This is a genomic window from Kitasatospora sp. NPDC048286, assembly GCF_043201735.1.
GTDB lineage: Bacteria > Actinomycetota > Actinomycetes > Streptomycetales > Streptomycetaceae > Kitasatospora.
The window spans coordinates 227,273-282,736 of the sequence record NZ_JBICZE010000001.1; the positions used below are offsets into that span (position 1 = coordinate 227,273).

Here is a 55,464-nt window from a genome sequence, read left to right on the forward strand (position 1 = left end):
CCAGCGGTGTCAACGAGGTCCTTGGCCTCCTTCAGGCCGAGGGAGGTCAGGGTGCGCACCTCCTTGATGACCTGGATCTTCTTGTCGCCAGCGGCCTCGAGGATGACGTCGAACTCGTCCTGCTCCTCAGCGGCCTCGGCGGCCGGGCCGGCAACGCCGGCGGCGGCAACGGCGACCGGGGCGGCGGCGGTGACGTCGAACTTCTCCTCGAAGGCCTTCACGAAGGCGGCCAGCTCGATGAGGGTGAGCTCCTCGAACTGCGCGAGCAGCTCGTCCTGGGACAGCTTCGCCATGATGGCGTCCTTCCACTAAATCGGCAGGTTGGTGCCGGATGTACGGGTGGGGCGGGCGTACGGGCCCGCAGCGAGGCGTGAGCCTGCCGAATTACTCGGCGGCAGCGTCCTCGGCGGCGGGAGCCGGCGTACCGGCACCGCCCTGCTCGACCTTGTCGCGCAGCGCGTCCACAGTGCGGACGAGCTTCGACGGCAGGGCCTGGAAGAGCGCGGCAGCCTGGGACTGCTTGGCCTTCAGGGCACCCGCCAGCTTGGCGAGCAGCACCTCGCGGGACTCGAGGTCCGCGAGCTTCTTGATCTCATCGGCGGACAGCGCCTTGCCGTCAAGGACACCGCCCTTGATGATGAGAGCGGGGTTCTCCTTGGCGAAGTCACGCAGAGCCTTCGCCGACTCCACCGGGTCACCGGTGACGAAGGCAACAGCCGTCGGACCGTTGAACAGGTCGTCGAGCTCCGTGATCCCGACCTCATTGGCCGCGATCTTGGTCAGCGTGTTCTTCACCACGGCGTACTCGGCGTTGTCGCCGAGCGAGCGACGCAGGGTCTTGACCTGCTTCACCGAGAGACCGCGGTACTCGGTGAGCAGCGCCGCGGAGGAGCCACGGAACTTGTCCGTGATCTCGGCGACGGCAGCAGCCTTGTCGGGCCTGGCCATAGGCTTACGCCTCCTTCCGTGATGTCGAAGTCGGGCCGACCGCGAAAGTCGACCTAGGTCGCCGCGGACCGATTGGACGGAAGGAAAGCTCCTGCGTAAATGCAACGAGCCCCGGTGCGCAGGGGCACGGGGCTCGGAACGACCTCGACGGGCGGCCGCGCGAACGCGGAACCCGGAAGTCGAAGCTCCAGACACACCTGCGCGGGCTGCCTGCGACGAAGCGCAGATCCTTCGGCCACCTGCTCCCTGACGGGGGCGTGGTGACAACCAGCGGTCTTTGGCTTCGGCCAGATTAGCCGGAGGCGTTCGCAAGGTGCAAATCGCCCTCGGACGGAGCAGGCCCGGAGCGGCTCAGCGGGCCAGCGGGGAGACCGTCCGGACGCCGGTGTCCACGGTGTCCGACTCGGCCGGCGCCTGCGCCGAGAGCAGCGCCCCGGCGTGGTCGGTGTAGAGCACCGAGTCGTCCGCCCGGCCGCTGTCCCCACTGCCCGTGCGCTGGAGCCGGACCAGCTGGTCCTTGTCGTTGAGCCAGAGGTCCAGGGTGAGCGAGAGCGAGCCGCCGGGCGCGAGCGCGGTCCGCAGACCGTCCCGGCGGGACGGGGTCAGCTGGGTCTGGGCGGCCGCGTACCTCTCGGCGGTGGTGGCGACCCGGTAGTGCTCGACGGTCGAGTCCTCGAACTTCTCCTCGCCGACGAAGACCGGGTCCGTCCCCTCGGCGGTGGCCGCGGTCAGCGCCTCGACCGGGTTCAGCAGGTCGATCAGCCCGGCGTACGGGATCTCCTTGTGGCCGTCCGCGTCCGGCGGGACGGTGAAGCGCTCCCAGTGCTTCCCGCCCTGCCGGGCGGCGGTGGCGGCGTCCCCGCCCTGGTAGGCGACGGTGTCCACGACGATCAGCTGCTCGGCCTCGGCCGGGGTGGAGCGCTTGATCTGGAGCGCGGTCTTGGGCTGCCAGAACAGCGGGCCGGACCCGGCGTCCGCGCCGAGCCGGTAGCTGACCTTGGCCCGGCGGGCGGTCTGCATGGCCAGCTGGGCGGAGAGCAGCACCCCGTGCGGCGAGCGGTCGGTCGGCTTGGCCTGGGCGCTCGGGGAGGCGGTGGAGGGCGAGGCGCTGGTCTGGCTCGGGCTGCCGGACGGCGTGGCGGTCGCACCGCCGCCCCCGCCGCACCCGCTCAGGCCGCTCGCCAGCAGGACGACGACGGTCACTGCCGCCAACCGCTGCCGTCCCGCCATCGCCCGTTCCCCTCTCGCCCGGCCCCGTCCGACGGCGGCCTCGTTCGGGCCACCTTGCCACCCGTCCCCGGCCCGCCCGGCGGCGGCCCCCCTGGGGTCCGCGGATTCCGCCGGGTCGGCGGAGCCGGTCGGCCGGGCGGTCGGGTCAGCTGGAGGAGCCGCTCTTGCCGAGCTTCGCCAGCGCGGAGGCCTCCACCACGTCGGACGCGGCCGGCGGGGCGACGTTGACCGGGGTTCCGTAGTCCGAGTAGAGGACCGAGGTCTTGAACATGCCCGCCTTGGTGTCCCCGGTCTCGGTCCGCTTGACCACCAGCTGGTCGGCGTCGACCCAGACGTCGATCCGCTCCTTGGTGATGCCGGCCGTGGTCAGCTTCTGCTTGATCTGGTCGAGCTTCTCCGGGGTCAGGCCCTTGCCGGACGCCTTGGCCATGTCGTCGATGCTGAGCTCGCCGAAGTAGTGGGTGGTGGCCTTGCCGGCCACCGTCTCCTCGCCGGCCTCGGTCACCTTGCCGGTCGCGATCAGCAGCCGCACGCCCTCGACCGGGTCCGCGTCCTTGAACTGGTCGGTCGACCCCCCGGTCGCCTTGGCCTGGTCGGCGGCGCTGTAGTGCACCCAGTGCTTCCCGTCCAGGAGCTCGACCGCGTCACCACCGATGCGCAGGTACATCCCGTCCTTGGTGAAGCGGTACGGCGCCGACTCGCTGCCGGTGAGGAGCGCGATGCCCTTACCCACCGGGGAGCTGGAGAAGTCCATCGTGAGGTCGCCCTGGATGCCGTCGCCCCAGTGGATGGCGCCCGAGCCCTTCATGGCGATCTCGCCGATCGTGATGGTCTCGTCGACCTTGGCCGAGTTGGCCGCGCTGGTCTTCTGGGTGACCTGCTCCAGGAAGACCGCCGGGCTGACCTTCGCCGGCTTCGCGTCGGTCGTCGGGGCGGCGGCCGACGGGGCGGCCGGGGCGGCCGTGGTCGGCGCGGCCGGGGCTGCCTTCTTGTCGTCGTTGTTGTCGCACGCGGTCGCGGTCAGCGCCAGAGCGGCGATGACGACGGCGACGGCGGCGGTGTTGCGGGTTCCAGCCATGATTCCCCCCTTGAGGACCCCGGGCGCGTGACGCGCCCGGGGGTGCAGCCGGTCGGTGCGGGTGGGCTCGGTGTCCGGTCCGGCCGGATCAGCCGAGCAGCTTGAGCAGGTCGGATTCCTTGCCGAGGTCGCTCGCGGCGGGTGCGGTGATCGCGGCGGCCTTGCCGAGGTCGGAGTACTTGATGGTGACGGCCTTCTTCTCGCCGTTGGTGTCGCCGTACTCCTTGTACTGGACGAGCTCCTGCTTGGCGTTCAGCCAGAAGTCGATGGTGAGGGTCTTGCCGTCCTCCTCCAGCGTCTTCTGGGCGGACTTGCGCTGGTCCGCCGAGAGCGACGTCATCCCGGCCACCAGCGCGGCGGTGTCCTGCTCCGCCCGCAGGTGGACGGTCTGGACTCCGTCCACGGCCTCCTGGCCGACCTTGGAGAGCTTGCCGCTCTGGGCCCCGACGGTGAGCAGGATGACCGGGTTGGTCATCTGGCCGACCATCCGGAAGCTGTCGCCCGTCTGGTCGGCGGGCATCTTGATCCAGTGCTTGCCGCCCAGGGCCGGGGCGATGTCGTCGCCGCCGCCGAGGTAGGCGTCCGTGCCGAGCACCCGGATCCGGAGCTTCTTGCCCTCGATGTCGCTGGCCATGTCCACGGCCGCCTTGGCCGGGTCCTTCCAGTCCGCGTCGCCGGTGCCGCCCGGGTCGGTGGGGTCGGCCGGGGTCATGGTGATCTTGCCGTTGCCGGCCTTCTGCATCACCACGGCCGCGGCGGCCAGTGCGGCCTTCGGGTCCGCGTTGAGGGCCGCGGCAAGCGGGTCGGCGGGCTTGGCGTCGGCGGACTTGGTCTCAGCGGGCTTGGCCTCGCCGGTCTTGGTGTCGCCGGCCTTGGCGTCGCCGCCCTTGGCGTCACTGCCGCAGGCGGTGGCCGCACCGAGCAGGACGGCCGCCGTCGCGACGGCCGAGGCGAGGCGCAGAGCGCGCATGGAGCTACCCCCGAGAGTTTCCTGATATCCCATGGAAGAACTGATTGTCAGCTCTTCCCATGTTCTTTTCACGCGGACTCTAACGGATCACCCGATTACCCACACACCGGATATCCCCTCCCCCTCGACCCCCGTCGGCCTCCCCGTCACCCGGCCGGGGTCGTCGGTGCCGTGTCCGCCGCCCCCGGAGCCGAGACATCGGTCGTGGTCACCGTGGTTCCCGCGCTCCCCCGGACCGTCTCACGCAGCCGCAGCAGCTGCATGCCGGGCCCGATCCAGACGTCGTAGCCGATCGTCGCCACCCCGTGCTGCCGGTACCAGTCCAGTGTGGCGGCGCGCTGCTTCGGACTCAACTCGTCGTCCTTGCCGAACAGTTCGGCCAGCGGCGCGGAACCCTGGTAGTGCGCCACGGTCACCCCGGCCAGTTGCTCGCCGCCGAGCGAGCGGAGTGTGACGCCCTGGGCGACCTCGTACGCCCGGCTGCCCGGGTTGGTGATCAGCGCCGTCGTCCAGCCGCCCGCGAAGCCCTCCGGGTCGGGGCCCGCCGCGGGGTCGACCGCCTCGGCGGTCCGCCGCTCCGCGTGCTTGGCCGCGCCGCCCTGGTAGACGAGGTCGAGCGCACCGTCCTTGACGGTCAGCAGTCCACTGCCCAGCTCGTCGGTGACGGCCAGTCGGGCCTCGTCCGCCGCGCCCCAGACCAGGGAGCCGCTCGCGGTGCGCCGGCCCGCCGGGCCCTCCTGGACCACGTCGATCCGGGCGCTGCCCGAGTCGTCCAGCGCCTGCGCGGCCGTGAGCACCACCTGCTTGGGCGGCACCGGCGCCGGCCTTCCGGGGGTGCCGGTGGTCGGGGCGGCCAGCAGGCTGCACCCGGTGGTGGTGGCGAGCAGCAGGGCTGCCACGAGAACGGTGGGGCGGGGGGCGGGCGGCACGGCACACTCCGGCGGTCACAGGTTCTCCACGTGCTGACCGGCAGAGCGTACGACGGTTCGGCCCGCCGTTCCCATCCGCCGGTGTCCCGATCGGGCAACCGTTGCGGCCCACCGGCCCCGCCCCGGCCCCGTTCGGCCCCGCCCCGGCCGCGCCCGGGAACGACGGCGGGCCCGCACCCCCGGTGAAGGGGGTGCGGGCCCGCCGTACGGACTGCTCTAGAGCACTGGGGCTCAGACCGCGGCCGGGTCCTCCTCGACGAGGAGGTTGCGGGTGCGGTTCGGGTCCACCAGGATGCCGGGGCCCATGGTGGTGGAGAACGCGGTCTTCTTGATGTACCGGCCCTTGGCGGCGGACGGCTTGGCGCGGAGCACCTCGTCCAGCGCGGCGGCGTAGTTCTCGACCAGCTGCTCGTCGGTGAAGGAGGCCTTACCGATGATGAAGTGCAGGTTCGAGTGCTTGTCGACGCGGAACTCGATCTTGCCGCCCTTGATGTCGTTGACAGCCTTGGCGACGTCCGGGGTCACGGTGCCGGTCTTCGGGTTCGGCATCAGACCACGGGGGCCGAGCACGCGGCCGAGGCGGCCGACCTTGCCCATGAGGTCCGGGGTGGCGACGACGGCGTCGAAGTCCAGCTTGCCCTTCGCGACCTCGTCGATCAGCTCGTCGGCACCGACGATGTCGGCGCCCGCAGCACGCGCGGCCTCGGCACGCTCGCCGGTCGCGAAGACCAGGACCCGAGCGGTCTTACCGGTGCCGTGCGGGAGGATCACGGTGCTGCGGACCATCTGGTCGGCCTTGCGCGGGTCGACGCCCAGACGCATGGCGACCTCAACGGTGCCGTCGAACTTGGTGGTGCTGGTCGCCTTGGCGAGGCGGACGGCCTCGAGGGGGGCGTAAAGGCGCTCGCGGTCGACCTGGGCGTCCGCGGCCTTCAGGGCCTTGCTGCGCTTCATGGCTGCTCCTGAATGGTGATTGGAGTTGTGGTGTTCGACGGGCCTGCGCAGGCCCTACCACGGGGGACGGCTGAGCCGTTTTGTCCCTGGTGGGACGGGGGCGCTCAGCCCTCGACGGTGATGCCCATCGACCGGGCGGTGCCGGCGATGATCTTCTCCGCGGCGTCCAGGTCGTTGGCGTTCAGGTCGGGCATCTTCGTGGTGGCGATCTCACGGACCTGGGCGCTGGTGAGCTTGGCGACCTTGGTCTTGTGCGGCTCGCTGGAGCCCTTGTCGACACCCGCGGCCTTCAGGATGAGGCGCGCGGCCGGCGGCGTCTTCGTGATGAAGGTGAAGGAACGGTCCTCGTAGACCGTGATCTCCACCGGCACGATCATGCCGCGCTGCGACTCGGTCGCAGCGTTGTAGGCCTTGCAGAACTCCATGATGTTCACGCCGTGCTGGCCCAGCGCGGGGCCGACCGGCGGCGCCGGGTTGGCCGCGCCGGCGTTGATCTGGAGCTTGATAAGCCCCGTGATCTTCTTCTTCTTGGGAGGCATGTCTCTCCGGGTCCTTCCGAGAGGTGATTGCTGGTGCGTGCGGAACCGGGGCGACACCCGGCCGCCAGCACACACATCGGACCAGGCTAACGCGTCCGCGCCGCTGGACCAAAACGGATTCGGGGCGGGGCCCGCAGGCCCCGCCCCGAATCCGAAGACCGTATGACTAGTTCTTCTGGATCTGGTCGAAGGAGAGCTCGACCGGGGTCTCCCGGCCGAAGATCTCGACCAGGCCCTTGACCTTCTTCGAGTCCGGGTTGATCTCGTTGATGGTCGCCTGGAGGGTCGCGAACGGGCCGTCGGTGACGGTGACCGAGTCACCGACCTCGAAGTCCAGGACCTGGATCTCGCTCGGCTTGATCGGCGACGGCTTGCCGGCCTCCTTGGCGGCCTGGCGCTCGACGTCGGGGGCGAGCATCTTGACGACCTCGTCCAGGGTCAGCGGGTACGGGTCGTAGGCGTTGCCGACGAAGCCGGTGACACCCGGGGTGTTGCGCACGACGCCCCAGGACTCGGGGGTGAGGTCCATGCGCACCAGGACGTAGCCGGGGAGCTTGTTCTGGCGGATGGTCTTGCGGTCGCCGTTCTTGATCTGGACGACCTCCTCCTGCGGCACCTCGGCCTGGAAGATGTACTCCTCGACGTTCAGCGAGACGGCGCGCTGCTCCAGGTTCTGCTTCACCCGGTTCTCGTAGCCGGCGTAGGTGTGGATCACGTACCACTCGCCCGGCATGAAGCGCAGGTCCTCGCGGAACTTGGCGACGGGGTCGACCTCGACCTCGTCGGCCGGCTCCTCCTCGACGGACTCCTCGGCGACGGCGGACTCGGTGTCGCCCTCCACGTGCGGCGCGGCCTCCTCGCCGGCCTCGGCCTCGTCGTACGCCTCGACCTCGTCCTCGTCGCTGTCCGCGGCGTCCACGATCTGCTCGGCGGGCTCGGCGTCGTCAGCCAGCTCGGCCGCGTCCAGCTCGGCGGCGACATCCGCCTCGCGGACGGTCTCGTCGGCGTCGTACAGGGGGGACTCAGACACGGTGGCGGCTTCTTTCCTGGAGATGGTGAAGGTGGCGCGCTCCTCGACCGGCCCGGCGTACGACCGCTCGCGCGGGCGCCAGGTGAGGTCTCGGAGACTTCAACAGTACCGAGTCCACGGTAACCGCGCGTACGTCCGGCGCCGACAGCTCGACCCGGGCCGAGGATTCGGCCCGGGTCGGGAAGCTGTTCGAGAGGTGGTGCGGCCGTCAGCCGAAGACCAGCAGGCTGAGCTTGGAGAAGCCGTAGTCCAGGCCGGCCACGAAGGCCATCACGACCACCACGAAGGTGACCACGACGGCGGTGTAGTTGGTGAGCTCGTTGCGGGTCGGCCAGACGACCTTGCGCAGCTCGGCGATGATCTGACGGTAGAAGAGGGCCATCCTGGCGAAGAGGCCCTTCTTGGCCCGCTTGCCGGACTTCTTCTGCTTGCCCGACTTCTTGTCGCCCTCGGCCGATGCCATCTCGGCGGCGCCGTCGGCACCCTCGGGGTTGCCGCTCTCAGGCGTTGCGGTGGAGCCCGTGGTCTCCGTCACTCGTCCTCACCTGAATCCGGGTCCTGCCGAACTTCGCCGCGCACCCGGTTTGGGCACGACCAGTCGGCTAGCGGTGCTGATCGGTGCCATCTCCGCATCAAGCCCGCTCACTCCTGTGGAGCGAACGGGCTGAAAACGGATCTAGCAGCAGGGCAAGAGGGACTCGAACCCCCAACCGCCGGTTTTGGAGACCGGTGCTCTACCAATTGAGCTATTGCCCTACGGTGCCTCGCGGCTCCGGTGGCGACCAACCTACCGCATCTCCCCCCGCTGTCTGCACAGGCGGTGGAAGCTCCGATTTTCTCGGCGGGCCGTCGAGCAGCGAGTGTACGTGGTCGAGGGGTGTTTGGTCGAACGTCTTCTTCCGGAGCCGCCCGTCCGGCCTCGGACGTCCGGTCCGGGGGACCCCTTCCGACGGACCTCCGGGGCCGCGATCCGGACGGGAACGTACGGATGGCGATACCCCGATGCCCGGTAGGTCCCGGTTCTGCGACGATGCAGGCATGAGCGCTTCCACCCCGCAGCCCGACCAGTCCATCCGCCCCGCCGACCGCCGGGTCTCCGCCCGGATCGGTGCGATCGCCGAGTCCGCGACCCTCGCCGTGGACGCGAAGGCCAAGGCCCTCAAGGCCGCCGGCCGTCCGGTCATCGGCTTCGGCGCCGGCGAGCCCGACTTCCCCACCCCGGACTACATCGTCGAGGCGGCCGTCGAGGCCTGCCGCGACCCGAAGAACCACCGCTACACCCCGGCGGGTGGCCTGCCCGAGCTGAAGGCCGCGATCGCCGCCAAGACGCTGCGCGACTCCGGCTACCAGGTGGACGCCTCGCAGGTGCTGGTCACCAACGGCGGCAAGCAGGCCATCTACGAGGCCTTCGCCGCGATCCTCGACCCGGGCGACGAGGTCATCGTCCCGGCGCCGTACTGGACCACCTACCCGGAGTCGATCCAGCTGGCCGGCGGCGTCCCGGTGGAGGTCGTGGCCGACGAGACCACCGGCTACAAGGTCTCGGTCGAGCAGCTGGAGGCCGCCCGCACCGAGAACACCAAGGTGGTGCTGTTCGTCTCGCCGTCCAACCCGACCGGCGCGGTGTACACCGAGGCCGAGGCCGAGGCGATCGGTCGCTGGGCGCTGGAGCACGGCCTGTGGGTGCTCACCGACGAGATCTACGAGCACCTGGTCTACGGCGACGCGAAGTTCACCTCGCTGCCCGCCCTGCTGCCCGAGCTGGCCGACAAGTGCATCGTGGTCAACGGCGTGGCCAAGACCTACGCGATGACCGGCTGGCGGGTGGGCTGGGTGATCGGCCCCAAGGACGTCGTCAAGGCCGCGACCAACCTGCAGTCGCACGCCACCTCGAACGTCTCCAACGTCGCCCAGCGCGCCGCGATCGCCGCCGTCGCCGGCGACCTGTCCGCGGTGCACGAGATGCGCACCGCCTTCGACCGCCGCCGCAAGACGATCGTGCGGATGCTCAACGAGATCGAGGGCGTCCTCTGCCCCGAGCCCGAGGGCGCCTTCTACGCCTACCCGTCGGTCAAGGGTCTGCTGGGCAAGGAGATCCGCGGCCGGCGTCCGCAGACCTCCGCCGAGCTGGCGAGCCTGATCCTGGACGAGGTCGAGGTCGCCGCCGTCCCGGGCGAGGCCTTCGGCACCCCCGGCTACCTGCGGTTCTCCTACGCGCTCGGCGACGAGGACCTGGTCGAGGGCATCAGCCGGATCCAGAAGCTGCTCGGCGAGGCCCGCGACTGACGTCGCTCCGGTATTGACGTCAATCCGACATACGGGATTCACCCGACACACCGCCTCCTTTCACCCCTTCGGGGGATTGAAAGGAGGCGGTTCCCGTCTGGGGGTCGCATACGGCAGTATCGGTGAATGGAACGCCTGTTGAACCCGCGAGACGTCAGGGGCCTCCCGAAGGCCCACCTGCACCTGCACTTCACCGGATCGATGCGGCCCGCCACCCTCCTGGAGCTGGCCGAGAAGCACGGCGTCCGGCTGCCGGAGGCGCTCAGCTCCGGCGAACCGCCCCGACTGCGGGCCACCGACGAACGGGGCTGGTTCCGCTTCCAGCGGCTGTACGACACCGCCCGCTCGGTGCTGCGGGACGAGCAGGACATCCGCCGGCTGGTCCTGGAGACCGCCGAGGACGAGCGGCGGGACGGCTCCCGCTGGCTGGAGATCCAGGTCGACCCGACCTCGTACGCGCCCCGGCTGGGCGGACTGATCCCCGCCCTGGAACTGATCCTGGACGCGGTGGAGCACGCCGCCGCGGCGACCGGCGTGGGCATCCGGGTCCTGGTCGCGGCCAACCGGATGAAGTCCCCGATGGACGCCCGGACGCTGGCCCGGCTGGCCGTCCGCTACGCCGACCACGGGGTGGTCGGCTTCGGCCTCTCCAACGACGAGCGCCGGGGCATGGCCAGGGACTTCGACCGGGCCTTCGCGATCGCCCGCAACGGCGGGTTGCTGGCGGCCCCGCACGGCGGCGAGCTGTCCGGCCCGGAGTCCGTCCGGGACTGCCTGGACGACCTGGGCGCCGGCCGGATCGGCCACGGCGTGCGGGCCGCCGAGGACCCCCGGCTGATGGAGCGGCTGGCGGACCGGCAGGTCACCTGCGAGGTCTGCCCGTCCTCCAACGTCTCGCTCGGCGTCTACGAGCGCCCCGAGGAGGTCCCGCTGCGCCGGCTCTTCGACGCCGGGGTCCCGCTCGCCCTGGGCGCCGACGACCCGCTGCTGTTCGGCAGCCGACTGGCCGCCCAGTACGAGCTGGTCCGGGACGTGCTGGGCTTCTCCGACGCCGAACTCGCCGAGCTGGCGCGGCAGTCGGTGCGCGGCTCGGTCGCGCCGGAGGCCGTCCGCAGGGAGCTGCTGGCGGACATCGACGCCTGGCTGGTGGGCGACCGCGCCCCCGCCGAGCCGGCCGCCGTGCCCGCCTAGCGCCTGCTCAGAGCGTGACGCCCACCATCACCGGCTCGTTCACCAGCTCCACCCCGAAGGCCTCGCGGACCCCGTCCCGGATCTCCCGGGCCAGTGCCAGCAGGTCCTCGGCGGTGGCCGAGCCGCGGTTGGTGAGCGCCAGGGTGTGCTTGGTGGAGAGCGTCGCCGGGCCGCTGCCGTAGCCCTTGCCGAAGCCCGCCCGGTCGATCAGCCAGGCCGCCGAGGTCTTGGTGCAGCCCTCCGGGGCCGGGTAGGCGGGGGCGTCCTCGGCGCCCGGGCGGGTGCGGAAGGACTCGTACTGGGCGGCCGTGAGCACCGGGTTGGTGAAGAAGGAGCCGGCCGACCAGGTGTCGTGGTCCGCCGGGTCCAGCACCATGCCCTTGCCGGCGCGCAGCAGCAGCACCGCCTTCCAGGCCGTGTCGACCGCCACCCGGTCGCCCTGCTCGACGCCCAGGTGCCGGGCGGTCTCGGCGTAGCGGACGGGGGTGGAGAGCCCGTCGGCGTCCTCCAGGCGGAACCGCACCCGCAGCACCACGTAGCGGTCCGGCTCGGCCTTGAAGCGGCTGTGCCGGTAGGAGAACGCGCACTCGGCGTTCGGGAGCACGACCACCTCGTCGGCGGTGCGGTCGTACGCGACCACCTCGGTGATCGCCTGCGCGACCTCCTGGCCGTACGCGCCCACGTTCTGCACCGGGGTGGCGCCGACCGAGCCGGGAATGCCGGCCAGGAACTCGATGCCCGCCAGGTGGTGGTCCAGCACGGTCCGGCGGACCACCTCGGACCAGGTCTCGCCGGCCGCGACCTCCAGCGCGGTGCCGTCCAGGGCGAAGCCCTCGGTGGCGATCCGCAGCGCGGTGCCGGAGAAGCCGGCGTCGCCGATCACCAGGTTGGAGCCGCCACCGAGGACCAGCAGCGGCTCGCCGGCCGCGTCGGCCTCGCGGACGGCCGCGATCACCTCGTCGTCGGTGTGGGCCGTCACCAGGCGGCGGGCCGGGCCGCCGAGCCGGAGCGTGGTCAGCGGGGCGAGGGGGGCGTCGTTTTCTACCAGCACGCCCACCAGCGTACGGGGGCGCCGGGAAGCCGCTTCCCGGGGAAGGCCCTTCCCGGGAAGCGGCTTCCGGTGCCGCCGTCAGGCCTTGACCATCTCGGGCGCCGGCTGTTCCACCGCGGCCGCGGCCGGCGCCTTGCCCCGCCGCGGGATGAGCCCCGCGGCGAGCGCGCCGAGCCCGACGGCGGCCCCGCCGACGTACAGCGCGGGCACCAGCCCGTCCGTGAAGGCCCGGGCCGACTGGTAGCCGCCCTGCGCCGAGAACACCGCGGCGAGCACGGCGACCCCGAGCGCCCCGCCGACCTCGCGCAGCGCGTTGTTGGCGCCGGAGGCGATCCCCTGCTCCTGCGGCCGGACGCCGACCATCACCAGCTGGGCGGTCGGGCCGAAGTACAGCGACATGCCGACCCCGCAGATCACGATGGCCGGGATCAGGGCGAGGTAGTCGAGGCCGGCGCTCCCGTCCGCGACCAGCCCGAACAGCACCAGGCCCACGGCCTGCAGCGCCAGCCCGGCGACCACGATCGGGCGGCCGCCGATCCGGTCGGAGACGATGCCCGCGACCGGCGAGACCAGCAGCGGCATCGCCGTCCACGGCAGCATCCGGATGCCCGCCTCCTGGGGGCTGAAGCCGCCGACCCCCTGGAGGTACTGGCTGATCAGGAAGATCGAGCCGAACATCCCCAGGTACATCAGCAGGCTCGCCGCGTTGACGGCGGAGAAGGTCCGGCTGCGGAACAGCCGCATCGGCAGCATCGGGTGGGCGGCCACCCGCTGCTCGTACCAGACGAAGGCGGTCAGCAGCAGGGCGCCGCCGATCAGAGCGCCGAGGACCGGCGGGCTGGTCCAGCCGTCCGGGTTGCCGCGGATCAGGCCGAGGACGACCCCGAACATCCCCAGGCTGACCAGCAGGGTTCCGGGCACGTCCAGGGCCCGGCCCGCGCCCCGGCTCTCGCCGAGCCGCAGGAAGGCCAGCGGCAGCAGGACGAGGCCCACCGGGACGTTCACCCAGAAGATCCACTGCCAGGAGAAGTGCTCGGTCAGCGCACCGCCGATCAGCGGCCCGGCCGCGACGGCGAGGCCGCTGACGCCCGACCAGACGCCGAAGGCCAGCCCCCGCCTGGCCGGGGGCACCGCGGTGGTGAGCAGGGTGAGGGTGAGCGGCATCATCACCGCGGCCCCGGACCCCTGGACGGCGCGGGCGGCGATCAGCTCGCCGATGCCGGGGGACAGCGCGGCCGCGGCGGAGCCGGCGGTGAAGACCGCCAGGCCGGCCAGGAAGATCCGGCGCCGGCCGAAGCGGTCGCCGAGGGCTGCGCCGAACATCAGCAGCACGGCGAAGCTCAGGGTGTAGGCGCTGACCGTCCATTCGAGGTCGGACAGCCCGCCGCCGAGCTCCTCGCGGATCGACGGCAGTGCGGTGGTGACCACCAGGTTGTCCAGGGCGGCCATGAAGCTGGCCGCGCTGACGATCACCAGGGTCCAGATCGCGGCTCCGCCCATGGCCGGTTTCTCCGTCATGACATCCCCCAGGTTCCTCTAGGTCGCTCTAGGTAGTTATTGCTCAATAACTTTCATGGGCCGAAAAAAGGCCGCCCGGACGCACCGCGCGGCCGCCCGTCCGCTACTCCGGGTCCTCGCACTCGTCGAAGCCGGTCCAGATCCGGTGGTCCTGCGGATAGCCCAGCGCCACCAGGGTGTTGATCAGCATCCCGTGCGCGAAGAACCGCGTGGCGTCCCTCATGTCCCCGCCGATCCGCATCCTGACCCGCTCGAACAGGCTCTCCCAGAGCCGCCGGGCGGTCTCCCCGATCTCCTCCTCGCCGACCGAGCGGGCCGCGAAGACCGAGACGTAGATCTGCATCTGCATCATGAGCTGGTCACTGTCCTCGACCAGGCCCATGTACGCGCCGGATATCGCGTCGGCGGCCTCCGCGCCGGTCAGCCCGGCCGAGGCCTCGTCGAACACCCGCCAGGTCTCCTCGACGCAGCGTTCGGCGGCGGCGGCGAAGATCGCCTGCTTGCCCGGGAACAGCCGGAACAGGTACGGCTGCGAGACGCCCACCCGGCGGGCGATCGCCTCGGTGGAGGTGCCGTGGTACCCGCCCCGGGCGAACTCGATCAGGGCGGCGCGGACGACGCTCTCGCGCCGCTCCTCCGCACTCATCCGGATGCTCGACTTCGCCATGGATCCCAAGTTAGTGGCCGATCACTAGCCAGGCAAGACCCGCGGCCGCGGCCGGAGCTCCCGGTGCGGGCACTCCGGCCGCGGCCGCCGGCACGCGAAAGCGGCTCAGCCGAGCCGGACGACGGCCCGGGACATGCCGAGCACCTTCTGGCCGCCCGTGGTGGCCAGAAGGTCGACCTGCACCCTGCGGTCGTCCAGCTTCTTGGCGACCTTGGCCGAGACCTCGACCACCGCGCCGACCCCGTCGTTCGGCACCGGCACCGGCCGGGTGAAGCGCACGCCGTACTCGACCACCGCGGCCGGGTCGCCGACCCAGTCGGTGACCACCCGGATCGCCTCGGCCATGGTGAACATGCCGTGCGCGATGACGTCCGGCAGGCCGACCTCCAGGGCGAACTTCTCGTTCCAGTGGATCGGGTTGAAGTCGCCCGAGGCGCCCGCGTAGCGCACCAGTGTGTCGCGGGTCACCGGGAAGGACTGCGCCGGCAGCTCGGTGCCGACCTCGACCTCGTCGTAGCTGATCGCCATCGCGCTCACTCCCCCGCCTCGTCGGCGGCCCGGGCCACCAGGGTCATGACCGACGTCACAACGTGCTCGCCGGTCGCGTCCGTCACCTCGCCGCGCACGGTGAGCACGTCGTTGCCCGCCAGCGACTTGATGTTGTCGATGGTCACCGCGACCGACAGCCGGTCACCGGCCCGCACCGGGCGGGTGTAGACGAACTTCTGGTCGCCGTGCACCACCCGGCTGAAGTCCAGACCCAGCTCCGGGTCCTCGATCACCTGGGCGGCCGCCCGGTAGGTGACCACGAAGGGGAAGGTCGGCGGGGCGATCACGTCGGAGTGACCCAGCGCCTTCGCCGCCTCCGGGTCGGCGTACGCCGGGTTGGCGTCCCCGATCGCGGTCGCGAACTCGCGGATCTTCTCCCGGCCGACCTCGTACGGCTCGGTGGGCGGGTAACTACGCCCGATGAAGGAGGGGTCGAGCGCCATGGCAGCTCCTCGGAACGCGGATGGATACGAAAAAACTCCGGGCCGCACCCCCCAGTGAGGGATGCGGCCCGGAGTAGAAGACCTGAATTCACACAGGCCCGGCGCCCTACGGGAGGGTCAGCGGGTCTCGCGGTGCGCGGTGTGCGAGTTGCAGCGGGGGCAGTGCTTCTTCATCTCAAGACGGTCCGGGTCGTTACGCCGGTTCTTCTTGGTGATGTAGTTCCGCTCCTTGCACTCCACGCAGGCCAGCGTGATCTTCGGGCGGACGTCGGTGGCAGCCACGGGAGTGCCTTCCTTGGACAACGAATAAGAACACAACAAGAGTAGCCGACCGGGAGTGCGATCTCCCGACCGACTACGCGGGGTAGCGGTGACCGGACTTGAACCGGTGACACAGCGATTATGAGCCGCTTGCTCTACCAACTGAGCTACACCGCCACAGTGATCCGCAGCACAGCCGGAGCTGACCGCTTCTCACCCGAGCCCCCATGCGGAATCGAACCGCAGACCTTCTCCTTACCATGGAGACGCTCTACCGACTGAGCTATAGGGGCGAACGAGGAAGAGATTACACGTTTCGCGGCCGGAGGTGAAATCCGTATCCCGCGGCGAAGACCGCAGGTGGGCGACGGGTACGGACGGGCGATCCAAGGCCGGGCGTTCGATCGGCCCGCGAGCCCCACGGCCCGACCCGATACGACTATTGCCCGCCTCCCGGCGACCCGCCTCCCGGGCCCATAGGCTCGTCGCTCATTGATCGGGAGGACTGGCCGGCGGTACGGGCCAGCCGTACGGGGCCGACCGCGCGGGCCGGCCCGAGAAGGAGCCGGCGATGGACAGCGCAGCCGCCGACGGGCCGCAGCCCTGGCCCGGCCCGGCGGCCAACCCGCTCGGGCACGGCCCGGTCCTGCTGCTCACCGGCGCCCGACTCGCCGACGGGCGCGTGGTGGACGTCCGGATCAGCGGCGACCGCATCCAGGCGGTCGGCACCGTCGGCAGCCTCGGCCCGCTGCCCGCCCTGCCCGGCGCCCCCACCGTCACCACCGGCGCCCGGATCGACCTGCGCGGCTACCTGCTGCTCCCGGCCCCCGCCGAGGCGCACGCCCACTACGACGCCGCCTTCTCAGCCGCCCTGCCCACCCCGCCGTCGGACACCCCGGCCGACCTCACCCGGCGGATCACCGAGGCCGCGCTGACCTCCCTCGGCTACGGCGCCACCGCCCAGCGCACCCACGTCCGGATCGGCGACGTGCACGGACTGCGCCGGCTGGAGGCCGTGCTCACCGCCCGGCAGGCGCTGAGCGGGCTGGCCGAGCTCCAGGCGGTGGCGATGCCACGGCTGCTCACCGGGCGGGCCGGCGCGGACGGCCGGGCGCAGCTGCGCGAGGCGCTCAAGCTGGGCGCCACGGCGGCCGGCGGCTGCCCGGAGCTGGACCCGGACCCCTCCGGCTACGTACAGCTGCTGCTGGAGGCGGCCCGCGAGGCCGACTGCTCGGTGGACCTGCACGCCAGCGCCGCCGACGCCGCCCAACTCGCCCGGATGGCCGGGGCGTTGGCGCCGCTTCGGCCACGGGTGACGCTCGGCCCGTGCGGGGCGCTGGCCCGCGGCGCGTCGACGGTGCTGGCGACCAGCGGGGTCCGGGTGGTCTGCCTGCCGCAGAACGGCTGCTGCACCGGACTTGAGGGTCGGCCGGCGGGCCTGCGGCCGGGCCTGGTACGGGAGTTGGCGGCGGCCCGGGTGCCGTTGGCGGCGGGCAGCGGGGCGCTGCGCGACCCGTCCAACCCGGTCGGCCGGGCGGATCCACTGGAGTCGGCCTATCTGCTGGCGGCCGGTGGGGAGTTGGACCCGGAGGCGGCGTACGACGCGGTGGCGAACCAGGCCCGGGCGGCGCTCGGACTGGCGCCGGTCCGGGTGGACGCCGGGTTCCCGGCGGAACTGCTGGCGGTGCGTGGGGACAGCCTGGCCGGGGCGCTCGCGGGCGGGCACAGCCGGCTGGTGGTGCACAGCGGCCGGGTGGTCAGCCGGACCAGCGCGGTCCGGGAGTTCGCGGACACGGTGGCGCTGGCGCTGCCCCGCCAGTGCGGGGGCGGGGAGGACTGAGCGGGCCGGACCGGCCCCGACGGCAGATGGGGGCGCGCGACGGGTGTCGCGCGCCCCTCCCCCACCTGCCGGCCGTCCATGGGACGGCTGTCGAAGCGGCCCCAGGCCTCCCCCACACGGAGCAGGGCCGCTCGTTCGGGATCGACACTACGCCCACGGAGCACCGCCCCCGAGCGGCCTTGACACCGTCCTGTCGCCCACCGGGGCGCTCTTGACGGGCCGTTGACGCAGGCTGCGGCATCGGCCCGTCACGGCACGTAGCGGTACCCGATCCCCGGCTCGGTGACCAGGTGCCGCGGCCGGGCCGGGTCGCGCTCCAACTTGCGGCGCAGCCCCGCGAAGTAGACCCGAAGGTAGTTGCCGCGCCCCTCCTGGGCCGGGCCCCACACCTCGCGCAGGATCTGCCGGCCGGGCACCAGCCGGCCGGGGTTGGCGAGCAGCAGGGCGAGGATGCGCCACTCGGTCGGGGTGAGCCGGACCGGGCCGTTCGGGCCGTTCACCGCGGTGGCCGCGAGGTCCACGGTGTGGTCGCCGATCACCGGCCGGCTCAGCGGCACACCGCCCGGCGGCCGGCGCAGCACGGCGCGCAGCCGGGCCAGCAGCTCGTCCATCAGGAACGGCTTGGTGAGGTAGTCGTCGGCGCCCGCGTCCAGGGCGCCCACCTTGTCGGCCGCGTCGGTCCGGCCGGAGAGCACGATGATCGGCACCGCGCTGTGGGTGCGCAGGCCGCGCAGCACGTCCATCCCGTCGAGGTCGGGCAGGCCGAGGTCGAGCAGGACGGCGTCCGGGGCGCTGTGCGCGGCGCGGTCGAGCGCCTCGCCGCCGGTGGCCGCGGTGCGGACGGCGTACTGCCGGGCGCTGAGGTTGATCCGCAGGGTGCGCAGGAGGGCCGGCTCGTCGTCGACGACCAGGATCTCGCTCACGTGTCCGCCTCGCTTCGCTCGATGGTGGGGTCGGCGGCGGGCAGGGTGAGCAGCATGGTGGTGCCGCCGCCCGGGGTGTCCTCGACCTCCAGGCTGCCGCCCATCGCCTCGGCGAGGCCGCGGGAGAGGGCGAGTCCGAGGCCGACGCCGGTGGTGTTGTCGGTGTCGCCGAGGCGCTGGAAGGGCAGGAAGACCCGGTCGCGGTCCTCGGGGGCGATGCCGGGGCCGCGGTCGATCACCCGGATCTCGACCTGGTCGGCATGGTGGCTGCCGGTGACCAGGACGGGCGCGCCGGGGGCGTTGTACCGCAGCGCGTTGGTGATCACGTTGGCGAGCACCCGCTCCAGCAGCGGCGGGTCGGCGAGCACCGGCGGGGTCGTGTCCAGGTCCAGCGGCTGGATCGGCGCGTACGGGTCGGGGAGGCTGTCGAGCGCCCGGGGCAGGATCTCGTCCAGGTGGGTCTCGGTGAGGTGCAGGGTGAGCGCGCCGGCCTGGAGGCGGCTCATGTCGAGCAGGTTGTCGACCAGCCGGGTGAGCTTGACCAGCGACTCGTCGGCGGTGGCGAGGAGTTCGGCCTGGTCCTCGGGCGAGAACTCGACGTCGGGGCTGCGCAGCGAGCCGACCGAGGCCCGGGCGGCGGCCAGCGGGGTGCGCAGGTCGTGGCTGACGGCGGCGAGCAGGGCGGTGCGCATCCGGTCGGCGGCCTTGATCGGCTCGACCTCGGCGGCGGCCACCGCCAGCCGGTCGCGTTCCAGCGCGGCGCCGACGTGGGCGGCGAAGGCGGTCAGCACCCGCTGGTCGGCGGCCGGCAGCCGGCGGCCGGTGAGCACCAGGAGGGCGTCCCGGCCGACCGGGACCTCGGTGGTCTCGTGCGGCCCGTCGCCGTCGCCCTGGTGGTCCCCCTCGCTGTGCGCGAGCACCTCACCGGCGGCCCGGGAGAGCAGCGCGACGGTCCGCATCCCGAAGGCCGTCCGGGACTTCTCCAGCAGGGCGGGCAGCGCGTCGGCGCCGCGCAGCACGCTGCCGGCCAGGGTGGAGAGGGTCTCGGCCTCGGCGGTGGCGCGGGCGGCCCGGCTGGTGAGCCGGCCGGCGTGGTCGACCACGGTGGAGACGGTGAGCGCGATGGCGGCGAAGACCACCAGGGCGACGATGTTGTTGGTCTCGCCGATGGTCAGGCTGTGGATCGGCGGGATGAAGTAGTAGTTGAGCAGCACCGAGGCGACGAACGAGGCCAGCAGGGCCGACACCGCGCCGCCGAGCAGGGCGACGATGACCACGCCGAGCTGGAAGATCAGCGCGTCGGTGGTCAGGTTGATGCTGTGGTGCGCCTGCGAGAGCAGGGCGGTGAGCAGCCAGGGCACCGCCAGGCCGGCCAGGTAGCCGGCGACGGTGCGGCGCCGGGAGTGGCGGCGGCCGAGCGAGGGCAGCCGGCCGCGGCCGGTGAACTCGTGGGTGACCATGTGGACGTCGATGTCCTCGGAGTCGTCCACGGTGGTCTGCCCGGTACCGGGGCCGGTGAGGAAGCGGTTGATCCGGCCGCGGCGGCTGGTGCCGAGCACCAGCTGGGTGGCGTCGTGGGCGCGGGCGAAGGCGAGCAGCGCGGTGGGGACGTCGTCGCCGACCACCACGTGGTAGCTGCCGCCGAGGGTCTCCACCAGCTGCCGCTGCTGGGCGAGCGCGCCGGAGGAGGCGCCGGCCAGGCCGTCGCTGCGGGAGACGTGGACGGCCAGCAGGTCGCCGCCGGCCGTGCGGTCGGCGATCCGGGCGGCGCGGCGGATCAGGGTCTCGCCCTCGGGGCCGCCGGTGAGGGCGACCACGACCCGCTCGCGGGCCTCCCAGACCCGGTCGATGTTGTGGCTGGCCCGGTAGTCGCGCAGGCCCTCGTCCACCCGCCCGGCCACCCAGAGCAGGGCGAGTTCGCGCAGGGCGGTGAGGTTGCCGACCCGGAAGTAGTTGGAGAGCGCGGCGTCCACCTTCTCCGCCCTGTAGACGTTGCCGTGGGCCATCCGGCGGCGCAGCGCCTGGGGGGCCATGTCGACGAGTTCGATCTGGTCGGCCCGGCGGACCACCTCGTCCGGGACGGTCTCGCGCTGCGGGATGCCGGTGATCTTCCGGACGACGTCGTTCAGCGACTCCAGGTGCTGGATGTTGACGGTGGTGACGACGTCGATCCCGGCGGCGAGCAGTTCCTCGACGTCCTGCCAGCGCTTGGCGTGCCGGCCGCCGGGGACGTTGGTGTGCGCCAGCTCGTCCACGAGCACGACGGACGGGCGGCGGGCGAGCACGCCGTCGAGGTCCATCTCCTCGAACTCGGCGTCCCGGTAGGAGCGTCGGGCGCGCGGCAGGACCTCCAGGCCGGCCAGCATGGCCTCGGTGTGCCGTCTGCCGTGGCACTCGATGTACCCGACCACGACGTCGGCCCCGCGCTGCTGTCTGCGCCGGGCCTCGTCCAGCATGCGGTAGGTCTTGCCTACCCCCGGCGCGGAGCCGAGGTACACCCTCAGTCGGCCGCCGCGGATGCCGGTGCCGGGGGTGAGGTCGCGAGCCATGGGCACTGCTCTTTCCATCGGGAGGTGGTGCACGTCTGCGGACGCGGGTCGGCCGGCCCGGGCCCGGGAGGCGTGCTCCCGTGCCCGGGCCGGCCCGGTCACCCGTATGTGTGAGGTGGTGTCACTTCTGCTCGCTGAGTGCCTTGTTGAGCAGCACGACGTTGACGCCCTCGTTGCCGAGGAAGCCGAGCGAACGGCTCTCGGTGTACTCGTCGACCAGCTTGGTCACCGTCTCCACCGGCAGGCCGCGGTTCTTCGCGACCCGGTCGACCTGCTCCTTGGCGTAGGCGACGGAGATGTGCGGGTCGAGGCCGGAGCCGGAGGCGGTCAGCGCGTCGGCCGGGACGCTCGCCGGGTCGACGCCGTCGAAGGAGGCGACGGCGGCGCGGCGGTCGTTGACGGCCTTCAGCAGGTCCTCGTTGTTCGGGCCGAGGTTGCTGGCGCTGGAGGAGGCTGCGTCGTAGCCGGTCCCGGCCGCGGAGGGGCGGGGCTGGAACCACTTCGGGTCCGGCTGGGCCTCCTCGTTCGGGTCGTCGGGGTTCTTCTTCGGGAGGTTGAAGCTCTGGCCGATCAGGCTGGAGCCGATCTCCTTGCCGTCGGTCTTCACCGGCGAGCCGTTCGCCTTGTCGGTGAAGGCGACCTGGGAGATCCCGGTGATCAGCAGCGGGTAGGCGATCCCGAGGATCACGGTCAGCACCAGCAGCGCGCGCAGCGCGGTGAAGTGGGTGCGGAGGGTCGTCGGCAGGGGCTTGGACATGGTTTTCTCTCCTTCCCCGCGTCAGTTGAGGCCGGGGATGAACTGGACGATCAGGTCGATCAGTTTGATGCCGACGAACGGCACCACGAGGCCGCCGAAGCCGTAGACCCCGATGTTGCGGCGCAGCAGCGAGCTGGCGTCGGACGGGCGGTAGCGCACGCCGCGCAGGGCGAGCGGGATCAGGCCGATGATGACCAGGGCGTTGAAGACGATCGCCGAGGTGATCGCGGACTGGGGGCTGTGCAGGCCCATGATGTTGAGGTGGCTCAGGCCCGGGTAGACCCCCGCGAACATCGCGGGGATGATCGCGAAGTACTTGGCCACGTCGTTGGCGATCGAGAAGGTGGTCAGCGCGCCACGGGTGATCAGCAGCTGCTTGCCGATCTCCACGATCTCGATCAGCTTGGTCGGGTTGGAGTCCAGGTCGACCATGTTGCCGGCCTCCTTGGCCGCCATGGTCCCGGTGTTCATCGCGACACCGACGTCGGCCTGGGCGAGGGCGGGGGCGTCGTTGGTGCCGTCGCCGGTCATCGCGACCAGCTTGCCGCCCTCCTGCTCCTTCTTGATCAGGGCCATCTTGTCCTCGGGCGTGGCCTCGGCGAGGAAGTCGTCCACGCCGGCCTCCTCCGCGATCGCCTTGGCGGTCAGCGGGTTGTCGCCCGTGATCATGACGGTCTTGATGCCCATCCGGCGGAGCTCGTCGAAGCGCTCCCGCATGCCCTCCTTGACGACGTCCTTGAGGTGGATGACCCCGAGGACGCGGGCGGGCCCGGCGCCGATCCGCTCGGCGACGACCAGCGGGGTGCCGCCGGCCGCGGATATCCCGTCGACCAGGGCGGAGACCTCGGCGCCGACCGAACCGCCGTTCTCCGTGACCCAGTTGGAGACCGCGCCGGCCGCGCCCTTGCGGACCTGGTGGACTCCTCCGGCCTCGTCGAGGTCCACGCCCGACATCCGGGTCTGGGCGGTGAACGGGACCCACGTGGCGTGCGTCAGCTCGCCCTGGGCGCGGGCCCGCAGGCCGTACTCGCTCTTGGCGAGGACCACGATCGAGCGGCCCTCCGGGGTCTCGTCCGCGAGCGAGGAGAGCTGCGCCGCGCCGGCCAGGTCCTCGGTGGACACGCCCGGGGCAGCCAGGAACTCGGCGGCCTGGCGGTTGCCCAGGGTGATGGTGCCGGTCTTGTCGAGCAGCAGCGTGTTGACATCGCCGGCGGCCTCGACGGCGCGGCCGGACATCGCCAGCACGTTGCGCTGCACCAGACGGTCCATGCCGGCGATGCCGATCGCGGAGAGCAGCGCGCCGATGGTGGTCGGGATGAGCGCCACGATCAGGGCGACCAGGACGATCATCGTCTGCGGGGCACCCGCGTAGGTGGCCATCGGCTGGAGCGTGACGACCGCGACCAGGAAGACGACGGTCAGCGAGGCCAGCAGGATGTTGAGCGCGATCTCGTTCGGCGTCTTCTGCCGGGCGGCCCCCTCGACCAGGGCGATCATCCGGTCGATGAAGGTCTTGCCGGGCTCGGAGGAGATCCGCACCACGATCCGGTCGGACAGCACCTTGGTGCCGCCGGTGACGGCGCTGCGGTCGCCGCCCGACTCACGGATGACGGGCGCGGACTCACCCGTGATCGCCGACTCGTCGACGCTCGCGACACCCTCGACCACGTCGCCGTCGCCGGGGATGACCTGGCCGGCCTCGACCACCACGTGGTCGCCGAGCCTCAGCGCGGTGCCGGGCACCTCCTCCTCGGCGCCGGTGGCCGGCCAGTCGGTGAGCCGGCGGGCCATGGTGTCGCTCTTGGTCTTGCGCAGCGTGTCGGCCTGCGCCTTGCCGCGGCCCTCGGCCACGGCCTCGGCCAGGTTGGCGAAGACCGTGGTGAGCCACAGCCAGACGGTGATGACCCAGGCGAACACGGACGGGTCGGCGATCGCGGCGACGGTGGTGACCACCGAGCCGACCTCGACCACGAACATCACCGGGTTCTTGATCATCACCCGGGGGTCGAGCTTCTTCACCGCGTCCGGCAGGGACGCGACGATCAGCTTCGGGTCGAGCAGGCCGCTCGCCACTCTGTGCGGCGCGGCGGCCTCCGCCTGGTCGGCCGGTGCGGGGTTGAGCGTGGAGGTGGACATCAGGAGGACAGACCTTCCGCGATCGGCCCGAGAGCCAGGGCCGGGAAGTAGGTGAGGCCGACGACGATCAGGATCACGCCCGACAGCAGGCCCACGAACAGCGGCTTGTGGGTGGGCAGGGTGCCCGGGGTGGCCGGGACCGGCTGCTGCTGGGCGAGCGAACCGGCCAGCGCGAGGACGAAGACGATCGGCAGCAACCGGCCGAAGATCATCGCCAGGCCGAGCGCGGTGTCGTACCAGTCGGTGTTGACGGTGATGCCGCCGAAGGCCGAGCCGTTGTTGTTGGAGGCCGAGGTGAAGGCGTACAGCACCTCGGAGAAGCCGTGGGCGCCCGAGTTGAGCATCCCGGCGCGCTCGCCCGGCAGGGCCATCGCCACGCCCGTGCCGACCAGCACGATCGTCGGCGTGGTGAGGATGTACAGCGAGGCGAACTTCATCTCCCGGCCGCCGAGCTTCTTGCCCAGGTACTCGGGGGTGCGGCCGACCATCAGGCCGGCGACGAACACCGCGACGACCGCCAGCACCAGCATGCCGTACAGGCCGGAGCCCACACCGCCGGGCGCGATCTCGCCCAGCATCATGTCGAAGACCGTCAGCCCGCCGCCGAACGGCGTGTACGAGTCGTGGAAGGAGTTCACCGCACCGGTCGAGGTCAGCGTGGTCGAGGCGGCGAACAGCGAGCTGGCGGCGATGCCGAAGCGCTGCTCCTTGCCCTCCATCGCGGCGCCCGCGGCCTGCAGGGCGCTGCCCTGGTGCTGCGACTCGGCGAAGGTCAGCAGGGCGGTCGAGGCGATCCAGAACAGGCCCATCACGGCGACGATCGCGTAGCCCTGGCGGTTGTCCCCCACCATCCGGCCGAAGGTCCGCGGCAGCGCGAACGGGATCACCAGGATCAGGAAGACCTCGACCAGGTTGGTGAAGCCGGTCGGGTTCTCGAACGGGTGCGCCGAGTTGGCGTTGAAGAAGCCGCCGCCGTTGGTGCCGAGCAGCTTGATGACCTCCTGGGAGGCCACCGGGCCGCCCGGGATCTTCTGGACCTCACCCGCGAGGCCGGTGACCTCGTGGAAGCCGTGGAAGTTCTGGATCACGCCGTTGGCGGCCAGGACCAGGGCGAAGACGATCGAGATCGGCAGCAGCAGCCGCAGGTTGATCCGGGTGAGGTCCACCCAGAAGTTGCCGACCCGGTCCGTCCTGTTCCGGGTGAAGCCCCGGACCAGCGCGGCGACGACGGCGATGCCGACGGCCGCGGAGACGAAGTTCTGCACGGCCAGACCCGCCATCTGCGCCACCTGGCCCATCGCGGACTCGCCCGCGTAGGACTGCCAGTTGGTGTTGGCGACGAACGAGATGGCGGTGTTCCAGGCCTGGTGGCCCTCCATCTGCGGAACACCCAGGCTCAGCAGCAGGTAGCCCTGGAGGCGGATCAGACCGTAGAGGAAGAGGACGGAGACGGCCGAGAAGGCCAGCACCGAGCGGAGGTACACCGGCCACCGCTGATCGGCGTCGCCGTCGACGCCGATCAGCTTGTAGATGCCGCGCTCGACTCTGAGGTGCCTGGCGGAGGTGAGGAGCTTGGCGATGTAGTCGCCGAGGGGGCGGTAGCACAGGGCCAGCGCGCCGACGAGGGCGAGCACCTGCAGCCAGCCCGCGAGAGTGGATCCCATGTCAGAACTTCTCCGGGAAGATCAGCGCCACGACGAGATAGCCGACGAGCGCGACGGCCACGACCAGACCAGCGATGTTCTCCGCGCTCATGCGGCCACCTCGCTGCGCTCGCTGGGCGCCTGGCGCAACACGCGCCCTCCGATGGTTCGTTCGCTGCGCTCACTCACAGCTTCTCCACCCCCCGCGCGATCAGGGCGATGACGGCGAACACGGCGACCGTGACACCGACGTAGATGAGATCGGACATGGGCTCCACCAGAGTGGTTCGGGAGATGCCGCGACCTGGGCCGGAGGGGCTCACGCGGCACCGGCGGAAGACCGGCAGATGCAGCAAACCAGCCGTCAGGGGCGCGTTATGGGGCCCTGACGCCGTCCATACGGGTGACAGCGCGACGTTGACGCGACGTTGACGGGCGCTTCACCGGACCGAGACCGTCGTGATCGGGCCGAGATCCGGGGCCGGCTCCGATCCGGGACCTGTCCGGGACCTGTCCGGCTCCGGTCCGGGGCCTGTCCGGGTCCGGAAAGCCGTGGGCCCCGGACGGCAGGCTGCCGTCCGGGGCCGCCCCCGCTCCCCGTTCCCCCGTTCCCGGTCACATCCGCATGCGCAGCCGGCAGACCACCGCGTCGGTGTGCCGCCGCAGGGCGCGGTCGATCACGGCGCCGCGCCGGTTCTGGAGCGCCCGCTGCCACCAGCGGGCCGGCTCCACCTCGGGGATCAGCACGGTCAGCCGGTCGTAGACGTGCTCCGCCCCCAGCTCGTTGACGAAGTCCGCGATCGGCCTGCCCAGCCGGCGGTGGACGTCCGGGATCTCCACCAGCGGCACGCCCGGCCGCCACAGTTCCCAGTCCCGGCGCAGTGTCTCCGCGACGGCCGGCTCGTGCACCACGGTCACCGCCATGACCTCGTCGCCGAGCGAGAGCGCCGCCGACAGGCCGTCCCTGGTCAGCCGGGTGATCGCGGTCACCGGGACGACGACCAGACTGCGCTGCCTGGTCACCGGGCCGGGCACCCGGCCCAGCTCCAGCCGCTCGCCGATCCGCCCGTAGCTGCGGTGGACCGCCTCGAACAGCACCACCAGCAGTGGCAGGGCCACCACGATGCCCCAGGCCCCCTCGGTGAACTTGGTGCCGGTGACGACCAGCGCCGCGACGCCGGTGAGCAGCGCGCCGAAGCCGTTCAGCGCGGCCTTCCACCGCCAGCCGGACGGCCGGTGCAGCAGCCAGTGCCGGACCATGCCGACCTGGCAGACGGTGAAGCCGACGAACACGCCGATCGAGAACAGCGGCACCAGGCTGTTGACGTCCCCACCGGAGCCGACCAGCAGCGCCGCCGAGACCGCGGCCAGGAACAGCACCCCGTACCGGTACACCTGGCGGTCGGCGCGCAGCGCGAACAGGTGCGGCAGGTGGTTGTCCCGGGCGAGCAGGTCGAGCAGCACCGGCAGCCCGCCGAAGGAGGTGTTGGCGGCGAGCCCGAGCAGCACCACGGTGGCGAACTGGACGACGTAGAAACCGAACCCGTGGCCGAGCGAGGCGTCGGCGAGCTGGGCGAGCACCGTGACGCCCTCGACCGGCTGGAGGTGGAAGCGGCCGATCAGCACCGCCAGCCCGACCAGCATCACGCCGAGCAGGGCGCCGAGCGCGACCTCGGTGTGCTGCGCGCGTTTGACCCGCGGGGTGCGGAAGGAGGGGACGGCGTTGGCCACCGCCTCCACGCCGGTCAGCGCGGAGCAGCCGGCCGCGAAGGCCCTGAGCAGCAGCAGCGCACCGACGGTGGTGGCGTTCTGGGCGAGGGCCGAGGCGTGCCCGGCGGCGGCCGCGGTGCTGACCGGGGCGTCCCGGAACAGGCCGACCACGACGATCGCCAGGATGGAGAGCACGAAGACGACCGTCGGCGCCATGAACCAGCGCGCCGACTCGGCGATCCCGCGCAGGTTCACCGCGGTGACCAGCGCCAGCACGCCCAGGCAGAGCCAGACGCGGTCGTCGTACAGGCGCGGGACGGCCGAGGTGAGTGCGGCGACGCCGGCGGTGACCGAGACGGCGACGTTCAGGACGTAGTCGACGACCAGCGAGGCGGCCGCGGTCAGCGCGGTCCGGCGGCCCAGGTGCGCCTTGGCCACCGCGTAGGAGCCGCCACCGTCCGGGAACGCCGCGATCACCTGCCGGTAGGAGGCGACCAGCACCGCCAGCAGCACGGCGATCGCCGCCGTGACCGGCAGCGTGAAGCCCAGCCCGTACGCCCCGGCGGCGGCCAGCACCAGCACGATCGACTCCGGGCCGTACGCGACCGAGGCCATGGCGTCCAGCGAGAGCGCGGCCAGCCCGCCGAGCGCGCTGAGCCGGTGCCGCTCGTCGCCCGCGCCGGTATCAGGCGGCGCGGGTTCGGCCGTGGCTGCCGGGGTGGTGGTGGCGCTGGACATCGGACGGGACCTCCGCAGTCGGTAGTTGGTCCGATCCTGCGGTCCGCGCGCCCACCGCCCCGGGGGCCCGTACGTGTTCCTGACGCCGCCACGAGCGGCCTTGACACGCTCTTGACGGGGCCGTCACGCCGCGTCGGCCCCGTCCGGTGGCTGTTGGCGGGGGTGGGGCGAGCCGTTGTCCCGGCGGTCGCCGGCTGGGAAGACGATCAGCTCTGTCGAAGGACTCCCACCCCCGGGCACCACTCTGCTGCCTGCAACCCGTAATTGCAAGCAATGTGCAATAAGTACGCCCGCCGCCCCGACTCCGGACCAAGCCCACCCCGAACAAACAGAACAGCCCCCGATCCGCGTTTCCGCAGATCGGGGGCTGTTCTCTATCCTGTGGCTGGTGCAGGGTTCGAACCTGCGTAGCTTGCGCGACAGATTTACAGGCCGCTGGCCAGGGACGCTCTGACCAGGCAACTCTTGCTCACGGGCCGCACCTGGTCCGCCCCTGGTCCGGATCATGGTCTGCGCCACCGGATCAGGCTCTCCCCAGCGCTGTCCACTCAAGGCGCAATCTGAAGCCACCCCTACGAGCGACCCCGGCCAGAGATGCTCAGGCCCCGCGTCGGGCGATGACCGGGGTGAGAGCACCCGGCTGATCGGGCCGTTCGAAGGAAATCTCGGCCTTCGGACGGCCTGACCGCTCAGCCGGATACAGGGGGTTCGAGTTCCAGAAGCTGCCGTGCGAGCTGGAGCGTAGCGAGCTTGAATTCGGTAGCAGTGCGGGCCTGATGGGGGATGCTCACCACGAGCCTGCGCTCATCGCCAGCACGCCCGACGCGGTCTTCGATGTGGACGTCCATGTCCACGAGGGGCCGTACGTGGCTAGTCCACGACGCCGGAGCCCACAAGACCGAGGTCGGGCGGGGGGTGTGGATCCGGTCCCATGCTTCGAGCCAATGCTTGACTTCGGAGGGCGGAACCTCGCAGGCCTGGACGAAGTCCTCCAGGAGTTCGCGGCTGGGGCGGGCCCAGCCGCGGAGTACCAGGTTCAGGGTGCTACGCGGGAGCCGACCGAAGCCGCCCGCGCGCCTTTCCAGCTCACGGAGGGAGGGACGGCCGACCTTCAGGTGCAGGTGCACCATCGCATGCCACAAGTCCCGAGGGGTATTGATCATGGTGATGTGCGTGGGCCGTTCGGTCGGTGACTTGGCTCCCGCTCTGCGTGCAGCCCGCCACAGCCGGCGCACCTCGGTGAGTTCCTTCTTCATGGCACCGCATCCCGTCGCGTACGCCTCCACCACGTCCAGCGTCGGCACCGAGTCACCGCTCGCGGCTCGCGAAAGCCGCGTGGGGTGGATCCCAGTGATCCGGCCGAGCTCGGCATAGGTGTGGCCGGGACCCTGGCGCAGAACCCGCAGGTACTGCGCCAGGGCCGCCAGCTCCTTGGTACGCGCGGTGACGGGCCGCTCAGGGCGTCCCATCGGGCGTCAGGCCTCCTGAGGGGCCAGGCGCAGGTACCGGTTCGTCCGGACGGACACGATGATCCCCACCGCGATCACGCCGATGCCGCCCAGCAGGGCGAGGACCGTGGTGACGGACACTCCGGCGAGCACGAGCATGACGGCGATCAGCATCAGGACGATCACGATGATCGCCTCGATGCCGGACAGGCCCGCCGCCCTCGGGGGCATCGGGCCGGTCTTCACGCAGGCAGCAGCGGCAGCCGCCAGACGGCGGTTGGTCTTGGACACTCTTCTCCTAGGCAGTTGAGGGAAACGGACTCCACCGGGGCTTTCCGGCCCGGACCGCACTGGCGCTGCTGGGGATTGCCGTCCCCCGCAACTGGCGGTAGGTCAGATCATCCCATCCCGTGCGACATACACCGCCTGCGGTCCTGGCTTGCAACCCCCTTTTGATGCATCCCTGTCCACGCGACGTTGTGCGCGCACATCGTCGGAAGGGGGGTTTTCGCCGGCGAAAACCCCGCGGCCCCAGGTTCGGCTAAGAGGTCCATCTCAACGTCACATCCCGTGTCGATGCTGCCCTGATCAGCGGATATGCATTGAGTAGAAGGACTTTGTGCCCAAGAGGGCGGCCAAATGTAGCAGCTTGCATCGTCAACACGGCTGGTTGAGCCAGTTGATGCAGCGCAGTCCAAGTTCCCATTGCGGCCCGGAGAGGCTCGTGTGAGTCTTTTGAGAAAACGAGCACCATCAACTGGGTGCTCGCTTCCCTAGGCAGCAACGGACTCCACCGAAACACCCAGGGACCCGAACGACGAGGCGTTGCCGCGCTGACCCGTTCACCACAGGTGACGTGCAGCTTTGCATGTCACCTGTTGCGTTTTCAGGCCGGGCAGCCCGGCTCCCACCGACACGTGGTCCGCCGTCAACTACCACCCGCCGTACCGTTTGCTGCGGCCCATGGAGGCCGCTGCGGCCGATGTGGCGCCGACTTCCGTCGATGATGCCAGGGCCGCTTGCCGCGATGCTCCGCTGGCTATGGCCCTCGCGTGACAGCCCAGCACGTCAGGCCATGGTGCTAGCGATGAGTTGCATCGAGTCCACGACCACCACGGCGCCAGCGGCGGCCAGCTTGATGTCCTTCCCCGGTTTATTGGCGTAGCCGATCGTCGGAACACCGGCGGCTTCCCCGGCCTCGACGTCGCGGGCCGCGTCGCCGACGAAGATGCAGTGCTCCGGCCCGGTGCCCGCGGCTTCCATCGCTTCGAGCAGGAGGCGCGGGTTCGGCTTCATCGACGATGGGTCGCCCGGGGTGCGTCCGAAGACGCCAGCCACGTAGCCGCTGAGACCGTGCTCGGTGAGGTAGGACTCGATGGCCGCGCCCGCGTTGTTGCTGACCACAGAGACCAGCCGACCAGAGCGGACAGCAGCACGCAGAACCGATTCTCCCCCTGGGGTCGGGCGGCCGGCCCGGACAGCTTCGGTCTCCAGTGCGGCCAGCGCGGCGTCCGTGCTCGCCGTGAGGTCGGGTCGGGCGTCCGAGACCAGTCGGAGCAGGGCGAGCGGATCGTTCTCCTCCTCCGCCCCCTCCAGGGCCTGCTCGCCGGTGGCGAGCAGGCCCTCACGGAGTCGGCGCGCGACCTCCGGGGCGGCGAGGCCGGCGAAGACCGAGCAGACCGGGCCGTCGAAGTCGAGCAGCACGTGCTTCACCGGCCGCAGCACGTCAGCGAGTTGCTGAGGGGTGGCGGTCATGGCTGCCGCTCGTAGGCGATCGTGCTCCACACGCTGTCGAACCACATCTGGGCCTGCTGAACGTACTGCGATCCGAGCGAGGCGTCATCCGGGCCGGCGGCATGGTGAAACAGGGTGGTGTCCTTGCCGGTCACGTCGTAGAAGGTGTGGGCGGTGTCATCGATCGTCACGGTGCGCTCGCGGAGCGGGTAGAAGCCGAAGAACGCCTCCGACCGGTTCAGGATGTACAGCTTGAACAGGCTGGACGCCCGGTGGACCTTGACTTGGACACTCGCCTTCTGGACCAGGCCCAGCTCGGCCAGCATCTCCACCGAGTGCGCGATGCCACCGGCGTTCGTCAAGGCGATGTTGCGAGCGCGCTGCCGAAGAGCAGCCTCATCCTGGAGCCCGTCGACCAGGACCGGCACCGCCATGGGCGCCGTGGTGTCCGGCAGCAGCAGCCGGACCGTGATGGACTCCGGCGCCAGCCGGCCCGAGCGGACCTTGTCGAGCGGCTCCTGCAGCGCGTTGTGCAGCGTCTCGCTGGAGAAGCCGGCGAAGTCGAGGGTCACCTGCTGCTGCTCGAAGGCCGCCTCCAGGTGCTGCCGCAGCCCGGCCAGCTGGGACGTCCGCTCCCTCACGAACGAGCCGCTCCCCTGCCGGGTCACGATCAGCCCCTCGGTGCGGAGCAGGTCGAGCGCCCTGTCCACCGTGCCGCGCGCCACGCCGAAGTGCTTCGCCAGTGCGGGGCCGGAGGGCAGCTTGTCACCGGTCTCGAAGCCCGGCTTCTTCGTCAGAATCGAGGCCCGCAGAGAGCTGCTGACCTGCCGATACGGGGGGCGAGAGTCATCCGGGTCTAGGGCCATAGGCCGACGAGACTCGACGGCCGGGGGGCCCGCGCTCAACGCATCCATGATCGCTTCCGTGGTCCAGGAGCCGGCCGCGCCGGGCCGGGCACTCAGGTACGTGGCCGCCTCCTCCGCAGACAAACCGTGCGCCTCGCGCAGTCCGGACGCGAAGTTACGCAGGTAAGCGGCTGACGGGCGGGTCACCTCGGCGTCCACGCGCCGCCAGGGGGCAGTGAACGTCAGCACGGGGTAGCCGTCGATCTGTCCAGGACACACGAGCGTCTCGTAGCGGCCAGGGCCAAGGCGGACGCTCCCCAGCCTCAGGGCTGGCGCGAGGTCAAGGTCCCTTCCGGGCAGCTCGTGCATCTCCTGGGCGGCGATGTCGGAGAACTGCTTGGGGGTGATCAGGTAGGTCCGCGCTGGCATCTCCCCTTCGTCTGTCTGGTCGTAGAAGCCCATGCCGCCGGTCCAGACCTTCGACTCCAGGGAGAAGTAGAGCTGCCCGGGCATCAGCACGGGAAGTGCCGCGAGGGGTGGACGTTTGTCACGGCACCCGGGGTAGGACCGCGCGCCGCCTGGCGGACGGCCGCCTGCGATGTAGTACATGAGTCGGTCGAGGTGCATGTTCGAGCCGTAGGCGGCGTACCAGACAAGCTCTGGACTGGACTCGCGGTCAGTCAGGGGTTCTGGACGTCGTGCGGTACTCAGAGCTGTCATGTCAGTCCGTCGAGACGTCGTAGCGAATGACGTGCCTGTCGCCCGGAAGCGTCGTGATCATCACCCGGAGAGGCTTCCCGTCCTTGTCGTAGCCGGTTCGGCGGTGGACCGCGACCGGGGTGGCTGCGGGAAGGACAAGCCGCTCGCTCTCCTCCCGGGTGGGCATCCGGACCGTGATCTCGTCGCTGTACCGCACCTGGACCAGTCCGGCGCTGGCGAGGACACCTCCGGGGGCCGACACGTCCTCGGGAAGCATCAGCGGCGTGTTCCGGACCAGCTCCTCCGGGAAGTACGAGTCGGCCAGAGCGTACGGCTCGTGATCCACGAAGCGGATCCGCTCGCGGACCACCGTCAACGCCGTCGCCGGGTCGAGCTGAAGCTGTAGTGCCACCTCCTCCGGAGGCCGCCTGATCGACACCCGAATTTCCTGGCGAGGCTCCTGACCGTTGGCAGCTATCTGACTGGCCCACTGGTCGCCGGCGGTGTGGTTCGCCTCGTGGACCGACCGGGACTCCATGGTGGTCCAGTTCCATACGGCCGGCTCGTAGCGCTCCCGCACGAAGCTGCCCCGTCCCTGGGCGGACACCAGCAACCCTTCGTCAGTCAGACGGCCGAGCGCGAGTCGCACCGTGTTCCTGCTGACGTCGTAGGCCGTGGTCAGTTCCTCCTCTGACGGAAGTTTCTGGCCGGGCGCCAACTTTCCCTGCTCGATCTGAACCCGCAGGTCATCGGCAATGGCGTGGTAGCGCGGGACCTGTTTGGCCATGGCAGATCTCCCTGACTTGAAGGACTTGTTCCAACAAGGTACCCCGAAGCGCTTGACGACGCGAGCATCCATGCCCCAAGCTCATGCCCGTCAGCTTGTTGGAACAAGTCATCCAACAAGACCAGGTGGATTTACATGCCTAGTTGGCCCTTCTTTGGGCTGCTCTGACCTGCGCAAACGCACCCGTCAATGGCCGGCGCCCGCCGTGCCCAGGGTGAAGGGGCCCGGGATAGATCGGGCCGAGGCAACCGGCGCCTTGGCAGTCCGGATGGCTAGAGACCGAAAGGTCAACGCCGTCCATGCCTGGGAGCACATCCCGAAAGGACGGCACACCGGGGCCTGCTCCATCGGGGCCCGACCTGTGAACGAGTGACTTTGGCCCGGCCCTTCCGCCTCGCGGTTGGGCCGCGGCCATGGCTACTCGTGCACCACAAGTAGCCGGGCCCACATGAGTCGGGCCGCCGCGCTCCGGCCAAGGATCGCGCGGCGGCCCCGGGCCCACCCCCATCGAGAGAAGAGGAAGACCCGTGAGGTCGATTGTTGCAGGCCAGCACGCCGTGGACTCCCAGGAGTTCGCGGAGCTGGCGTTGGGCGTGGACGAGGAGCTGTTCACCGGGGTGCCCGGTGAGTCGGCGCTGGAGTACCGGGCCCGGATGGACGTGGCGCTGGCGGTGCTGGCGGACCTGCGCCGGGAGGACCCGGTGCTCGCCGCCTACGCCGAGCGCCTGCTGAGCATGGCGCCGGTGCCGCTGCGGCGCCCGGCCGTCATCTACCGCACCGCCGGCGCCGGGCGGGTGGCGGCGTGACCACCATCATCGGCTCGACCTGGCGTCGGGACCCCGCGTTCGGGGCGGTCACCCGTCACCCCATGCCGGTGGTGGCCTTCCCGACGACCACGTACCGCATCCTCGACCTGCCGGAAGCGCTGCTGCGCGAGGAGATCGCGGTCCACGAGGCCGGCCACGCGGTCCTCGCGTTCCACCTCGGCATGCGGTTCACGGTCGTGTCGGTCGCCGACGACCTCGGCCACGGCCAGGACACGCACAGCGGTCGTATCGAGGTCCCCGGCGTCATCGCCGCGCCGCCGTACGACGTCATGCTGTTCGCCGCCGCCGGTGAGCGGGCCGCGGACCGGTGGTTGCGCGAGGCCGGCCTGTGGACCCCGGCGCGCGCGTGGGTGGTCGAGATCCTCGCCGAGGGCGACCGGGAAGCCATCGCCGAGTACGCCCGCCGCGTGCACCCCGACGGCCTCACCTACGGTGTCAGTGACGACCCAAGCCGGGACCTGGCCGCTCTCCACGACCAGGCGGACGCCCTGCTCGACACGCTGTGGGACCGGGTGACGGCCCTCACCGCCGCCCTGACCCAGCGCGGGCGGCTGACGGAGGAACAGGCCGCCGAGGCCGCCGGCTTCTCCCCGAAGGCGGGGTGGCAGCGGTGAGCGACACCCTGAACCGCACCGGCTGGCGCTTCGACGCCCGGAACGGGATGACCACCCGCAACCCCCGCCCGGAGCTGCCGTCGAGCGTGGGCGTCACCGAGGCCCTGGACCTGCCGGTGGACGAGTTGCGGCGCGCCCTCGCCACGCACGAGGCCGGCCACGTCCTGGTCATGCTGCACTCCGGGATCCCGTTCAAGCACGTCTTCATCCGCAACGACCTCGGCCTGGTCCCGGACCCGGACCAGGTCGGCAGCGGCGGCGCGGTCGTCATCAGTCCCTGTTCGACCCCGCTCCGCACCGGCCTGATGATGCTGGCCGCCGGCGAGCGGGCCCAGGACCGGTGGCTGCGCGAGACCGGCCGATGGACCACCCGGCGCGGATGGCTGACCGAACTCGGCGCCATCAACGACCGCCGCGAGATCTACCGGGCCGTGGACGAGGCCTTCGGCCGGGACGTCACCTTCGGGACCTCCGACGACCCGTGCCGGGACCTGGCCGCGCTGCACGACCACACCGACGCCCTCCTCGACACGCTCTGGGGCCATGTGGCCCGCCTCGCCGAAGCGCTGGACCGGCGCGGGCGGCTGACCGGCGGGCAGGCCGCCGAGGCCGCCGGCTTCTCCCCGAAGGCGGGGTGGCAGCGGTGAGCGGGCCGAACGACTTCCGGGCCGAGCGGCGCGCCGACCAGCAGGCCGTCCGGGCCGATGACCGGGCGGACCGGCGGGAGGAGCGCGAGCAGAAGCGGTTGGACGCCGAGGCGGCCCGCCAGCGGCGCCAGGCCGACCAGCGCGACGCCGAGCAGGCCCGGGAGCGGCGGCGGGAGGCGCGGGCCGCGCGGTTCGGCCGGGTGACCGGCTGGATCACGGTGAACCCCGCGAGGGCGTTCGTCCGGCTGGTGCAGGCGTGCTCGATCGTGCCGGCCGTGGCCTCGCAGGTCGCCGCGCTCGACCACGCCAAGGTCGCGGTGCTGCTCGCGGTGCTGCTGGCCGCGATGCTGGAGGGCGGCGCGTGGGCGCTGGTCGCCATGGGCGCCCAGGCCGAAGGCGAGCGCTCCACCCACACCTACCGCCTCGGCGCCTGGGCGGCCGGGACGGTTGCCGCCGGGATCAACTTCGCCCACGGCTGGACGCAGTACCCCGACGCCCGGTGGGTCGCCGCCGTGCTGGCCCTGTCCAGTATCGGCGCCGTCTGGCTGACCGACCTCCAGACCCACGGCGGCCGCGGCCCGACCACCGCCGAGAAGAAGACGGCGAAGGAGCGGGCCGAACACGCCCGCCACCGCGCCGACCACCACCCGAAGGTGCGGGAGGTCGCGGACCGCCTGCTGTCTGCCGCCGCCTACGGAGCGTTGTCGCCCGACGAGGCGTGGCGCATCGCCTGGGAGTACGTCCACGGCGTCACCACGCCGGGTCTGACCGCCGAGCTGCTCGCCCAGCGGCTCAACGCCCGGGCCCGCGTGGCGGAGCTGAGCGCGCTTCCGGCACCGGCCGATCTGTGGCCGGGCATGCCCGACGACCCGTTCCCCGCCCTCACCCTCCCGCTGCCCACGGGGCCGTCCGACGGCGTCTACCTCGACACCGTTCCCGACGTCCTGCGGAACGCTTCCCCAATCACCACGGAAGCGCTCGAATCCCTTTACGGAAACGGGTCGGGCGTACCCGCACCGAAGCCCGAAGAGCCCGGCGACGGGTCCTCGACCGAGGGCGGCGGGAACGCTTCCGCCTCGGCCGGGGAACGGCCCCTGGACCCGGCCGACCTCGCCCGAGTGCGGGTGCTGGCGGCCGACCTCGCCGCCGACGGCGAGGAGCTGTCGACCCGCAAGGTCCGCGCGCTGCTCGGCTGCCGCAACGAGACCGCCGTCCGCCTGCGCGCCGCCGTCGAGGCCGAGCGAAACCGCCCCGGCAAGGAGAACGCACAGTGACCACCGGCGCCGACACCCGCCGCGACCTCGACAAGCCCGTCACCGACCGCTGAGGGAGCGCGTGATGCAGCTCTTCCGCCGTAGCCAGCAGCCCCAGACGGGCCAGCAGCGCCGGGCCGCCGCCGTCCGCCGCGCCGACCGCGAGGGCCAGCGCCAGATCGACAGCCTCCGCACCAGCAAGAGCACCACGGCCTGGCACTCCGCCCCGGCCCCCCGCTCCTGGTGGCGCTCCTCCTGACCACCCCTCGGGCCCGGCTCCGGCCGGGCCCCTCCCAAGGAAGACTCCATGGCCTACACGCTGTGCCTGCTGTTCCTGGTGGTCGACGCCGTGATCGCCGTCCTGTGCATTCGCGAGCTGATCCGCCGGGGCGGGTGGGACCGATGACGATCCCGCCGCCGCCGTCCGAGCCGCCCACCGCCGGCATGCCCACCCCGGGCCCCGAGCCCGTGGCCGAGTGGTGGCGCAAGTCCGGCCCCGTCGTCCCCCCTCCGGCCCAGCCCCCGACCCCGGGTCTGCCGGACACCACCGTCCACACCCCGATCCCGATCGCCGCCGCCCCCGCCGGACCGCCCTCGATGGAGGCCGCGGCCGAGGCCTTCTGGGCCCCGGCCGGCAGGCTCTTCGCCGAGCAGGCCACGGCCATCGCCTCCCAGGTGGGGGAGCAGATCGGCCAACTCCTCACCGAGACCGAGGCCCAGCGCGCTGCCCGTCAGCAGGTCGAGTACGAGGAGATGCTCGCGGGCCAGCGGGCCCGGATGGATGCGGCGCTCGGCGCGGTCGGGGAGAGCGCCCAGGAGCGCTCGGCGCGCCACCACATCGAGGACATCCTCACCCCCAGTACGCCCGGCCACCGGGACGACCTCGTCGGCCTGGTCGACCTGCTCGCGGACCGGCTCTCCGAGACCCCAGAGGGCCGGGTCGCCCGCCTGGAGGCCCAGCGCGAGCTGGAGAAGCAGCGCGTCCGCGTCCGGGAGGACGCCGCCCGCGCCGCGGCCGGGGAGACACCCGCCCAGCGCGACCTGCGCCACCGCCGGCAGCGGCTCGCCGACCAGCGCGAGGCCAAGATCCGGGCCCGCCGCCAGCACCGCAAGGCCGCCCGCGCCACGGCCGGGTCCTCCGACCGCACCCGCCGCTTCCGCCGCTGGTGCGTCCTCACCGCCATCAGCGCGGTCGGTGGCTACGCGACCGGCCTGGTCGAGCTGATCACGCCGGGCGGGCCCTTCGTCGGCCTGCTGCTGGCCGGTGCCGGCTGGGCCCTCGACCTGCACCTGCGTGACCGGGGCCGCCTGCGTGTGAGCGAGGTCCGCCGCCCCGGGCCCCTTCTGATCCTGATCGCCGCGCGCATCCCGGTCGCCTCCGGCCTCGCCGTCGCCACCGGCCTCGCCCCGCTCTTCGCCGCCCTCCCCCTCTTCTGACCCACGCCAAGGAGACACCTCATGAGCAGCCTCATCGCGCTGGGCGCCGGCGGCGCCGCCACGGTTACCTCCGCGTACCTCCTCGTCGGCATCCGCGGCAAGAACAAGATCACCGTGGACCCCGACCACGTCCCCTACTGGGCGTTCGGCATCGGCCTGTTGAGCGCCAACGCCGGTACCGCGTTCCAGCAGCTGAGCGGCATCGGCGACCAGCTCGGTGCCAGCTTCCAGGGCAACCAGGCCCTCGGCGAGTGGCAGACCGGTGCGACCGCCGCCCTGCTGACCATCGCGGTTTTCGGGCTCAAGCCGAAGCCCTGGAAGGACGTCATCTGCGGCGCCGTCGCTCCCAGCCTCTACGCGAGCGCCGGCGGCTTCTGGGCCATCCCCGCCTCTGTCCTCAGCGGCCTGATCAACTCGTTCATCGGCTGACGGCGATGGAACGAATCTTCCCCACCGAGAAGCTGATCCCGACTCTCCTGTGGCCGTTCACCGGCCTGGCCACTGGCACGCCCGTCCTCGTCCGCAAGCTGACGGCCCCCCAGCGCGAGCGCCGCGCCGAGGCCGCCGCGCTCAAGGCCAAGCAGGGCGAGTTCGCCGCCCAGGCCGCCCAGGCCGCCGAGGAGGCCTTCACGAAGAAGCTCGCCACGGAGGCCGACCCGGCCAAGCGCGCCGCGATGCTCCAGGCCCGGGAAGCCGCGCAGGTCACGGCCCGCCAGTTCGAGCTGGAGCAGGCCAAAGCCGCCCGCAAGGCCGCGCGGAGCCGGGCGGGCGACGCCGCCGGAGCGGCGGCCCTGATGCTGATCGTCGGCGGCCCCCTCGTCTGGTCCCTGGCCCGGCCCTGGATCGAGCCCGGCATCGGCCTCCTGATCGGGGCGTGGTGGATCGCCGCCCTGATCCACGCACCGGCCCCCGCCAAGACCACCCCGGCCGAGGCCGACCAGGAGGACCAGGAGCAGGGCCAGCCCATACCGGTTCCCCCCGAGGAGGAGCCCGCGGAGGAGGACTTCCAGGAGGCCCCCGAGGCGGCCGCCCCGACCCCCGCTGACGCCCGCCACGCGGTGGCCCTCCTCGGGGCCGACGGCACCCACGTCGCCCTCACCGCCGTGACCGCCCACCTGGCCGCCGCACACCCCCGCTGGGAGCGCTCCGGAAAGGCCACGAAGGCGCTCCTCACCCAGGCCGGAATCCGGTACCGGGACGGGGTCCGCGTGAACGGCATCAGCGTGCCCGGCATCCACCACGACGACGTCCCCCCGCTCCCCTCCCCCTCTGAGAGCGCCCCTGACGGCGTTGTTGTCGCAGGTCAGAGCAACAACAACAACCACAACAACGCCCGCGAGTGGACCACCCGAGAGGGGTTCGTCATGCGGACCGACCCCGACAACCCCGCCCGGACGATCATCGTCAACCCCGCCCCCGCCGCCTGATCCACCGACACGAAAGGCACTCCGCCATGACCGACCGCTGGCCCGACAAGACCGTCACGGAGTTCAGCAACGAGGAACTGTGCGCCGCGATCGAGCAGCACCAGGACGACCCCGACCCCGCGACCCAGGGCATCGTCCGCAGCTGCATCCGGGAGTGGGAGCGCCGCCACGGCCTCCCCCAGACCTGACCCAACACCTCGCCTCGCCGGAGCCCGCGTCAGCATCCGCTGGCGCGGGCTCCGCCATACCCGTCGACGGCTGCCCGGGCTGTCTCCCGTCTCCGCCCCGGCCCCCACCGCCCGCCGGATCACCGACCTCGCCGTGAACACCGACCCCACCAGGGCCGACAACGCCACCGCCTGGTCATCGACCTGCACCCCGCTGACTGACCTGACCAACACCCCCAGACAGCACGAAACCCCGCACCTGCCGCCTGTCTTGGCGGATCGTCGGCCGGTGCGGGGTCGTGCATCCCAATCAGAGATGGGACCAAGCATGCCCCAGTTCGGCCACTCCACAGTCATCATCGTGGACAACCTCGCCGACCGGCGGGACGCCAGCGACGGCCACTCCCGCTACGGCGCCTACATCGCCCACCACGCCGACCGGTTCCACGAGGACGGCGAACCGCTCCGGCCGGTCGACTTCGCCGCCGCCGCGTGGCGCACCGCCACCAGCCCCGTCATGGCCCCGGGCTACGCGGTCGTCCGGCCCGACCTCGACCGGGTCGAGGTGTACGTCGACCACGACGGCGGCGCGCAGTTCTGCGCGAAGGTCGGCCTGCGGCACAACGCGCTCGCCCACCGCCCCACCGGCCGCCTGCTGGACTGGGAGCGCTCCCCGTGGTCCCGCCCCGGCGAGTCGTGGCCCGCCCTGGTCAGCCCGGAGCGCACCGACCGCCCCGCCGTCCTGGTGACCGCCACCGTGCTCCTGCCGATCCCGGACACCATCCTCGTCGCCCCCACCACGGCCCGGCCCGGCCGCACGCTCACCGACGAGGCCAAGGCCGTGGTCGCGGCCCTCGCCGAGCACGCCAACCGCAACCTCGCCCCGCTCGTCACCGAGCTGCTGGGCAGGGCGAAGTGACCCGGGTTCCGCCGCTGGCCGGCGCCGACCTGTGGCGGGCCGTCCTCGCGGCAGCGGCCGGCCGCTGCCAGTGCCGGGGAACCTGCGGCAAGACCCACGACAAGGACGGCGGGCGGTGCCCCGCCGTCCACGGCACCTACCAGGCCAAGCACGGCCGCGGCTGGGTGCGCCTGCTCGCCGCCCCGGCCGACCCCGTCTCGCTGCTGCTGCCCCCGCACCAGGCCGCCGCCCTGCCCAAGCAGGCGCTGGTCGCCTGGTGTCGGCACTGCCACGACGCCACCCTCCGCGCCGCCAAGGCCCAGCACGCCACCGCCGCCCCGGCCGTCGAGCCGGACGCCCTCTTCGACTGACCTGCCCCCCTTCGGGCGGTCCGCGCCCGAAGGCCCCGCCGGGGCTCGGGCCGCCCGCTCCTCACGAAAGGAGCCCGCAGTGAGCACCGAGTACGCGCCGAACGTGATCCCGTTCCGGCCCGAGCCCGCCGAGGTCAAGGCCGCCGAGCAGGCCGTCATCGGCGCCGCCCTGCTCGACCCCGCCCAGATCCCCGCTCTCGCCGCCCAACTCGGCGACCCGGGCGTGTTCTACCACCTCGCACACGAGACGATCTGGCGGGCCATCACCCGCATGGCGGCCAGCGGCGAGCGGCCGGTCGACCCGATGCTGCTGGCCGAGGTCCTGCGCGGCCAGGGCGACCTGGGCCGCATCGGCGGGCCCGGCTACCTGCACACCTGCATCCAGGCCACTCCCACCGCCGCGAACGGCGAGTACTACGCCGAGATCGTGCGCGTGGCCGCCGAGCGGCGCCGCATCAACACCGCCACCAGCCGCCTCGCCCACATGGCCGGCGACGACCAGGCCGACCTCGACGCCGTCCGCACCGCCGCGCTCGCCGCGCTCGCGGACCTCGCCTCCGGCGAGACCTGGCTCGACCCGGTTCCGCTCGGCTCGCACGGCGCCCTGCCCACGTTCCCCGTCCGTGCCCTGCCCGGGTGGGTGGGCGCGTACGTGGAGGCGGTGGCGGAGTTCACCCAGACCCCGGCCGACATGGCCGCCACCATGTCCCTGGCCGCGCTGTCCACCGCCGCCGGCGGCCGGGTGGGCGTGGAGATCCGGCCCGGCTGGCGCGAGCAGTCCAACCTCTACCTGGTCTGCGCGATGCCGCCCGCCAGCCGCAAGTCCGACGTGTTCGCGTTCATGACCGGCCCCGTCTACCGGGTCGAGGACGAGCTGCGGGCTGAGGCCCGGGCCCGGATCATCGAGGCCGAGACCGCCAAGGAGACCGCGCTGGCCGAGGTCGAGGCGCTCATGGCCAAGGCCCGCAAGAACCCCGACCTCGACCGCGCGCACCTGGTCGCCGAGATCTCCGGCGCCCGGATGCTGGCCGACGAGATCGTCGTCCCGCCGAGCCCGCGGCTGACCCTGTCCGGGGACATCACCCCCGAGACCGTCACCCACCAACTCGGCGTCCACCGCTGCCTGGCCGCGCTCTCGCCCGAGGGCGACCTCTTCGACAGCATCGTCGGCCGCTACAGCAGCAAGCCCAACCTCGGAGTCTTCCTCCAGGCCCACAAGGGCGAGCGGCTCCAGGCCGACCGGATCACCCGCGAGCAGCCCACCGTCGACAAGCCCGCGCTCACCATCGGCGTGACCCCGCAGCCCGCCGTCCTCCAGGAGCTCGGCGCCGCCCCCGGGGCCCGCGACCGCGGCCTGCTCGCCCGATTCCTGTACTCCCTCCCGCCGTCCAACCTCGGCTACCGCAAGATCCGCACCACCCCTGTCCCCGAACCGGTCGCCACCACCTACGACCTCCGTCTGTCCGCGCTCCTCCGCGCCCTCACCGCCCTGGACGAGCCGGTCGTCGTCACGATGACCGAGGCCGCCGACCTCGCCGTCGAGAAGCTCCAGGAGAAGTTCGAGGTCCAGCTCCGCCCGGACGAACCGCTCGCTCACATCAAGGACTGGGCCGGCAAGCTCGTCGGCCACATCGCCCGCATCGCGGTCCTCCTCCACCTCGCCGACCACGTCGGCGGCGACTGGCGCGCCCCCGTCGAGGCCGCCACCGTCGACCGCGCCGCCGAGATCGCCGAGTACTACACCGCCCACACCCTCGCCGTCTTCGACCTCATCGCCGCCGACCCCGCCACCGAGGACGCCCACGCCCTCCTCCAGTGGCTCCAGCGGCCGAAGAAGGACGGCACCCACCGCAGCCACGTCAAGGCCCACGACGCCGTCGCCAGCAGCCGTCGCTTCAAGAAGGTCGCCGACGTCGATCCCGCCCTGACCCTGCTCGAACAGCACGGCTTCCTCCGCTCCGACCAGGCCGGCCCCACCGGCCAGCGAGGGCGACCGCAGGCCGTCACCTACCGTGTCCACCCCTCCATCGGAACCCCCGTAGACGGAGCGGAAACCCGGTAACCGTCAGGGATGTCAGGAGAAAGCCCTGACCAGTCAAAACGACCCCGGACAGGGCGTCAGGGATTGTCAGGGATGTCAGGGAAAGCCGCTATTCCCCTGACATCCCTGACAATCCCTGACGCCCTACCAGGAGCCAAATCCGCAGGTCAACGGTTTGCCCTGACATCCCTGACACTTTTCGGCCCCAATCGCCGTCCACGCACCGGGGCCATCACGCACCGCAACCACCATCCGTACCCGCAGACGGAGATGACTGCCATGCCCAAGCCGGAGTACCTGAGGCTCCCCGCCGTCCTCAAGGAGATCGACATGTCCCGTGCCGCGTTCTACCGGATGCGCGCCCGGGGCGAGGCCCCGAAGCTCATCAAGCTGCCGAACGGGCAGCTCCGGGTGAGCCGCGCCGACCTGGACGCCTGGTGGGCGGCGCGCGAGGTGGCCGCCTGATGGCCACCTCCTACAAGGTCAAGTTCTGGGAGCACCGCCACCGGCCCGACCGGCGAACGCCGTGGCAGGTGCGGTGGACCGTGAACGGCCTGGAGTTCTCCGAGTCTTACCTCACGAAGACCCAGGCGGACGGCCGGAAGGCCGTGCTGCTCGTCGCGGCGGCCTCGCACGAGCCCTTCGACACGGAGACGGGCCTCCCCCTCTCGGAGTTGCGCAAGCTCCGGGAGGAGGAGAACGCCGTCACCTGGTACCAGCACGGTCGGAACTACGTCGAGGCCCGTTGGGACGGTGCCCCCGCGAAGACCCGGACGACGTGGGCCGACGCGTTGGCGAGCGTCACGTTCGAGCTGGTCGCGAGCAAGGCCGGGATGCCGGACAAGCGGGTCGTGAGGCGCGCGCTGTACGGCTGGGCCTTCAACGTGAACCGCTGGGACGATGAGCCGCCGGCCGAGGTCGCCAAGGCGCTCACGTGGATCGCGCGGAACTCCGTGAACGTCTCGGCCTTGGAGGAGCCGAAGATGGTCCGGCGCCTGCTGGCCGCCATCTCGGTGAAGCTGGACGGCACCCGGGCCGCCGCTTCGACGACGCTCCGGAAGCGCCGGATTCTGGGCCACGTCGTGGACCGGGCCGTCGAGGACGGCCTGCTGACCACCAACCCGCTGCCGTCCGTGCAGTGGCAGCCGCCCCGGGCCGAGGAGGAGCTCGACCCGGAGTACGTCATGAGCCCCGAGCAGGCCGCCGCGATGCTGGAGGCGGTTGGCCGGCAGGGGCGGCGCGGGCCCCGACTGGTGGCGTTCTTCGGGTGCATGTACTACGCGGGGATGCGCCCGGGTGAGGTGGTGCACCTCCGCAAGGACCGGTGCGTGCTGCCGGCGGAGGGCTGGGGGAAGCTCAACCTCAACGGGAACAGCCCCCGGGTCGGGTCCTCCTGGACGGACAGCGGGGAGTCCCACGACCCGCGGGGCCTCAAGCACCGCGCCGAGACGGCCACCCGGCCGGTACCCATCCCGCCCGAGCTGGTGAAGCTGCTGCGGGAGCACATCGAGCAGCACGGCACCGCTCCGGACGGCCGGCTGTTCCGGACCTTCCGGGACGGCATGGTGCAGGAGAGCGGGTACGGCGTCGTCTGGGCCGCCGCCCGGGCCGAGGTGTTCAGCGAGGACGAGCGGGCCACCCCGCTCGCCAAGCGCCCGTACGACGCCCGGCACGCGGGCATCTCGCTCTGGCTGGCATCCGGGGTGGCACCGGCGGAGTGTGCCCGGCGTGCGGGGCACAGCATCGCCGTCCTGCTGCGGGTCTACGCGAAGTGCATCCACGGCGACGAGGACCACGCCAACCGGCTGATCGCCGAGCGCCTCCAGCGGCGGACCGAACGGCCGCCGGCGATCGAGGGTCCGTGACTCTGGTCCGCCCCTGGTCCGGAACCGCTGGTCAGGACTGGGATTCGGGCGAAACGAGGTGAGACAAACCACGCAAAACGACCATCCGGCGTGACCGGTGTTCGAATACAACGAAACAGCCCCTGGTCTGCGTTTCCGCAGATCAGGGGCTGTTTTCTATCCTGTGGCTGGTGCAGGGTTCGAACCTGCGTAGCTTGCGCGACAGATTTACAGTCTGCTCCCTTTGGCCGCTCGGGCAACCAGCCAGGATTTTCGTTTCCCGGGGTGTTCGCCCCGTTCGACTTGGTAAACCATACCCGATGCCGGGGGGTGTTCCGCCACTCGATAGATCACACGATGATCAAGGAGTCTCGGGCGCCTGCTACGGGCGGGGCCGGTGTGGCGCTGGATAGGCTGGGCCTGCGGGCGCCCCTGCGGGGCGGACCCGTGCCAGTGAAGACCAGAGCATCAAGGAGACCAATACCCATGGCCGACTCCAGTTTCGACATCGTCTCGAAGGTCGAGTGGCAGGAGGTCGACAACGCGATCAACCAGACCTCCCGCGAGATCGCGACGCGCTTCGACTTCAAGAACGTGGGCGCCGAGATCAGCCGCTCCGGCGAGAAGATCGAGATGAAGGCGAACGGCGAGGAGCGCGTGCGCGCCGTCCTCGACATCCTCCAGACCAAGTTCGTCAAGCGCGGCCTGTCGCTGAAGGCTCTGGACGCCAACGAGCCCCAGCTCTCCGGCAAGGAGTACAAGATCTTCGCCAACGTCAAGGAGGGCATCACCACGGAGGACGCGAAGAAGGTCGCGAAGATCATCCGTGACGAGGGCCCGAAGGGCGTCAAGGCGCAGGTCCAGGGCGACGAGCTGCGCGTCAGCTCGAAGAGCCGCGACGACCTCCAGGCCGTGCAGGCCCTGCTCAAGGGCAAGGACCTGGACTTCGCGATCCAGTACGTGAACTACCGCTGACCCTCCGGTCGGCCGGTCCGACGGACGACGGCGCGGCCCCGCTCCCGGGTTCGGGAGCGGGGCCGTTCGCGTGACCGGGGCGGTGCCGGCAGGCGGGCAGGCCGGCGGGCGGGGGCGGGTCAGGCGGTCGGCTCCGCCCAGCCGCCGGTGGTGCGGTGCCGGCCCAGGCCGACCGACTCGAACTCGTCCACCCGGCCCTCCTCGGTGTGCGCGCCGAGCCGTCTGAGGGCGCGGGAGATCGGGGTGCCCTCGGCCGGGGACGCCTCGAACTCGCCGATGGTGAGCGGGCCGAGGGCGACCGCGCCGTCCGCCCAGACGGCGGCGCGCTGGGTGCCGCTGCCGCCGAAGTAGTCCGCCTCGACGCAGGCGATCGGGCCGGCCTTCGACCAGGCGGCCAGCCGGAGCTCGAAGCCGCCCGAGTGCCAACCGAACCCGGCCCCGCCGGCGCGCTTGCGCGCGGTGCCGTCCCCCTGGAGCGCGGCGAGGACGGCGGGGGTGACGGGGAGCAGTGCCAGCCCCTGTGCCAACGGCACCACCCTGGCCGCAGAAACCTCCGCCGACGCCACCGTCAACAGCTCCAATGTTCCAATCAGCGCCTGGAGTTCGTAGGACATGGCGGACATGGTGTCCCACCGCACCGACAGTCGGCCCGGAATTTATGATTCCGTGCCCGGTCGGAGACCGTAGAGCAGACTGCGGGGCCGCGTGACGGCTCAAGCCGCCTCTCCGGTCACGCTGCCGGTCACCCGCTCGGGCGCCTGCGGCATGCGGTGGCCGCGACACCCGGATGGACTGGCCCGGTACGGCCTCCACCGGCCCCTCCCCGTCTCCCGTACAGCCGGGTGCTTCCGGCCGGGGCCGTACGCAGGAGGACCGCATGCATTCCACGGACACGCCCCCGCCGGACCGGACGACCACGACCGTGGCGCTCCGCACTCTGGCCCGCGCCCTTCTCCACCTCGTCCCGGCCCTTGTGCTCCTGCCCCCGCCCGCCCCCGGCCGGGTCGGCGGCGCGCCCCGCCGGGCCCCGGCGCGGCCGCCGGTGCCGCTCCGGCCCGCCGAGGAGCGGCCGGCCCGCCGTCCGGATCGCGCCGGTCCCTGCCCGAGGGCTTCGCCAACTCGGCGCGGAAGTGATGGAGTCGACCCGATGGCGACTCAGCCGAGCCCGTCCGGCCCCCGAGGAGGAACCGCCGTGCCCCGTCCCTTCACCGTCGAGGACCACACCGCCCGGATGGCCCGGGCCGCCGCCGAGGCGACCGCCGCCGGGCTGGCCGGCCTGGTCGTCGCCCCCGGACCGGACCTGGCCTACCTGTGCGGCTACACGCCCACCGCGGTCACCGAGCGGCTGACCGCCCTCGTCCTCACCGCCGGACGCGAACCCGCCCTGGTGGTCCCCAAGCTGGAGCGTCCGGACGCCGAGAAGGCGGTCGGCGCCCCGGCCGTCCGGCTGCTCGACTGGTCCGACGGCGAGGACCCGTTCGCCACCGCGGGCCCGCTGCTCGACCCGGCCGGGCGGTACGGCGTCTCCGACAACACCTGGGCGCTGCACCTGCTCGGCTTCCAGGCCGCGCTGCCCGGTGTCTCCTTCAGCTCGCTCACCGACAGCCTGCCGATGCTGCGCGCCGTCAAGGACGCCGAGGAGGTGGACCGTCTGGCCGCGGCCGGCGGCGCCGCGGACGCCGCCTACCGGGGCATTCTGGAGGTCCCCTTCGCCGGCCGCCGGGAGAACGACGTGGCCGCCGACCTCGCCGCGTTGCTCATCCAGTACGGGCACAGCCAGGTCGACTTCACCGTGGTCGGCTCCGGCCCGAACGGCGCCAACCCGCACCACGAGGCCGGTGACCGGGTCATCCGTACGGGTGACACCGTGGTGCTGGACTTCGGCGGCCTCAAGGACGGCTACGGCTCCGACACCACCCGGACGGTGCACGTCGGCCCGGACGTCCCGGACGAGGTGCGGAAGGTGCACGAGCTGGTCCGGTCGGCCCAGCAGACCGCCTTCGAGGCGGTCCGCCCCGGGGTGCCGTGCCAGGAGATCGACCGGATCGCCCGCCGGGTGATCACCGAGGGCGGGTACGGCGAGTACTTCATCCACCGCACCGGCCACGGCATCGGCACCACCACGCACGAGCCTCCGTACCTGGTCGAGGGCGAGGAGCGGCCACTGGTGCCCGGTATGTGCTTCTCGATCGAGCCCGGGATCTACCTGCCCGGCCGGTTCGGGGTGCGGATCGAGGACATCGTCACCGTCACCCCGTCGGGCGGGCGCCGCTTCAACAACACCCCGCACGAGTTGGGCATCGTGGCCTGAGCGCCCCTGACCACCTCTGACCGTTCCCCACCGTGCCTGACCCGATTTCGGACCGGGCACCCGACCGACCGTCGAACCATCTGTCGAACCGACTGTCGGACCACCCGTCGAACCGGGTGTCGACCGGATCGGACGTTCTTACGAACCGGTCATATTTCACCCAGAGACCTCCAAGTTTGGGTTGCTAGTTTCGGTGCGCATGACCAAGACCCTCCCCCCGGCCCCGCACGACGTGCGGGCCGGGCAGCCGCGCCCGGTGCCTCCGCCCCGCCCACGCGTGACGGGCTGGTCGAGACTCCGGTGGCTCGCCTGGCCGCTCTACCTGACGTGCTTCCTCTGGTTCCTGCGCACCGAGGGCATCCCCGCGGCCAACGACGTGCTGTTCCTCTGGCTGATCGCCGCCCTGCTGACCGCCGCCGTGCACAGCGGGCACGGCCCCCGCGGCTTCCTCCTGGTCCTGCGCGACTGGGTCCCGGTCATGGCCGTGGTGTGGACGTACTCGCTGCTGCGCGGCTACGGCGCGCACACCCCGTGGGCCCCGCACTGGCTGCCGCAGCTGCGCTTCGACGAGGTGCTCGGCTTCGGCGAGACCTGGACCGTCCGGCTCCAGCACGCCCTCTACACCCCCGGCTCGCCGCACTGGTACGACTACGCCGCGGTGGCCGTCTACCTCTCGCACTTCTTCGTCGTCTTCCTGCTGCTCGCGGTGCTCTGGCGGCGCGCCCACCACCGCTTCCGGCAGCTGCTCGCCGCCTACCTGACGCTCACCTTCGCGGGCTTCGCCACGTACCTCCTCTACCCGGCCGACCCGCCGTGGCTGGTCTCCCAGGAGGGCAACCTGCCGCACCTGTCCCGGGTGGTCTGGGAGGTGATCTCGGTGAGCGGGCTGCCGCAGGCCGACTCGCTGCTGGAGAACGGCAGTCAGTTCGCCAACGACGTCGCGGCGATGCCCTCGCTGCACTCCGCCTACCCGGCGATGCTGCTGTTCTTCTTCTGGCCCACCGCCAAGCGCTGGCTGCGGGCGGTGCTGGTCGCCTACCCGCTCGCGATGACCTTCACCCTGGTCTACGGCGCGGAGCACTTCATCATCGACGTCTTCGTCGGCTGGGCCTACGCGGCCGCGGTGGTGTTCGGCCTGCGCCGGCTGCACAACCGCCGGGCGGCCACTGCGGCTTCGGCCCCGGCTGCGGTTTCGGATCCAACGTCGACTCCGGCTGCGGCTCCGGCTCCGGCCACGGCGGAGAGCACGGCCAAGGACAGGGCAGACTTGGCCGGGTGACCCCGAGCGCACCGACGAAGCCCACCGCCGAGCAGCTGCTGGCCGCCAAGGACGGCACCATCCCGGACGTCTCCGGGCCCGGGCTGCGGGTGCTGTTCTGCGGCATCAACCCGGGCCTGTGGTCCGGCGCCACCGGGCACCACTTCGCCCGCCCGGGCAACCGCTTCTGGCCCGCCCTGCACCGCTCCGGCTTCACCGCGCGCCAGTACCGCCCGGACGAGCAGCAGGAGTTGCTCGCACTCGGCCTGGGCATCACCAACGTCGCCCCGCGCACCACCGCCAAGGCGGACGAACTGACCGCCGAGGAGCTGCGCGAGGGCGGCGCCGCACTGCGCGAACGGGTGCTGCGGCTGCGCCCGCGCGTCCTCGCCGTGCTCGGCATCGGCGCCTACCGGACGGCCTTCGGGCAGCGCCGGGCCGTGCTCGGGCGGCAGCCGGAGGGCATCGGGGACACCGAGGTGTGGGTGCTGCCGAACCCCAGCGGCCTCAACGCCCACTACACCCTGGACGGGCTGGCCGAGGAGTTCCGCAGGCTCCGCGAGGCCGTCGACGGCTGAGCCCCGGACAGCCGGGCCGCGGCGGCCCGAGCCGCTGACGGCTGAGCCGTCGAGGCCCGACCGGTCGGGGGAAGGGCCGCCGACAGCCCTTCCGGCAAGGGCAGTTCGCGCAGCTCGCGAATCAGTGCCCGGACGGCGGCCGTCCCGGCGAGCTCGGGCGTGGTGACGTACCCGACGGAGCGGCTCGGCGGCCGCGGCCCGAGGTCGGTGACGGCGAGGGCGGCCGGAGCGCCCAGCAGGGCGGTCCGGGGCATGATCGCCATGCCGAGGCCCTGGGCGACCAGTGAGAGGGCCACCGTGTCGTCCTCCACGTCCACCGTCGCGGGCGGGATCCAGTCCTGCCGCCGCCACCAGTCCCGGGTGTACGAACCGCAGTTCTCGTCCCAGTCGACCAGCGGGAGCTCGCGCGGCGCCGGGTGGCCCAGCGGGTGCGCGAGCGCGTACGACTCCTCGTACAGCGGCACCGCGACCAGACCGGGGACGGCCGGCGGGCCGCCCGGGTCGAGCGTGGCCAGCCCCAGGTCGGCGCGCCCGTCGGCGACCTCCCCGGCGGTGCCGCGGCCGATCTCCCGGACGATCCGGACACGGGTGCCGAGCCCGGGGTGCCGCTCGGCCAGCCGGGCCAGGACGGACGGCAGCAGATGGGCGGCGGCACTGCGGAAGGCGGCGATCCGCAGCGTGCCGGTCAGCGGCCCGGCCGCTCCCGCGCCGCGCACCTCGGGGCCCATCGCGTCCAGCAGCCGCAGGATCCGGCGGGCGTACGCCACCGCCCGCGCGCCGCCCTCGGTGGGACGCGCGCCGTGGCGCCCGCGGTCGAAGAGCACCGTGCCGAGCTTCCGCTCGCAGGCGCGCACGGTGTGCGAGACGGCGGACTGGGTGGTGCCCAGGCGTGCGGCGGCCGCCGTGAAGCTCCGCTCCTCCTCGACGGCGACCAGGGTCCGCAGCTCGTGCGGGGCGAGATCGGTCATGCGCCCGAACCTATCCCGACCGTCCGGCGATCCATCGATCCCGCTCATGGATGCCGCCGTTCCATCGGCAGCGGCCTCTGCCGGGCCGCTCCCGCGCTTTCTACGGTGATCACGTCCCGCCATCACCCGCCCCCTGGAGCAGCACCCGATGTCCCGTCCCACCGTCCACGCCGTCCACCTGGTGTCCCGCCCCGACGGCGCGCCCACCGCCGCGAACTTCGCCTTCGTCGACGAGACCGTCCCGGCCCTCGCAGCGGGCGAGGCCCTGGTCGAGAACCTCTACCAGTCCGTCGACCCGTACATGCGCGAGGAGATGGAGGAGGGCGGCTGGGAGCTGCACGCCCCGCTGGAGGGACGCACCCTCGGCCGGGTGGTGGAGTCCCGGGCCGACACCCTGCCGGTCGGGACGCTGGTCCAGCACCGCCAGGCGTGGCGCACCCACTCGGTGGTCACCGTGGAGCGGGCGAGCCGGCTGCCGGAGCTCACCGGTGTCCCGCTCAGCGCCCACCTGTCGGTACTCGGCGGCACCGGCCTGTCCGCCTGGGTGGCGCTGACCAGGATCGCCCGGCTCAGGGCCGGCGAGACGCTCTTCGTCTCGGCGGCCGCCGGCGGCGTCGGTACCGCCGCCGGACAGCTCGCCCGTCTGCTCGGCGCCGGCCGGATCGTCGGCAGCACCGGCTCCGCCGCCAAGGCCGCCCGGCTCGTCGAGCGGCTCGGCTTCGACGCCGCCTTCGACTACCACGACGGCCCGATCGCGGACCGCCTGCGCGAGGCCGCCCCCGAGGGGCTGCACGTCTACCTGGACAACGTCGGCGGCGACCACCTGGAGGCCGCCATCGGCGCCCTGCGCGAGCGCGGCCGGATCGCCTGGTGCGGCGCGGTCGCCCAGTACGACCGGCTCGGGGACCCGCCGGCCGCGCCGCGCAACCTCTTCGACGTGGTCGGGAAGAGCCTGCGGCTGGAGGGCTTCCTGGTCCGTGACCACCTCGACGCCCGGCCGGAGCTCCACGACTTCCTGGTCCCGCACCTGCGCTCGGGAGCCGTCGTCCCGGACGAGACGGTCGTGGACGGCTTCGAGCGGGTGGTGGACGCCTTCCTCGGCATGCTGCGCGGCGCCAACACCGGCAAGATGCTGGTCCGGATCGCCGACTGACCCGGCTCCGGCCGGCCCGCCGTGCTCACCCCGGCGGCGCTCACCCGGGCAGGACGGCCAGTTCGAGCGCGGCGAGCCGGGCCGGGTCGGCCACCACCTCGTAGCCGGCCACCCGTCCGTCGGCGACCGCCAGCCGCAGCACCAGCCGCAGCCGCCCGCCCGGGGCGATCAGGATGCCGGGCACCCCGTCCACCAGCGCCACCGCGCCGTAGCGGGCCCGGCGGCCGAAGACCGTGGTCTCCCGGGCGACGGTCCCGGCGCCCCGCGCCACCAGGGCGCGGCCGGGTCCCAGCGCCGCCGGATCGGCCCGGCGCACCACGTCCGGGGCCAGGACGGCCAGCAGCTCCGCCAGGTCCCCGCCCCGGGCGGCGGCCAGGAAGGCCTCCACCACCCGCCGGTGCCCGGCCAGCGGCTCCGGGGGCAGCGCGGCCGTCCCGCGGACCCGCTGCCGGGCCCGGCTGGCCAGCTTCTTGGCGGCGACCGGGGTCCGCCCGACGATCGGCGCGATCTGCTCGAAGGGCACCGCGAAGCCGTCGTGCAGCACGAAGGCGACCCGCTCGGCCGGGCCCAGCCGGTCCAGCACCACGAGCAGCGCCCGGCCCACCGACTCGACCAGCAGTGCCTCCCGCTCCGGCTCCGGGCCGTCACCGACCATGTCCGGCAGCGCCTCGCCGGTCGGTTCCTCCCGGCGCGCGGCGCGGGCCCGCAGCAGGTCCAGGCAGATCCGGGAGACCACCGTCGTCAGCCAGCCGGGCAGGTTGCCGATCTCCGCCGGATCGGCGCGGACCAGCCGCAGCCAGGCCTCCTGCACGGCGTCCTCGGCCTCGCCGGTCGAGCCGAGCATCCGCTGGGCGATCGCCCGCAGCCGCCCGCGCTCGGCCTCGAAGCGCTCGGCGAAGCGTCCGGCCTCGGAGTTCCCATCCTCGAAGCGTCCGGCCTCGGAACTCCCGGCCACGACGCTCCCGTCCACGACGCTCCCGTCCTCGCCGCGCTCCGCCGCCACCCGCCCTGCCGTCGCGGCCTCCGACCTCGCGTTCCGGTCCATCGGTCACCTTTCCTCGACGCGGCTCGTCACCGCTATGACGATCCGTCCCCCACCGAGGTGACCAGGAGACCCCCATGACCGCCGCCACGCTGCTCCACCTGGACTCCAGCATCAGCCCGTCCGGCTCGGTGAGCCGCGCCCTGACCGCCCGCTTCGCCGACGCCTGGCGCGCCCGGCACGGCGCCGCCGTCCGGCACCGGCACCGCGACCTGGCCGCCGATCCGGTGCCCCCGGTGGGCGCCGCCTTCGACGCCCTCGGCCGCCGCGTCGAGCGCAAGGGCATCCTCCCGCTGGACGACATCAGCCGCCTCGCCGAGGGTCCGGACGAGGTACGCGAGTGGGGGCGAAGCCGCCCGCTGATCGAGGAACTGCGGGCCGCCGACACCCTGCTGGTCGGCAGCCCGATGTACAACTACACCGTCTCGACCGGCCTGAAGGCGTGGATCGACCGGGTCACCTTCCCCGGCGTCCACCACGACCCGGAAACCGGCGAGCCGCTGCTGCGCGAGACCCGCGTGGTGGTCGTCGCGGTCCGCGGCGGCGGCTACGGGCCGGGCACGCCGCGCGCCCACTGCGACTTCCAGGTCCCGTACCTGCGGGCGTACTTCGACCGGATCGGGATCGCACCGGAGAACCTCCACGTGGTCACCGCCGAGCTCACCAGGGCCGCGGACATCCCGGCGCTGAACGCCCTCCGGCCGCTCGCCGCCGAGTCGCTGGCGGCCGCCGAGGCCGCCCTCGACGAGTTGGCCGCGACGCTCCGGCCCCGGCGGACTACAGCGGGGTGACGGCCTTGAGCACCACCAGCAGGGCGATGGCGGCGTTGAGCGCGCACAGCGCCGACGCCGCCGTACCGATCGCCGCGACCATCGCCGCCAGGCCCGCCGGGGTCTTGGCCGGCGGCCAGTTGCGGGAGGTCGGCACCGGGCCGAGCAGGGCGGCGACCCGCCGCGGCACCGGACCGGCCGTGCCGGCCGGGGTGGCGAAGGCCGCGAAGCCGGGCGCCGGGGCGGCGTGCGAGACCAGGGCCGCCCGGGCCACCGCCCGCGCGGTGATCCGGCGGTCCCCCACGGCCTGCGCCGAGTCCTCGTCCGCCCACCGCTCCGCGCTGTACGCCACCGCGTCCTGCAGGGGCCGCAGGAACGGGTTGACGCAGGCGGCGAGCTGGGTGGCCAGCAGGTACCGGTGGTGCCGGTGGCGCAGGTGCGCCCGCTCGTGCGCGAGCAGCGCCTCGCGTTCGTCGGCGGCCAGGCCGTCCAGCATCCCGGTGGAGACCACCACCCGGCCCGGCGAGCCGGGCAGCGCGTAGGCGTACGGGCTGCGGTCCGGCAGCACCGCGAGGTCACCGGACCCGCCCGGCCCGGCGGGCAGCCCGCTCAGCGCCCGCCGGGCCCGGGTCCGCACCCGCAGGTGGCGGACGACCGTCCGGGCGCAGGCGAAGCCCACCAGGGCCAGCAGCCACATCGCGGCCGTGCCGACCGTCTCGTGGTACGGCAGCGCGGCCCGCACCTCCGGGTCGGACCAGCTGTCCGGCAGCGGGTTGCCGGGGATCTGCGCGGTGCCCACCACGCCGATCAGGCCGAGGCAGAGCACGCTGCACACCGCCATCACGGCGCTGATCACGGTCATCAACCGGGCCGCGCCGCGCGGATGCAGGTGCTGCTCGGTCAGACGCGCGATCGGGACCGCGGTGAGCGGCAGGACGAGCGGGAGGAAGACGAAGAGGCCCACGGGTCAGCTCTCACGGTCGGGCGCTGCCGGATCGGCGGACGCGGCGTCCAGCAGCGCCCGGAGCAGTTCCTCGTCGTGCGGCAGCAGCGCGCTGACGAAACTGGCCAGGACGGCGTCCCGGTCCGCCTCCCCGTCGAGCATCCGGCGCATCCGCAGCGCGGCCAGCCCGGCGGCGTCCGAGGAGGCCTGCCACAGGTAGGAGCGGCCGGAGCGGGTCCGGGTCACGGCGTTCTTGGCGTGCAACCGGGACAGGATGGTCATCACCGTGGTGTACGCCAGGTCGCCGTCCAGGCGTTCCTGGACCCACCCCGCGGCCGCCGGGCCGGGCGCCTGCTGGAGCACCGCGAGCACCTGCGCCTCCAGCTCGCCCTGGCCGCGTCGCCGGGCCGGCGCGTCCCCGGTCGTCGGGGCGTGCCTCTGGTCTGCCATGACGGCCCACTCCCTCCGGATGCCGCGCCCGGACCGA

Annotated in this window: 56 protein-coding genes and 4 tRNA genes (1 of these 60 running past the window's edge); 23 read left to right on the forward strand and 37 right to left on the reverse strand. The window is 72.3% G+C overall.

Annotated elements, in window-relative coordinates; translation table 11 throughout:
• The 11 genes from rplL to ACGF13_RS01100 form a co-directional block, all read right to left on the reverse strand.
• On the reverse strand, nt 1-293 hold the 5' portion of the coding sequence (gene rplL, locus ACGF13_RS01050; protein ID WP_359823749.1) for a 50S ribosomal protein L7/L12. The gene continues 91 nt to the left of window position 1, outside the view; 293 of the gene's 384 nt are visible here — the first part of the coding sequence; the start codon lies at nt 291-293; the stop codon falls past the left edge of the window.
• Between the two features lie 91 nt (nt 294-384).
• Nucleotides 385-948, reverse strand: coding sequence for a 50S ribosomal protein L10 (gene rplJ / locus ACGF13_RS01055; RefSeq protein ID WP_045693068.1), 564 nt, complete (start codon nt 946-948; stop codon nt 385-387).
• Between the two features lie 351 nt (nt 949-1,299).
• On the reverse strand, nt 1,300-2,178 hold the full coding sequence (locus ACGF13_RS01060) for a hypothetical protein (RefSeq protein ID WP_392867440.1): 879 nt from the start codon (nt 2,176-2,178) through the stop codon (nt 1,300-1,302).
• Between the two features lie 145 nt (nt 2,179-2,323).
• Nucleotides 2,324-3,256, reverse strand: coding sequence for a hypothetical protein (locus ACGF13_RS01065; RefSeq protein ID WP_392867443.1), 933 nt, complete (start codon nt 3,254-3,256; stop codon nt 2,324-2,326).
• Between the two features lie 88 nt (nt 3,257-3,344).
• The gene (locus tag ACGF13_RS01070; RefSeq protein WP_392867446.1) at nt 3,345-4,226 is read right to left on the reverse strand and encodes a hypothetical protein; all 882 of its coding nucleotides are present in this window, start codon (nt 4,224-4,226) and stop codon (nt 3,345-3,347) included.
• 146 nt (nt 4,227-4,372) lie between these two features.
• Nucleotides 4,373-5,155: a hypothetical protein gene (locus ACGF13_RS01075; protein ID WP_392867448.1), complete on the reverse strand. Its 783-nt coding sequence runs from the start codon at nt 5,153-5,155 to the stop codon at nt 4,373-4,375.
• Nucleotides 5,156-5,386: 231 nt separating this feature from the next.
• The gene (gene rplA, locus ACGF13_RS01080) at nt 5,387-6,109 is read right to left on the reverse strand and encodes a 50S ribosomal protein L1 (RefSeq protein ID WP_218198318.1); all 723 of its coding nucleotides are present in this window, start codon (nt 6,107-6,109) and stop codon (nt 5,387-5,389) included.
• A gap of 104 nt (nt 6,110-6,213) precedes the next feature.
• Nucleotides 6,214-6,648 carry a 50S ribosomal protein L11 gene (gene rplK / locus ACGF13_RS01085; protein WP_359897545.1) on the reverse strand — a complete coding sequence of 145 codons (435 nt, stop codon included), beginning with the start codon at nt 6,646-6,648 and terminating at the stop codon, nt 6,214-6,216.
• 166 nt (nt 6,649-6,814) lie between these two features.
• Nucleotides 6,815-7,663: a transcription termination/antitermination protein NusG gene (gene nusG, locus ACGF13_RS01090; RefSeq protein ID WP_392868751.1), complete on the reverse strand. Its 849-nt coding sequence runs from the start codon at nt 7,661-7,663 to the stop codon at nt 6,815-6,817.
• Nucleotides 7,664-7,886: 223 nt separating this feature from the next.
• Nucleotides 7,887-8,213: a preprotein translocase subunit SecE gene (gene secE, locus ACGF13_RS01095; RefSeq protein ID WP_392867450.1), complete on the reverse strand. Its 327-nt coding sequence runs from the start codon at nt 8,211-8,213 to the stop codon at nt 7,887-7,889.
• Nucleotides 8,214-8,361: 148 nt separating this feature from the next.
• Nucleotides 8,362-8,434 (reverse strand) — tRNA-Trp (locus tag ACGF13_RS01100).
• 282 nt (nt 8,435-8,716) lie between these two features.
• Between ACGF13_RS01100 and ACGF13_RS01105 the strand changes: the two genes are divergently transcribed.
• Together ACGF13_RS01105 and ACGF13_RS01110 are read left to right on the forward strand one after the other, a co-directional pair.
• The gene (locus tag ACGF13_RS01105; RefSeq protein WP_392867453.1) at nt 8,717-9,964 is read left to right on the forward strand and encodes a pyridoxal phosphate-dependent aminotransferase; all 1,248 of its coding nucleotides are present in this window, start codon (nt 8,717-8,719) and stop codon (nt 9,962-9,964) included.
• A gap of 126 nt (nt 9,965-10,090) precedes the next feature.
• Nucleotides 10,091-11,155, forward strand: a complete 1,065-nt coding sequence (locus ACGF13_RS01110) for an adenosine deaminase (protein WP_392867456.1) — start codon at nt 10,091-10,093, stop codon at nt 11,153-11,155.
• 7 nt (nt 11,156-11,162) lie between these two features.
• Here the strand turns inward: ACGF13_RS01110 and ACGF13_RS01115 are convergent, their stop codons facing one another.
• The 8 genes from ACGF13_RS01115 to ACGF13_RS01150 form a co-directional block, all read right to left on the reverse strand.
• Nucleotides 11,163-12,206 (reverse strand): UDP-N-acetylmuramate dehydrogenase, encoded by a 1,044-nt coding sequence (locus ACGF13_RS01115; RefSeq protein ID WP_392867459.1) that lies wholly within the window; start codon nt 12,204-12,206, stop codon nt 11,163-11,165.
• Between the two features lie 78 nt (nt 12,207-12,284).
• Nucleotides 12,285-13,724 (reverse strand): MFS transporter, encoded by a 1,440-nt coding sequence (locus tag ACGF13_RS01120; protein WP_392867461.1) that lies wholly within the window; start codon nt 13,722-13,724, stop codon nt 12,285-12,287.
• A 103-nt stretch (nt 13,725-13,827) separates the two neighbouring features.
• A complete protein-coding gene (locus ACGF13_RS01125) occupies nt 13,828-14,391 on the reverse strand; it encodes a TetR/AcrR family transcriptional regulator (protein ID WP_392867463.1) in 564 nt (187 codons plus the stop codon).
• Nucleotides 14,392-14,496: 105 nt separating this feature from the next.
• Nucleotides 14,497-14,919: a MaoC family dehydratase gene (locus ACGF13_RS01130; RefSeq protein WP_097237453.1), complete on the reverse strand. Its 423-nt coding sequence runs from the start codon at nt 14,917-14,919 to the stop codon at nt 14,497-14,499.
• A gap of 5 nt (nt 14,920-14,924) precedes the next feature.
• Entirely contained in the window at nt 14,925-15,383 is a 459-nt protein-coding gene (locus tag ACGF13_RS01135; protein ID WP_392867466.1) for a MaoC family dehydratase N-terminal domain-containing protein, read from the reverse strand.
• A 117-nt stretch (nt 15,384-15,500) separates the two neighbouring features.
• Entirely contained in the window at nt 15,501-15,665 is a 165-nt protein-coding gene (gene rpmG, locus ACGF13_RS01140) for a 50S ribosomal protein L33 (RefSeq protein WP_006604855.1), read from the reverse strand.
• Nucleotides 15,666-15,748: 83 nt separating this feature from the next.
• A tRNA-Met gene (locus tag ACGF13_RS01145) sits at nt 15,749-15,821 on the reverse strand.
• 43 nt (nt 15,822-15,864) lie between these two features.
• Nucleotides 15,865-15,937, reverse strand: a tRNA-Thr gene (locus ACGF13_RS01150).
• Nucleotides 15,938-16,215: 278 nt separating this feature from the next.
• Between ACGF13_RS01150 and ACGF13_RS01155 the strand changes: the two genes are divergently transcribed.
• Complete coding sequence (locus tag ACGF13_RS01155) at nt 16,216-17,484, forward strand: hydrolase (RefSeq protein WP_392867467.1); 1,269 nt, start codon at nt 16,216-16,218, stop codon at nt 17,482-17,484.
• Between the two features lie 248 nt (nt 17,485-17,732).
• On the opposite strand, the gene ACGF13_RS01160 is transcribed toward ACGF13_RS01155, so the two are convergent.
• The 12 genes from ACGF13_RS01160 to ACGF13_RS01215 form a co-directional block, all read right to left on the reverse strand.
• Nucleotides 17,733-18,407, reverse strand: coding sequence for a response regulator (locus ACGF13_RS01160; RefSeq protein WP_392867469.1), 675 nt, complete (start codon nt 18,405-18,407; stop codon nt 17,733-17,735).
• A complete protein-coding gene (locus ACGF13_RS01165; RefSeq protein WP_392867472.1) occupies nt 18,404-20,956 on the reverse strand; it encodes an ATP-binding protein in 2,553 nt (850 codons plus the stop codon). Before ACGF13_RS01165 ends, ACGF13_RS01160 begins: the two co-directional genes overlap by 4 nt.
• Nucleotides 20,957-21,077: 121 nt before the next feature.
• Nucleotides 21,078-21,713, reverse strand: a complete 636-nt coding sequence (gene kdpC / locus ACGF13_RS01170) for a potassium-transporting ATPase subunit KdpC (protein ID WP_392867474.1) — start codon at nt 21,711-21,713, stop codon at nt 21,078-21,080.
• Between the two features lie 21 nt (nt 21,714-21,734).
• The gene (gene kdpB, locus ACGF13_RS01175; protein WP_392867476.1) at nt 21,735-23,849 is read right to left on the reverse strand and encodes a potassium-transporting ATPase subunit KdpB; all 2,115 of its coding nucleotides are present in this window, start codon (nt 23,847-23,849) and stop codon (nt 21,735-21,737) included.
• The gene (gene kdpA / locus ACGF13_RS01180; RefSeq protein WP_392867478.1) at nt 23,849-25,513 is read right to left on the reverse strand and encodes a potassium-transporting ATPase subunit KdpA; all 1,665 of its coding nucleotides are present in this window, start codon (nt 25,511-25,513) and stop codon (nt 23,849-23,851) included. The genes kdpB and kdpA overlap by 1 nt, the downstream gene beginning before the upstream one ends.
• Before the next feature lies 1 nt (nt 25,514).
• Nucleotides 25,515-25,604, reverse strand: coding sequence for a K(+)-transporting ATPase subunit F (gene kdpF / locus ACGF13_RS01185; RefSeq protein WP_045693083.1), 90 nt, complete (start codon nt 25,602-25,604; stop codon nt 25,515-25,517).
• Nucleotides 25,605-26,107: 503 nt separating this feature from the next.
• Entirely contained in the window at nt 26,108-27,940 is a 1,833-nt protein-coding gene (locus ACGF13_RS01190) for an APC family permease (protein WP_392867481.1), read from the reverse strand.
• 689 nt (nt 27,941-28,629) lie between these two features.
• The gene (locus ACGF13_RS01195; protein ID WP_392867484.1) at nt 28,630-29,409 is read right to left on the reverse strand and encodes a helix-turn-helix domain-containing protein; all 780 of its coding nucleotides are present in this window, start codon (nt 29,407-29,409) and stop codon (nt 28,630-28,632) included.
• A 6-nt stretch (nt 29,410-29,415) separates the two neighbouring features.
• A complete protein-coding gene (locus ACGF13_RS01200; protein ID WP_392867486.1) occupies nt 29,416-29,679 on the reverse strand; it encodes a hypothetical protein in 264 nt (87 codons plus the stop codon).
• Nucleotides 29,680-30,456: 777 nt separating this feature from the next.
• On the reverse strand, nt 30,457-31,143 hold the full coding sequence (locus ACGF13_RS01205; protein ID WP_392867488.1) for an HAD family hydrolase: 687 nt from the start codon (nt 31,141-31,143) through the stop codon (nt 30,457-30,459).
• Nucleotides 31,140-32,594 carry a GntR family transcriptional regulator gene (locus ACGF13_RS01210; RefSeq protein ID WP_392867491.1) on the reverse strand — a complete coding sequence of 485 codons (1,455 nt, stop codon included), beginning with the start codon at nt 32,592-32,594 and terminating at the stop codon, nt 31,140-31,142. Before ACGF13_RS01210 ends, ACGF13_RS01205 begins: the two co-directional genes overlap by 4 nt.
• A 94-nt stretch (nt 32,595-32,688) precedes the next feature.
• A complete protein-coding gene (locus ACGF13_RS01215) occupies nt 32,689-33,453 on the reverse strand; it encodes a GntR family transcriptional regulator (RefSeq protein ID WP_392867493.1) in 765 nt (254 codons plus the stop codon).
• Between the two features lie 527 nt (nt 33,454-33,980).
• Between ACGF13_RS01215 and ACGF13_RS01220 the strand changes: the two genes are divergently transcribed.
• From ACGF13_RS01220 to ACGF13_RS01285, 14 genes are all read left to right on the forward strand, one after another.
• Nucleotides 33,981-34,259 carry a hypothetical protein gene (locus ACGF13_RS01220; protein ID WP_392867494.1) on the forward strand — a complete coding sequence of 93 codons (279 nt, stop codon included), beginning with the start codon at nt 33,981-33,983 and terminating at the stop codon, nt 34,257-34,259.
• Nucleotides 34,256-34,894 (forward strand): hypothetical protein, encoded by a 639-nt coding sequence (locus ACGF13_RS01225; RefSeq protein WP_392867496.1) that lies wholly within the window; start codon nt 34,256-34,258, stop codon nt 34,892-34,894. Before ACGF13_RS01220 ends, ACGF13_RS01225 begins: the two co-directional genes overlap by 4 nt.
• Nucleotides 34,891-35,541 carry a hypothetical protein gene (locus tag ACGF13_RS01230; protein ID WP_392867498.1) on the forward strand — a complete coding sequence of 217 codons (651 nt, stop codon included), beginning with the start codon at nt 34,891-34,893 and terminating at the stop codon, nt 35,539-35,541. The genes ACGF13_RS01225 and ACGF13_RS01230 overlap by 4 nt, the downstream gene beginning before the upstream one ends.
• Nucleotides 35,538-36,815, forward strand: coding sequence for a hypothetical protein (locus tag ACGF13_RS01235; protein WP_392867500.1), 1,278 nt, complete (start codon nt 35,538-35,540; stop codon nt 36,813-36,815). Before ACGF13_RS01230 ends, ACGF13_RS01235 begins: the two co-directional genes overlap by 4 nt.
• Before the next feature lie 64 nt (nt 36,816-36,879).
• On the forward strand, nt 36,880-37,053 hold the full coding sequence (locus tag ACGF13_RS01240) for a hypothetical protein (RefSeq protein WP_392867503.1): 174 nt from the start codon (nt 36,880-36,882) through the stop codon (nt 37,051-37,053).
• 143 nt (nt 37,054-37,196) lie between these two features.
• Nucleotides 37,197-38,231, forward strand: a complete 1,035-nt coding sequence (locus ACGF13_RS01245) for a hypothetical protein (protein ID WP_392867505.1) — start codon at nt 37,197-37,199, stop codon at nt 38,229-38,231.
• 21 nt (nt 38,232-38,252) lie between these two features.
• Complete coding sequence (locus ACGF13_RS01250; protein ID WP_392867508.1) at nt 38,253-38,660, forward strand: hypothetical protein; 408 nt, start codon at nt 38,253-38,255, stop codon at nt 38,658-38,660.
• A gap of 5 nt (nt 38,661-38,665) precedes the next feature.
• Nucleotides 38,666-39,658, forward strand: coding sequence for a hypothetical protein (locus ACGF13_RS01255; RefSeq protein ID WP_392867509.1), 993 nt, complete (start codon nt 38,666-38,668; stop codon nt 39,656-39,658).
• Nucleotides 39,659-39,684: 26 nt separating this feature from the next.
• Nucleotides 39,685-39,846, forward strand: coding sequence for a hypothetical protein (locus ACGF13_RS01260; protein ID WP_392867512.1), 162 nt, complete (start codon nt 39,685-39,687; stop codon nt 39,844-39,846).
• A gap of 307 nt (nt 39,847-40,153) precedes the next feature.
• Nucleotides 40,154-40,744 carry a hypothetical protein gene (locus ACGF13_RS01265; protein WP_392867514.1) on the forward strand — a complete coding sequence of 197 codons (591 nt, stop codon included), beginning with the start codon at nt 40,154-40,156 and terminating at the stop codon, nt 40,742-40,744.
• Nucleotides 40,741-41,094, forward strand: a complete 354-nt coding sequence (locus ACGF13_RS01270; RefSeq protein ID WP_392867516.1) for a hypothetical protein — start codon at nt 40,741-40,743, stop codon at nt 41,092-41,094. The genes ACGF13_RS01265 and ACGF13_RS01270 overlap by 4 nt, the downstream gene beginning before the upstream one ends.
• Before the next feature lie 79 nt (nt 41,095-41,173).
• The gene (locus ACGF13_RS01275; RefSeq protein WP_392867519.1) at nt 41,174-43,156 is read left to right on the forward strand and encodes a DUF3987 domain-containing protein; all 1,983 of its coding nucleotides are present in this window, start codon (nt 41,174-41,176) and stop codon (nt 43,154-43,156) included.
• Between the two features lie 258 nt (nt 43,157-43,414).
• Complete coding sequence (locus ACGF13_RS01280) at nt 43,415-43,600, forward strand: helix-turn-helix domain-containing protein (RefSeq protein ID WP_355674136.1); 186 nt, start codon at nt 43,415-43,417, stop codon at nt 43,598-43,600.
• Complete coding sequence (locus tag ACGF13_RS01285) at nt 43,600-45,000, forward strand: tyrosine-type recombinase/integrase (protein ID WP_392867522.1); 1,401 nt, start codon at nt 43,600-43,602, stop codon at nt 44,998-45,000. The genes ACGF13_RS01280 and ACGF13_RS01285 overlap by 1 nt, the downstream gene beginning before the upstream one ends.
• Before the next feature lie 164 nt (nt 45,001-45,164).
• On the opposite strand, the gene ACGF13_RS01290 is transcribed toward ACGF13_RS01285, so the two are convergent.
• Nucleotides 45,165-45,245 (reverse strand) — tRNA-Tyr (locus ACGF13_RS01290).
• 220 nt (nt 45,246-45,465) lie between these two features.
• On the opposite strand from ACGF13_RS01290, the gene ACGF13_RS01295 reads away from it, so the two are divergent.
• Nucleotides 45,466-45,954, forward strand: a complete 489-nt coding sequence (locus tag ACGF13_RS01295) for a YajQ family cyclic di-GMP-binding protein (protein WP_049652087.1) — start codon at nt 45,466-45,468, stop codon at nt 45,952-45,954.
• Nucleotides 45,955-46,073: 119 nt separating this feature from the next.
• Here the strand turns inward: ACGF13_RS01295 and ACGF13_RS01300 are convergent, their stop codons facing one another.
• Nucleotides 46,074-46,568, reverse strand: a complete 495-nt coding sequence (locus tag ACGF13_RS01300; protein WP_392867525.1) for a hypothetical protein — start codon at nt 46,566-46,568, stop codon at nt 46,074-46,076.
• A 533-nt stretch (nt 46,569-47,101) separates the two neighbouring features.
• Between ACGF13_RS01300 and ACGF13_RS01305 the strand changes: the two genes are divergently transcribed.
• The 3 genes from ACGF13_RS01305 (at nt 47,102) to mug (ending at nt 50,101) form a co-directional block, all read left to right on the forward strand.
• Nucleotides 47,102-48,265, forward strand: a complete 1,164-nt coding sequence (locus ACGF13_RS01305) for an aminopeptidase P family protein (protein ID WP_392867527.1) — start codon at nt 47,102-47,104, stop codon at nt 48,263-48,265.
• Between the two features lie 199 nt (nt 48,266-48,464).
• Nucleotides 48,465-49,544 (forward strand): phosphatase PAP2 family protein, encoded by a 1,080-nt coding sequence (locus ACGF13_RS01310; RefSeq protein WP_392867530.1) that lies wholly within the window; start codon nt 48,465-48,467, stop codon nt 49,542-49,544.
• Entirely contained in the window at nt 49,541-50,101 is a 561-nt protein-coding gene (gene mug / locus ACGF13_RS01315) for a G/U mismatch-specific DNA glycosylase (protein WP_392867532.1), read from the forward strand. The genes ACGF13_RS01310 and mug overlap by 4 nt, the downstream gene beginning before the upstream one ends.
• On the opposite strand, the gene ACGF13_RS01320 is transcribed toward mug, so the two are convergent.
• Nucleotides 50,041-51,069, reverse strand: coding sequence for a LysR family transcriptional regulator (locus tag ACGF13_RS01320; protein ID WP_392867534.1), 1,029 nt, complete (start codon nt 51,067-51,069; stop codon nt 50,041-50,043). The genes mug and ACGF13_RS01320 overlap by 61 nt on opposite strands.
• Before the next feature lie 148 nt (nt 51,070-51,217).
• Between ACGF13_RS01320 and ACGF13_RS01325 the strand changes: the two genes are divergently transcribed.
• A complete protein-coding gene (locus ACGF13_RS01325) occupies nt 51,218-52,222 on the forward strand; it encodes an NADP-dependent oxidoreductase (protein WP_392867537.1) in 1,005 nt (334 codons plus the stop codon).
• Nucleotides 52,223-52,262: 40 nt separating this feature from the next.
• Here ACGF13_RS01325 and ACGF13_RS01330 read toward each other — a convergent pair whose 3' ends face one another.
• Nucleotides 52,263-53,267, reverse strand: coding sequence for a sigma-70 family RNA polymerase sigma factor (locus tag ACGF13_RS01330; RefSeq protein ID WP_392867539.1), 1,005 nt, complete (start codon nt 53,265-53,267; stop codon nt 52,263-52,265).
• 74 nt (nt 53,268-53,341) lie between these two features.
• On the opposite strand from ACGF13_RS01330, the gene ACGF13_RS01335 reads away from it, so the two are divergent.
• The gene (locus ACGF13_RS01335) at nt 53,342-54,055 is read left to right on the forward strand and encodes an NAD(P)H-dependent oxidoreductase (protein WP_392867542.1); all 714 of its coding nucleotides are present in this window, start codon (nt 53,342-53,344) and stop codon (nt 54,053-54,055) included.
• Here ACGF13_RS01335 and ACGF13_RS01340 read toward each other — a convergent pair.
• Nucleotides 54,042-54,998, reverse strand: a complete 957-nt coding sequence (locus ACGF13_RS01340; protein ID WP_392867544.1) for a M48 family metalloprotease — start codon at nt 54,996-54,998, stop codon at nt 54,042-54,044. The two genes, ACGF13_RS01335 and ACGF13_RS01340, sit on opposite strands and share 14 nt — an antisense overlap.
• 3 nt (nt 54,999-55,001) lie before the next feature.
• The gene (locus ACGF13_RS01345; RefSeq protein ID WP_392867547.1) at nt 55,002-55,427 is read right to left on the reverse strand and encodes a BlaI/MecI/CopY family transcriptional regulator; all 426 of its coding nucleotides are present in this window, start codon (nt 55,425-55,427) and stop codon (nt 55,002-55,004) included.
• Nucleotides 55,428-55,464: the final 37 nt, after the last annotated feature.

Coding starts and splice junctions, on each gene's coding strand:
- ACGF13_RS01210 (WP_392867491.1), bottom strand. CDS start 32,594: ATGCACCTCGACCGACTCATGTACTACATCGCAGGCGGCCGTCCGCCA.
- ACGF13_RS01245 (WP_392867505.1), top strand. CDS start 37,197: ATGACGATCCCGCCGCCGCCGTCCGAGCCGCCCACCGCCGGCATGCCC.
- ACGF13_RS01110 (WP_392867456.1), top strand. CDS start 10,091: ATGGAACGCCTGTTGAACCCGCGAGACGTCAGGGGCCTCCCGAAGGCC.
- ACGF13_RS01280 (WP_355674136.1), top strand. CDS start 43,415: ATGCCCAAGCCGGAGTACCTGAGGCTCCCCGCCGTCCTCAAGGAGATC.
- ACGF13_RS01125 (WP_392867463.1), bottom strand. CDS start 14,391: ATGGCGAAGTCGAGCATCCGGATGAGTGCGGAGGAGCGGCGCGAGAGC.
- ACGF13_RS01335 (WP_392867542.1), top strand. CDS start 53,342: ATGACCGCCGCCACGCTGCTCCACCTGGACTCCAGCATCAGCCCGTCC.
- ACGF13_RS01285 (WP_392867522.1), top strand. CDS start 43,600: ATGGCCACCTCCTACAAGGTCAAGTTCTGGGAGCACCGCCACCGGCCC.
- rplK (WP_359897545.1), bottom strand. CDS start 6,648: ATGCCTCCCAAGAAGAAGAAGATCACGGGGCTTATCAAGCTCCAGATC.
- ACGF13_RS01310 (WP_392867530.1), top strand. CDS start 48,465: ATGACCAAGACCCTCCCCCCGGCCCCGCACGACGTGCGGGCCGGGCAG.
- ACGF13_RS01255 (WP_392867509.1), top strand. CDS start 38,666: ATGGAACGAATCTTCCCCACCGAGAAGCTGATCCCGACTCTCCTGTGG.
- rplJ (WP_045693068.1), bottom strand. CDS start 948: ATGGCCAGGCCCGACAAGGCTGCTGCCGTCGCCGAGATCACGGACAAG.
- ACGF13_RS01295 (WP_049652087.1), top strand. CDS start 45,466: ATGGCCGACTCCAGTTTCGACATCGTCTCGAAGGTCGAGTGGCAGGAG.
- ACGF13_RS01305 (WP_392867527.1), top strand. CDS start 47,102: ATGGCGACTCAGCCGAGCCCGTCCGGCCCCCGAGGAGGAACCGCCGTG.
- rplA (WP_218198318.1), bottom strand. CDS start 6,109: ATGAAGCGCAGCAAGGCCCTGAAGGCCGCGGACGCCCAGGTCGACCGC.
- kdpF (WP_045693083.1), bottom strand. CDS start 25,604: ATGAGCGCGGAGAACATCGCTGGTCTGGTCGTGGCCGTCGCGCTCGTC.
- kdpC (WP_392867474.1), bottom strand. CDS start 21,713: ATGTCCAAGCCCCTGCCGACGACCCTCCGCACCCACTTCACCGCGCTG.
- ACGF13_RS01250 (WP_392867508.1), top strand. CDS start 38,253: ATGAGCAGCCTCATCGCGCTGGGCGCCGGCGGCGCCGCCACGGTTACC.
- ACGF13_RS01265 (WP_392867514.1), top strand. CDS start 40,154: ATGCCCCAGTTCGGCCACTCCACAGTCATCATCGTGGACAACCTCGCC.
- ACGF13_RS01240 (WP_392867503.1), top strand. CDS start 36,880: ATGCAGCTCTTCCGCCGTAGCCAGCAGCCCCAGACGGGCCAGCAGCGC.
- kdpA (WP_392867478.1), bottom strand. CDS start 25,513: ATGGGATCCACTCTCGCGGGCTGGCTGCAGGTGCTCGCCCTCGTCGGC.
- ACGF13_RS01325 (WP_392867537.1), top strand. CDS start 51,218: ATGTCCCGTCCCACCGTCCACGCCGTCCACCTGGTGTCCCGCCCCGAC.
- ACGF13_RS01330 (WP_392867539.1), bottom strand. CDS start 53,267: ATGGACCGGAACGCGAGGTCGGAGGCCGCGACGGCAGGGCGGGTGGCG.
- ACGF13_RS01195 (WP_392867484.1), bottom strand. CDS start 29,409: ATGGGACGCCCTGAGCGGCCCGTCACCGCGCGTACCAAGGAGCTGGCG.
- ACGF13_RS01130 (WP_097237453.1), bottom strand. CDS start 14,919: ATGGCGATCAGCTACGACGAGGTCGAGGTCGGCACCGAGCTGCCGGCG.
- kdpB (WP_392867476.1), bottom strand. CDS start 23,849: ATGTCCACCTCCACGCTCAACCCCGCACCGGCCGACCAGGCGGAGGCC.
- ACGF13_RS01060 (WP_392867440.1), bottom strand. CDS start 2,178: ATGGCGGGACGGCAGCGGTTGGCGGCAGTGACCGTCGTCGTCCTGCTG.
- ACGF13_RS01300 (WP_392867525.1), bottom strand. CDS start 46,568: ATGTCCTACGAACTCCAGGCGCTGATTGGAACATTGGAGCTGTTGACG.
- ACGF13_RS01320 (WP_392867534.1), bottom strand. CDS start 51,069: ATGACCGATCTCGCCCCGCACGAGCTGCGGACCCTGGTCGCCGTCGAG.
- ACGF13_RS01215 (WP_392867493.1), bottom strand. CDS start 33,453: ATGGCCAAACAGGTCCCGCGCTACCACGCCATTGCCGATGACCTGCGG.
- ACGF13_RS01105 (WP_392867453.1), top strand. CDS start 8,717: ATGAGCGCTTCCACCCCGCAGCCCGACCAGTCCATCCGCCCCGCCGAC.
- ACGF13_RS01260 (WP_392867512.1), top strand. CDS start 39,685: ATGACCGACCGCTGGCCCGACAAGACCGTCACGGAGTTCAGCAACGAG.
- ACGF13_RS01155 (WP_392867467.1), top strand. CDS start 16,216: ATGGACAGCGCAGCCGCCGACGGGCCGCAGCCCTGGCCCGGCCCGGCG.
- ACGF13_RS01345 (WP_392867547.1), bottom strand. CDS start 55,427: ATGGCAGACCAGAGGCACGCCCCGACGACCGGGGACGCGCCGGCCCGG.
- ACGF13_RS01070 (WP_392867446.1), bottom strand. CDS start 4,226: ATGCGCGCTCTGCGCCTCGCCTCGGCCGTCGCGACGGCGGCCGTCCTG.
- ACGF13_RS01205 (WP_392867488.1), bottom strand. CDS start 31,143: ATGACCGCCACCCCTCAGCAACTCGCTGACGTGCTGCGGCCGGTGAAG.
- ACGF13_RS01190 (WP_392867481.1), bottom strand. CDS start 27,940: ATGTCCAGCGCCACCACCACCCCGGCAGCCACGGCCGAACCCGCGCCG.
- ACGF13_RS01165 (WP_392867472.1), bottom strand. CDS start 20,956: ATGGCTCGCGACCTCACCCCCGGCACCGGCATCCGCGGCGGCCGACTG.
- ACGF13_RS01065 (WP_392867443.1), bottom strand. CDS start 3,256: ATGGCTGGAACCCGCAACACCGCCGCCGTCGCCGTCGTCATCGCCGCT.
- ACGF13_RS01120 (WP_392867461.1), bottom strand. CDS start 13,724: ATGACGGAGAAACCGGCCATGGGCGGAGCCGCGATCTGGACCCTGGTG.
- ACGF13_RS01135 (WP_392867466.1), bottom strand. CDS start 15,383: ATGGCGCTCGACCCCTCCTTCATCGGGCGTAGTTACCCGCCCACCGAG.